This is a genomic window from Ralstonia sp. Ralssp110, from assembly GCF_047325135.1.
Classification (GTDB): domain Bacteria; phylum Pseudomonadota; class Gammaproteobacteria; order Burkholderiales; family Burkholderiaceae; genus Ralstonia; species Ralstonia mojiangensis.
The window spans coordinates 460,490-515,333 of the sequence record NZ_CP168609.1 but is presented as its reverse complement, the minus strand read 5'-3'; the positions used below and the strand labels follow the sequence as shown (position 1 = coordinate 515,333).

Sequence of the window (54,844 nt, the reverse complement as noted above, 5' to 3'; positions counted from 1 at the left end):
CTTCCGTGCCTTGCACCATGCCGCGTCGTGACGACAGATCGCCGATCACGTTGCCCATGTAGTCCTCCGGCGTTTCCACTTCCACGGCCATCATCGGTTCGAGCAGGATGGGCCCGGCCTTGCGCATGGCGTCTTTGAAGGCCATCGAGCCGGCCATGCGGAACGCGTTTTCGTTCGAATCCACGTCGTGGTACGAGCCGAAAGTCAGGCGCACCTTGACGTCGACCACTGGGTAGCCCGCCAGCACGCCCGTGTTGAGCGTGTCCCGGATGCCCTTGTCCACTGCCGGGATGAATTCACGCGGGATCACGCCGCCCTTGATCTCGTCGACGAACTCGTAGCCTTTGCCGTCGTTCGGCTCCAGCGTGATGACTGCGTGGCCGTATTGGCCCCGTCCGCCCGATTGCTTGACGAACTTGCCTTCGACGTCTTCAGCGGCCTTCTTGATGGTTTCGCGGTAAGCCACCTGCGGCTTGCCGACGGTCGCTTCCACGCCAAACTCGCGCTTCATGCGGTCGACCAGGATTTCCAGGTGCAGCTCGCCCATGCCAGAAATAATGGTCTGGCCGGATTCCTCATCCGTCTTTACGCGGAATGACGGGTCTTCCTGTGCCAGGCGGTTCAGGGCGATGCCCATCTTTTCCTGGTCGGCCTTGGTCTTGGGCTCGACAGCCTGGCTGATCACGGGCTCAGGAAATTCCATGCGCTCCAGCACAATGACGTGCTCGGGGTCGCACAGCGTTTCGCCGGTCGTCACATCTTTCAGGCCGACCGCAGCCGCGATGTCACCGGCCAGCACTTCCTTGATTTCTTCGCGCTGGTTGGCGTGCATCTGCAGGATCCGGCCCAGGCGCTCGCGCTTGCCCTTGACCGAGTTGTAGACCGTATCGCCGGAATTGATCTTGCCCGAGTACACGCGGAAGAACGCCAACTGGCCGACGAACGGGTCGGTCATGATCTTGAAGGCGAGCGCGGCGAAGGGCTCGCTGTCGCTGGCGTGGCGCTCAAGCGGTTCGTCTTTCTCGCCGTGACCCTGGATGGATGGAATGTCCACCGGAGACGGCAGGTAGTCGACCACCGCATCGAGCATCGCCTGCACGCCTTTGTTCTTGAACGCGGAGCCACAGAGCATCGGCACGATCTCGCCGGCGATGGTGCGCTGGCGCAGGGCGCGCTTGATCTCTTCCTCGGACAGCGTTTCGCCGCCAAGGTATTTGTCCAGCAAGGCTTCATTGGCCTCGGCTGCGGCTTCGACCATCTTGTCGTGCCACTCCTGCGCGGTCGCCTTCAGCTCTTCGGGAATGTCGACGTACTCGAACTTGACCCCCTGACTCGCGTCATCCCAGACGATGGCCTTCATCTTGACGAGGTCGACCACGCCACGGAAATGGTCTTCCGCGCCAACCGGAATCTGGATCGGCACCGGATTGCCTTTCAGGCGATCGCGCATCTGGCGCTCGACGCGGAAGAAATCCGCACCGATGCGGTCCATCTTGTTGACGAACGCAATGCGCGGCACCTTGTACTTGTTGGCCTGGCGCCAGACGGTTTCGGATTGCGGCTGCACGCCGCCCACGGAGTCGTAGACCATGCACGCGCCGTCGAGCACGCGCATGGAACGCTCCACCTCGATGGTGAAATCGACGTGGCCCGGGGTGTCGATGATGTTGATGCGGTATTCCTGGCGATCCCCCGCCATGCCGCGCCACATGCAGTGCGTCGCGGCAGACGTGATGGTGATGCCGCGCTCCTGCTCCTGCTCCATCCAGTCCATCGTGGCCGCGCCGTCATGCACCTCGCCTATCTTGTGATTGACCCCTGTGTAGAACAGGATGCGCTCGGTCGTGGTAGTTTTGCCGGCGTCGATGTGCGCCGAGATGCCGATGTTGCGATAGCGCTCGATGGGGGTCTGGCGGGGCATGATGTTTCTCTTCCGTTGAAGGACACTCGCATCGCCGACTCCGCACCATGCGAAGGGCGAATGTGCGAGTGGGAACACATTATAGGATCGGTCCTAACCCATCGCATGTAGGGGTATTGGATGAAATTTCACCCCCTTGCTCCCTCATATGCGAGTTGCTGGAGGCTCGCAAAGTCCAGCAGTTCGATTTCTCCGTACGCCAGCCTGAGGATGCCGCGCGCCTGGAAATCCTTCAAAACCTGGTTCACGGTTTGGCGGGACAGCGCCAGCAATTGCGCAAGCCGCTCCTGTGGCACGTGCAGCACACGCCGCGTGCCCAGGCGGAGGTCGCCGTAGCCCTCGGCCATCAGTAGCAGGCGCCGCGCCACGCGCACGGGGGCGGGCAGCAGGGCGGTCTCTTCGAGGACGATAAAGGTCAGGCGCAGCTTGTGGGTCAGTAGCAAGGCAAACGCATGCAGCAGCGCGGGTGAGCTATCCAGCAACGCAATCAGCGCCGCTTGCGGCATGTGCAGCAATGTCGTATTGCCGTCGGCGCGGGCGTCATGCGTGCGGGGCTGGCGGTCGAACACGCCGATCTCGCCAAACCAGTTGACGGGTTCCAGCACGGCCAGCAGGGCTTCGCGACCGTCTGCACTCGTCGCGCCGATGCGGATGGTGCCGTCTACCACGCAGTACAGGCCGTCGGGCGCGTCGCCACGCTGGAAGAGGATCTCGCCAGCGCCCAGGCGGCGGACGGAGGCAATGTCGATCAATGCGTCCTGCAAGGCGGCCTCCAACGTGCCGAACCAGCTGCTGGCGTGCAGGCGTTCGCGGTAGGAGCGGGCGTCCAGCGTGCCGGATGGGGCGACGGGGTGGTCCATGGGGGCGGCTGAAGAGCGCTTCGGAAACGTCGAATGTGTCGGCTACGCGACAGAGCGGCGTGCCGTTCACTGACTAGGATGAAACGATCATAACGAGCGTGCGGCTGGAGCGTCCATGCTGCAAACGCACAAAACCGGAGGCCCTCATGCGCAACCTGTCTGACCATCTTTCGAACTACGCCGCCTACCACCAGGACGGCCGCAACATCGCCACGCACTTTGTCGGCATCCCGGCGATCGTGCTGGCGGTTGCGGTGTTGCTGTCGCGCCCTGTGCTGGCAGACCTGTCAGGCGTGCCCGTGACACCCGCGCTGATCGTGCTGGCGCTGACGACGCTGTTCTACCTGCGATTGGACGCGATTTTCGGCGTGGTGATGTTTGCGTTGATCGCCGCATGCGTTTGGGTGGGCAACCATGTCGCCGCGCATTCGACGGCGGCCTGGTTGTCGGTGGGCATTGGCCTGTTCGTGATCGGCTGGATCATCCAGTTTGTTGGTCACCACTACGAAGGACGCAAACCGGCGTTTGTCGATGATCTGGCGGGCTTGGTGATCGGCCCGCTATTCCTCGTGGCCGAGACGGCGTTTGCTCTGGGTTTGCGCGTGAAGCTGCGCGACGAGGTGGTCAGCCGTTCGCACGCCATGCGCGCCTCGATGGGCGGCAAGCACGCCGCCGTCTGAACTGCTCGCTCGGGCTATTTCCCTTCAAGCTTTGCGGCCGGTTGAAAGACCGGCGCACGATTCTGCATACCGGCCAGCACCGCCTCGCGCTGATTGGCCGCGCCGATCAGCCCGTCTTGCTCGATCGACTCGGCCAGCAGAATGGCGGCTGTGTCGCCGTCTTCCACAACACGCATCAAGCGCTTGCCGGCGCGGATGGCATCGGGGCTCTTCTGCGCAATGTCGCGGGCTGCCGCCAGCGCTGCAGCGCGCGGATCGTCTACGACATGCGTCGCCAGCCCCAGGACGCAGGCTTCTTCGCCATTAACGACGCGGCCGCTGTAGATCAGCTCGCGCAATCGATCTGGGCGAACCAGACCGCGCATGAGTGCCATGCCGCCCATGTCGGGCACCAAACCCCATTTGATTTCCATGACGGACAGGCGCGTGTCGGCCGCCACGTAGCGCACGTCTGCGCCCAGCGCAATCTGCAAACCGCCGCCGTAAGCGACACCATGCACCGCAGCCAACACCGGCACCGGCAGGTCGCGCCATACCGTGCAAGCGTACTGGGGCAGATTGGCCGCCCCATGCGTGCGCTTGGCAAGACGGCCAGCGCTGATGTCGGAACCCACATCATTGCTGCCCAGGCTCGCCATGCTGCCCATGTCCAACCCCGCGCAGAAGGCACGACCCTCGCCTGACAACACCACGGCACGCACATCCGTCTCGCTCATCAGGCGTTCACCCACGGCGACGAGCGCTTCGAACATGGCCGGGTCGATGGCGTTCATTTTCTCGGGGCGGTTGAGTCGGACTTCAGCCACGCCGGCGTCGATGCTGAGCAGGATGCGGTCAGTCATGGAGAGTTGTTCTGTGTGAGGTCGACGTCGAATCAATCGGGAGCGATGACCAATGCGTCGCGCTTGTCCTTCACCTGCGCCCAGTGCGCATGATCGGGCAGCGGCGGTTGCACCTTGGTCAGTCGGGGCCAGTCAGCGCGGCGCGAGAGCTGCGCATTCAGTGCGATGAAGTCCTGCTGGTCAGCCGGCACCTCGGCTGCCGGATAGATCGCGCCAACCGGGCACTCCGGCACGCAGATCGAGCAATCAATGCATTCATCCGGATCGATTACCAGGAAATTCGGGCCGGCGTGGAAGCAGTCCATGGGGCAGACTGCGACGCAGTCGGTGTATTTGCATTGGATGCAGGATTCGGTAACTACATATGGCATAACTACGCGGGGTGTTCAAAACCTGTTCAAAATTATGCAGCATCAATCTGAACTCTGACAGGGCTCAGCCCCCGAGAGTTTGCATAGAGGGCGGCCATTTCGTCAGAGGTGTGACCCAGCAGGGTTTTTGTATCGACGAGCCCCTGCTCGAGATACGTCCGCTTGCAGAGTGATCGGATCTCGTGGAATGAGGGGGCATCCTCGCCACCAATCCCGGCCAGTGTGCGAGCTTTGGCGAACGCCAGGGAGATGCTTGTCAGCCTGATTGGATCTCCGCGCTTCGCATCGCCTTGTGGCTTGATGTGGTGGATCAAATACTTGGTGACCACGCCTGTGGAGCGGCAGCGGGCGATCACGTCCCCAAGGGTTACGTTCATGGCGTTAAGACGCAGCTCGAGCGGAATTGCGATGCGCAAGCCGGTTTTCTTAGCGGTCTTGGACCGCTGCATACCACGGCGTCGCCCTGGGTGTAGCTGAAGAGCCAGTTCCGAATTGTTGATCGGTCCTGCCCGGAGACGAGGGCTAGCAGCATTGCATTCTGTAGCCACGCCGATACTTCCGGTGCGCGTTCATAGATCCGCCGAAATTCGTCCAGCGTCAGTCGGCGACGCTTGACGGTGACATCGACCCGCTTAGTCGCGCTCGCCGGGTTTTTGTCCATCCAAGGCCCATGCCTTCGGTGCACATTGCGATAAGCCTGCTGCGCAGTGACTGCGCCATGCGGGCCTTGCCTGCCTCTCTGTAAGGCAAGAGCACGGCGGCACACTGCTTGGTCGTTAGCTCGTGGCAAGGCACGTCGCCGATCGCAGCGCGGATTGTTTTATCAAGCGTCAGCCACGTCTTGCGCGTGCTTTGTGAGATGCCGTCGTAGGGCATCTTGTCGAGCAGGTCCGCTACTGTTTCTACGGGCGCAGAAATCTGCTCAACGAGGGAACGGCGCGGCTGCAATGGCAGCGTTGGCCTCGTGCGCTTCAAAGATGGCCTGCGCCAAGGGTATGCGACCTAGAACGTGCAGTTTGCCGTTGCGCGGATCCCGAAACGTGTAATAGCCCTCGCGCGGCTCGTGGAGGTTCGCCGGCCAATTGGCCCGCTTGCGGATTCTTGGGCGTGCGGCCATTACGCGGCAATCCGATGGACAAGGCGGCGGCGCGCGTCCTTGGAAAAGACGGCGTGCTCGTCAACGTAGTAAGCCTTGCCGACCTTCTCGGCCGGAGGGCAGACGACGGTGCTGACGCCGGATGGCGGGAGCAGCGTGTATAGCTTCCTGAAGCAGAACGGTGTGTTGTTGCCGACTGGGGTGAGTGCGCCGTGTCCGCTGTGTGGGAGCACGTCGCAGAGCACGGACTATGACCCCAGCGGGAACGCTACGCGGAGGGTCGGCTATGACGGGTCGGCAACGACGTATACCTATGATGGGCAGGGGCGGGAGACGAAGCGAGTAGTGGGCGATGGAATTGCGAACGCAAAAACGACCACAACGGAATGGCATCCGACCCTACGGCTACCGATGCGGATCATCTCTCCTGGGAGAAATGACACGTTTGCATACGACGAGTCCGGCAGGGTGACCTCTTACAACTGGTACTACACCGATGATGTCACCGGTTCGATGGGCTCCGCAGCGAATCAAAGCGGACCGGTACATGCATTGAGCTGGTCATATAACGATGCTGGACAAATTGCGCTTGTCGTCGAGAAACTTGATGCAGTAGAAACCGGGCGTTGGTCATTTTCGTACGATGCGTCCGGCAGCCTTCTATCGGTTACAAACGGAGCAGGACAAACTGGGCGCGTAAATGCGTTTGATGCCGCTGGCCGACCAGTCGACGTTGTAACGACGAACGGCGAGCATATCCGCTACCAATACAACGCTCGCGGCCAAGCTACGTCGTACGACAAGGATGGCCGGGTCTTCAATTATGACTACAACGTGTTCGGGCAATTGATTGCCATCCGCGGGCCCGACAACTTTTATATTGGATATGAGTACGATGCCGCGCATCAGCTCGTTGCACTGCTGCGGCCAGCAGATGCACCTGATACCTCGGTAGAAACAGCGGATTCCGTCACCCCTTTCGCTGCGACATCCAGTTACAGCACACGAACGGCTTCTAGCACGCGGCTGGGTTTCTGGGCGCGGCTCCGCGTACTACTAAGTAAGTGGATCGGTAGCCTTATCGGAGATGCACAAGCGCAGGTCCCTGTGATGACCCGCATTCCCGTTATGCCGCTTCCTGGCTACAACGTAGGCGACCCGGCGTCAAATAGTGATCCGGCGAACATGATCGATCCGAGCATTGGGCAGCGGCGCGATCCAAGTCAGGTGATCCGCGCTCAATTGGGCAACGTACTAAACAGTGTATGGAAGTCGATACAGGGGACGGCCCAGGCAATTGCGTCAATTTGCCATATGGGCTCCGACGCGAATGCCGACACGGGCCAGCGGCCGTCAAAGACGCCAAATCAGGGGACGCCCGGATCGAAATACAAGAACCCCGGTAGCGGGCAAGAGAGATGGTACGGAGATGATGGCAAACCGTCGAAAGACGTTGACTACGATCACGATCACGGACAGGGTGTTCCTCATGTCCACGACTGGTATCGTGACGCAAACGGCAATCCCGTTCGCGGTCCGGGTCGCCCGTATGATCCAAAAATTGATAGCTGAGGAAGAAGCTTATGACTGAAGTTTTGGGCGGTTACCACGATGCAACGCTTCTTGCAATCGATACGGACAGCGAGGATCGAACCCTGACGATGAGGTTTCGCACTGTCGAAGGAAACACGCGTGCACTGGTGTTACAGGCCTGCGAGTTCTTCAGAGCTAGTGACTTTGTAGCGCAGAATGTTGTGTCTAGGCTGATACTGATGAAGGGACATGAGCAGAACGTCCATCATCTGGAAGAGAAGTTGCGGTGGGCATCAAGTCGGAGCGACGCGACAAGCTTTCTTTCTCCGGAACGGCTTGCCCTCTTGGTCGAGCGCATCATCAAGGGCGAGCTGACAGTGCTTTATCTCGAGCCCAGCAGTGGCGCGGAGCTTGTTGCCCTCTTTTCGTCGATGCATGAAAACAAGGCGGAATGATAGATTGGTTGATCATGCGGTCGCCGACTCTTGCACTCTCGAAATAGCAAAAAACTCTCCTTTCGGAAGAGAGGTCATCTCCTACGAAATACAAGACGACTTCCAATTTGTTCTTCTTTCTGTAGTGACAGATGGGGTGAGTGATGTGTCGCCTCTGGACAGAAAGAGAATCGCGGCTCTTGTGGACGGTATCGTTCCGAAGAGGGATGGAGAGTATTCCTGGATGGTGAATTTCACTTTGAACGGGAAGATCTTTGATAGCTATTTTGGTGGTGATTTGCTGTCGCCCGACTCTGGCCTGTAAGGCCGGGGGTCGCGCGCCGCTCGTTCTCTTCTGACCTCATGGACGATCTCAAGACCCTGCCAACTTGCCTTGTCGAGTATTTGAAGTCTCCCGTGCTGGAGCGTTCGGACGCGCAGATTCGAGCCTTCCTTGGCAGAACGAGTCATGTGGCAGAAGTTGCGGAGGCCGTGCGGCAGTGGACCCTCAAGAAGGAACGCACGGCATTCGAGTTGCTCGATGACATCGACGCCGACATCAACGCGATTCTGGGCTCGGGCTTAAGTGACGATGCTTCCGACACGCTTTTCCTGATTCACTCATCCTGGACCGCAGATCTAAGTGCCGCGGCTATGTACGAGAGCCTACGCGCAGATGTCCTGGACTTCGTCTGTTCAGGGTTCGGGAAACTTCTGTTGAGCCAGCGAGATGTCGAGAAATGGCTGACAGGATGGTGGTCCGCCATTTCTGCAACGCTGGACGATTTCCAAGCGTCACGTACCGCTGATGAAGCAGTCGGCCGCGTCGTCGGAGTGAACTTGCTGCTCTGTAAATTACAGATGTTCAGTGCTATGGCTCGTTTGAACCCGCTGCTTGAGCGTGGCGCGTGACTTCCGCGAAAGCGAGTATCTGGAGCTAGTTCCCGACCATGCGGATTGACATCGATTTCAGCATCTTCGACTCTCCAGTGAGCGCCTATGGGAACGCGACCGGAGATATCGAAGTTAAGACTCTTCCGAGCGTTGGAGATGTCGTCGACTTGTTCGAAGGTCGAAAGGCTTTCGAGTTGGAGGGGTTCTCGGGGCGGCTGAAGGTGACTTCAGTGGACAAGGCCGAGACCTCCGGCAAAGCAATATTTGCTCTCGAAGATGTTGTTGTCTCGTCAAGAGCGGTGGCGACAGAGCTGGCAGGGAAGCTGGAGGCGGAGCTCGGCCTGTTCTGTATAGATTATGACCAATAACGGACCCACTGGTTTGCAGGGCAAGGCCATGAACCAAGATCTCGAGCAGCTGATCAGCAAGTATCAAAATCACCCGGATTTCCTGGGCCTGCCAATCACGGGTGTCAATCAACCGGGCGCCGTCGATGATTGTCTGCTCCACATTGCCGCGCGGAAAGGGGCGCTTCACGATATTGAAGCGTTGGTCGCAGCGGGGGCTGAGGTCAATCTCCCCGGAGATTTGGGCAATACGCCCTTGCACAATGCGGCACTCACTGGCTCAAAGCCTGCAGTTCTCAAGTTGCTTCAGCTGGGAGCAAAGACCCACATCAAGAACGAATTTGGCGAGACGGCGGCAGAAGTGGCTAAGCGCGGAGGTCGCGCCGATCTAGCTGAAATTTTTCTGCTCGTCGCCAATGCCCAAAGCGGAGAAACCGGCAGTGACCACTGAGAACACGGCAGCTCGGGTAGAGGCAATCGCCCAGGGGCTTCGAATTGCTTTTCCAGTCAGTCCGATCCCGGCGAGCCATCGCCGTGAGGATGGGCAAGTTGATTGGGAGGTCGACGAGGATCTGCAGCGGATTTTGGGAAAAACGTGGCCTGATCTGAAGCTTGAGGATTGGACGCATATGGTCAACCCCATCTTCATTCGCCGCGGAACAAACACTGCATTCTTCAAATACTATGTCCCGTCCATCCTCACTTGTGTATTGCACGACATCGAGTGGGTGGATCAGTTGGCGCTTTCCGCTCTTCTGCCAGACAACCAAAGACGCGAACCTCGCGAGGAGTGGCGAGTATTCCGAGCCAGCTTCTCGCCTGTGCAGGTAAAAGCTATTGTCGCGTTCCTGGAATGGGTTAGGGGCACCGCCGATCCTGTGTCTGCAGAATGGCATTCCGCAGACACGTGCCTGCGTGGTTTGTGGGCATAGTTTCTTCTCTACCGACGAGATGGAAAAGCAAAAGCTGGAAGAAGCAATCGTCGCCGCCTTCGCGGATGTGGAAGCCCCTCCCGATTGGGCGCTAGTGGACAGTCGCGAGGGCTCCGAGCCCGCAGAAGTAGAAGCGATCTTTCGCGGCGTGAAGGATTGGAGAAACCTGCACGTGTTCAAGATGGATCAGGATGCGGTCTTGTCCTTCCTGTCCGATGAAGCTTTCAGGTACTACATACAGGCCTTCATGATCTACGACCTCAAGGGCGAGATCCAGTACAACGACGTCGTCTTCCACCTGACATATGGTCTTCAGGACCAGAGCGCGGCAGAGCCGTTGAATCCTCGCCGATACGGAAGCCGGACCCTTCGGGACGTGGCCGTTTATCGGAACTCGATGTTCTCGCCCGCGCAAGCTGGTGCGATCGTTGAATATCTGAAGTGCAAGCTTGCGGCTGAGGGGCCGGATGGATTTGATGCGCCGGCGATTCGGCAGGCGCTCGACAACTACTGGCTTGCACGAGCGGAGCTGCCTGCGGCGTGAGCCCGCCTAGCTAAGGCGGCGTCGTGCCTGCGCGGTCGCCCGTGCATGATGGAAACTGTGTGATAGCGCTGACCACGGGGCCACAGGTGGTGTGCGAGGGAAAATGAAATGAACGAACCATACCTAGCTCTTTACGTAAGAGATGACGTTTTGTGCTTCGCTAAGAAGTTGCCCAAAGAAAGTAGCCCTCGGGTATTTCTTGAAATAGGCGTTAGAGAGGTGGTCTCCAATGAGTTCGACGAGGCAGCAAGAAAGGTTGGTGGCACCGCTCTTGGAATCCTGAGTCTCTGGCACAAGGACGCGTTCCCCGGTTGGGGCGAGGCTCTTACTCAAATTGAAGAAGGCGAAGAAGACGATCTCTATGTGGCCCATCGCTTGATCAGCGAGTCTGTGACGAAGAAAACGGCAGCACACGTGAAATCGGTCGACCTGTTGCTGAGGTGGGCATCGGCAAAAAACGAAGATGCGAAGAAATTCCTAGAAGAAGCTTGGCCGTTGATTCGAGAGCGGCTGAACAGCTTCGAGACTTGAAGCGGGTACGGTGCTATGAATTTCCTGTCCAATACCCTGATCGTTGAGGTCGATGCCTCAACCGGAGACGTTTTAGTGTCGCATCCGGACCGGAGTAGCGTTCCCAGCGCACTGGTCACCATTCGCCCCGAAACATTGGAGACGATGGAGTTTGATGAGGCGGCGCACTTTCTGGGGGGGAGACTGTTGCTGTTGATGCCGGCGATGCGGGAGCACTTCCGAACCCACATAGAACGCTTGGCTGCTTCTCCGGACGGGAAGCTTGATTAGCCCGTCCATGAACTTATATGTGATCGCTGCTTTCGCATTCGCTGTGGGCGGCGGAGCAGAATTGCTCCGCCGAAAGCGCCGTCAGGCCAGCCTGCGGGCGCTTTCGGAGCGGGAATCGCTGGCCGACATTGAGATCTACAGGCAGTTCTACGCGGGCGGCAATTTTGACGAAGCTGCCGTTCGCTCAGCCTGGAACGAGATCGCTGAGACGCTGCGAGTGCCAGCCGACAAGTTGCGCCCGACTGACAAGTTCGGAACTGACATTGGCGTCTGGTTTATCACGAGCGACGAGCTGGATACGCTCGCCGAGTTGGCAGCACAGCGTGCCGCTCGGCGTGGAAAGGAGGTCGATATCTCCGCCATCGCAACAGTTGATGATTACGTGAAGGCGTTCGCTACGGCTTCAGCGCCCAGCTAGTTGGGCGCTCGGCGGAAATGTTTTGCACTCGTACCGTAAGGAAGCAACGGGATGGCAACGATTTATGAGGTGTGGGAGGTGGTGGACCCCGAAGGCGGCTCACAGATAGCGCTCGTCGAAAAAGGACAGTTCGAGGCGCAGCGGCATATGTACGACGGCAAACCAGAGTTGCTGACCTCGTTCGAGGCCGAAACCTTCGATGAGGCAGCCCAGAAACGTAACGACTACTTTGGCTGGGGCAAATATCAGCCAATGGACTAGCTTGGAAACGGGGTAGGGTTGCCGACATGAAATACGCAGACGGACAGCAAGTGCAAGTCGGCGATCGCGTCGGCCTCGGCGCTGACGCCGGCGGCGTGGTCGTGTGTTCGATCGAGGACGGTGTGTTCAGCGATGGGTACACGGCAGACCAGTGGGCCTATCTGCGAAAGGGCTTCATGGTCGAATTCCCTACGCTGGGCCTGATCCATTACGAAGCCGCCGAGGAAGATCTGCGCTTGATCTCACGCGCAGAGTCATAGGCCAGCCTTGCTGTGGGCGTAATACGGCCGCAGCTTGTCCTCAAGAATCTCGTCTACCGCATCGAGGCTGCGCGGCTCCGGGTTCAACCACGCATCAATGTTCTCCGGCTTGATCGGAATCGGGCAGCGGTCGTGCCCGGCCTCTGCAATCTCCGGCGGCGGATCGTCGGTGATGATGGCGAACGACAGCAGATCCTTTTCGCCGGGCTTGGTCGCGCGCCAGTGTGACCACACGCAGGCGACGAGCAGCGTCTGCGGCGGGTCGGGGCGGAATTCGACGATGGCGTTTGTGCCGTCTGGCTGGGCAACGTATTCATAGAACGCGTCGACCAGGACAAGGCCGTGCGTGTGGCCGTACTGGCCTTTCCAGAAGCCGCGCAGGTTGTCGCGGCGGGCGTTGTAGGTGCCGGGGTACTGTTCGTCGTAGAAGGCCGGCTTGCCTGCGGGGCGGCACTGGTAGCGCATCGGCTTGACGACGCGCCGGCCGTTCTCCATCACCATCACAGGCGCATACCAGCCGGGGTAGATGCGCGAGTCGCGCGGCTTGAGCTCGGTGCTCTTGAGCTCTTCGAGTTTGCCCTTGGCCGCCGCGATCTTGTTGGTGGCGATGCGGACGTCTTCAGCGGCTTTCTTGGTGGCCTTGGCGGCGAGGGCCTGTTGGGCTTTCTCCAACCGTTCGGTCTGCTTGGCCGCCAGCGCAAATTGAGCGTTAGAGCGCGTTCAACCCCCCCCCCCGCCAAGTCATTGATTCTATTGCCCCGAATGCCCGGCAATTTCATTGGGGTTCTGTGCCGAAAATCCGATCTAACACGTTGATTTATATTGGAAAATGGCGCTTCGCCGGCGCCCCCGCTGGATGCAGGATTCGGTAACGACGTGAGGCGTTGTGGTGCGAGGGTTTGGAGCCAATGAAAATCGTTCGAAATTATGCTGCATCAAGCTGGAGTCTGACAGGGCTCAGGCCAGGGGAGCCTGGGTAACGGAATCCTTCAACTACGCCGTGGCCGCGCTGCCCGCCATGTTCTCGCGCGTCACGCCAGCATTGGCTGTCACGCTGGGCCGCAAGCCCAGCCGGCGCTGCGGCGCCTAGTGCACGACTGGCTGCAGCAGGCAGCACAACGCTGGACAGGAGGCTGCAAAGAGTGACGCTCAGCCAAAACGACGTGCTCGCCGCCATCGACATCGTGGCGCTCGTGGCCATCTGCGCGGGCGCGGCGTGGTCTGCGCTCAGGCAGGCCATTCCGCACGGGCCGCGCGGCGCGCTGCTGCCGGCGCAAGTGAAGATTGGTCCGGCGCCGGCCTGGGCGATGGAGCCTCCGGCCGATGTGAGCTATCTGGAGATTTCGCCGCTGTGTTTGCACAAGCCTAGGGCCAAGACTCGTTTATCGACGCTGGTAGACAACGCCCTGGACCAAGACCTGATCTGGCTCCGGTCCCTCATCAAAACGTTTATGCGCCTCGGCAATGGCGACTTGATTCTCGTTCGCCCAGTTGACCAATGCCATGACGGGCTCCAACAGCGTTCTTCCCATGTCAGTGAGTTCGTAATCGACGCGTGGAGGAATGGTCGGAAACATCGTTCGCGTGATCAGTCCATCGCGCTCCATCGCGCTCCAGCCCGCGCAAGGTCAGCGTCAGCATCCGCTGAGAAATGCCGTCGATGCTGCGCTTCAACTCGTTGAAACGCCGTGGGCCGTTAGCCAGCACGGCGACGATGTAGAGGCTCCACTTGTCGCCTATGCGATCCAATATTCCGCGGGTTGCCACACAACCGCCGGTATCGGGGGCAGGCATATCGGCAGGTAGCTCGATGTGACTAGTGACATGCGTGTGCCTTCTTTCAGTCGAAGGCTACGAGGCCGCCATCCAACCGCACCGCGCCGAGATTCTGGGCGACATCGCCAACTACACCGACATCGTGCCAGTGGTCCAGGTCAGCGAGGTCATCGTCGAGCGGTTGGCTCTTTGAGCGCGACGGATCGAGTCTGACGATACGCCCAACGTCTGCACCCCGGCGGGCTGCCGTTAGCATCGCAGCTAGGCCACATTCAAGTGCGTAATTCGCTCGTGCGCGTCGGTGAGGTGGAATCCGTACTGTCCGATATCGTCCAGGCACGCGTTCACGTCGACGCCACGGTGCGGCTCGTCCGGGTGCATGTCGAGCACCTTGAACGGGCTCCACGGGCCGTGCCGCTCGGGCAGGTTTGTGCCGCGCTCATCCGACGTGAACCCGAATACGCGACCTTGGCCTCGGAATATGTGTACTTGCATGGTGTTCTCCAGTTGGGCCATTCTCAAAAGGAGAACGCCGCTTTACACTGTGTAAACTAAGTTGGAGTTTACACAGTGTCAAGTCCAGAGCCAACGACGCGCGCCCGGATTCTGCTAGCCACATTGGCGCTCATCGAGGGCGGCGCTACCGGCATCACGATGAGTCAGATTGCCAAGCAGGCAGACCTGTCCCGCCAAGCGCTGTATCTGATCTTTGAGAACAAGGCGGATCTATTCGTCGCGCTGCTTCGATATGTAGACGGCAAGCGGGGGATTGTTCAAGAGCAGGCCCGCATCAGGGCGGCTGAGAACGGTCTTGCAGCACTGCGGGCCCTTGTGGACCGACAGGCTCGACTGTGCCCCGCGTACAAGCCGCTTGCAGATGCCTTTGAACTTCTGCGACGGCAAGATCCCGATGCAGAGCAGGCATGGCAAGACCGGCAAAGCGATCGCCTGGAAGGCTGCCGTGTCGTTGCCGCCCGTATCAAAGCAGACGGCACACTCCGTGATGGGATTTCGGTTACTGCCGCTGCGGATCTTATTTGGTCACTCACCTCATCTGCGACTTGGGATGATCTGGTGGTCAAGCGCGGCTGGACTGCGGCTGCGTATCGGCGGCACATTAGCGAAGTTTTGCGGCTGTCACTTGTGAAATGAAAATGCGGGTCTGCCTTTGGCCATGAGTTCGGATTGGCGGAGCTTGCCAATCACCTCTGCGGCGAGCAGCGCCAAGAAAAAAGGGCGACTATCCGGCCGCCCGTCTTACCCATGCGCCATAAGCTCTATGGCTGCGCGGGCCAGAAGCCCGCTGCGTGTTTCAGCCGTTTTCCGGCAAGCAAACTTACCTGGGTCGAACTGAGCCCAGCAGCGCCAACTCGGCCGCATTCGCAATCTGATCTGCAAAGGTCGGGCTTCCAACCGCACGTGCGAGTGCCACCGCGCCTACTAAGGAAGCCAAAGCTGAATACGCTGCTTCAAGGTTCCGCGGGACGCGGGGCGACGCGGGGCCATCTACGACAGTCTGTGCAACTTCTTCGCGCAATGCCACTTCGAAGGCGGCGCGCGACTCCTGATCGGAGCGAGCCACTTCAGTCGGCAACGTCTGCAGCGTGCAGCTTTCCGACAGGTCGCAGGTTCGCTTTGCGCTGAGATAGAACCGCACAAACTCTGGCCACCAGGCGCGCCCATGCTCTGATTGGAAGTGAAGAACACCTCTTCGCAAATCGTCCATTCCTTGCCTCAGCGACTCACGGAAAACGTCGCCCTTGGAGTCGAAGTGGGCATCCCAGGGCCAGGAAGGAGTGCTTGATGCTGCTTTCAAATTACCTATTCTTTACCGACGCCTGCGAGGAGGCTCTGCGCTGCTATGAGGCATGCGGGCTGGGCCGGATTGTAGAGATGGTGCGATACGGCGCAGACGGGATGCCTCCCAAGAGCGAGGCAATGCGTGGCAAGGTCTGCACGCCAAATTCGAAGGGGATGGTATCGCCTTCTATGCTTCGGACAACGATGACGCAGAGCCGATGCGAGGGTCCGCGCACCATCTGGCGACGGACAGCAGGCGATCGACCGATCAGCTGTTCAGTGCGTTGAGTTCAGGAGGCCTCGTGACGACTGCACTCGACATGCAGCCGTGGGGGGACTACTACGGAAAACTGACGGATCGCTTCGGTGTGCAATGGATGTTGAACTGCCATGAGCCGGGTCGATCGTGACTGCCGAAGGCGCGTGCTAGGCGTTCTTGTCGAGGAGGGGCGGTGCTTGCTGCAAGGTATCACGTCGGTTCCAATAACCTGAGTGCCTCTTCAGGATCGGAAACAGCTCTTCAGAAGTCGGGCGGTCAACATCCGCTTTCGGCCAATGACGGCCAGCCTCAACGACCCGCATCGCTAGGCCAACCCGGCCAGCGATGCGAGCCCCGGCTCAACCCTGTACCGCTGCCTCAATCAAATCCGAAATCTGCACCGATGTAACGGTCTGTCGGATTTGGCCGAAGGTTCCGACGCCGCTGTCCAACCACACCACGCCGAGACCCTGGGCGGCATCGCCAACTACACCGACGTCGTGCCGGTGGTCCAGATCAGCGAGGTCATCGTCGAGCGTTTGGATCGCTGCTCTGTTGAGACTATTTCCCGGCCGAGTAGTTGATGGGAATCCAACGGAAGCCATGCTTATCCGCTTGCAGATGCCCGAGTCCCGGAAAAGGCACGTGAGCGGCGGCGAAAAGTATCTTGTCGTTGGCGATGCGGGTGAATTCCTTGATGCGTTCCTGTTCGGCTAACTGGCTGTCGCTATCGAACGAAACGGTGACCGTCGGATCCTCAAATTGAATAGCCGCGACATGCACGATGTCGCCCACGACCATCAAGCGATTCCCCTGGCTCTCGATCATGTAACCCACGTGCCCAGGTGTATGTCCAGCGCTCTGGTACGCATGGATGCCGGGGCTCAACTCTTGCGCGCCGTCAAACGGCCGCACGCGGCCTGCTCTGATGTAGGGCTCCATGATCGTCATCGCACGGCGATAGCTGCCCTTTTGGTCGCCGCGATTGCCCTCTGGCGCCTTGGCCATGTTCGCCTCGCTTAGCCAGTAATCCAGCTCACGACGATGGACGCGGACGATCGCATTGGGAAAGCGCATGTCTCCATCCGTCGTCAGCCCACCAATATGGTCTGCGTGCATGTGCGTGATGTCGATTTCATCCACCTGGGACGGCGCGTAACCGGATGCCTTCATGTTGGCTGCCAACCTCCCCAGGTGCGGGCCGAAGATGTTGCCTGCGCCGGTATCGATCAAAATCAGTTTGGCACCCGTATTGATCAGGAAGGCGTTGTAGGACGTTTCGAGCGGACTTTGTAGGTAATTCTCGGCCAGCACTTCGTTGACTTTTTGCGGTGTGGTGTTCGTCAGAAACTGGTCAACCGGCAATTCCAGTGTGCCGTCATTGAGTGCGGTGATCTCATAACCACCCAACATGAAACGGTAAAAGCCTGGCGCTAAGGTACGAGCAAAGGGAGCTGCCGCGTGGGCTGCAGACTGCAGTAGCAGAGACATGGCCAGAAGGCTGCAGAGGACAAACAGCTTGGTCATTGGATGTCGATATTTCATGATCGTCTTTTCTGTATCGGTGGCCGCATTGGCATCAAAACGGCGCGGCGGGAGTGCGGTTTGGGTTGGCAGCAACATGGCCACCTACGTCATTTCCCATTCAAGGTGGCTCTGGCCATCGCCGACCAATCCTGGTCGCCGTAGCCGGCATCCACAGCGTCCTGCATGCGCGCATAAACGATGTCGAGCATAGGTAGCTCGCCGTTGGCGTCCCGTGCGGCTTCTTTCGCCAGCCGCAGATCCTTCAGGCCCAGTGTCGCCTTGAAGCCTGGCGGATATTCGTTCTTAATGATGTTGCCGGAGTAGGTCTGGTAGGGGCGAGAGCCAAACAAGGTGCCGAGGCTCAGTTCCAGAAAGCGTTCCCGCGGCACACCATGCGCTTCGGTCAGCACCACCGCTTCGGCCATCGCTTCGATCGCGAAGCTGATCATCATGTTGCACGCCAGTTTGGCGGCATACGCCATGCGCGGATCGTCGCCCATGTGCCAGATGCGCTTACCAATCACCTCCAGCGCGGGCTTGACCTTATCGATCGCGGCCGGGTCACCGGCGGCAAGAATGTTGAGCTCGGCCCGCGCAGCGACATCGGGCCTTCCCAGTACCGGCGCTGCGACAAGGGCGATGCCGCGGGCGCGATGATGATCCGCCAGCTCGTGTGAAAACGCAGCCGAGATCGTGGACGACACCACATGCACCAAGCCAGGCCTTGCCTGTGCCAGAAGATCGCCTTCCATCAACACGCTGCGAATGGCAGAGTCGTCGGACAACATGGTCAATGCCATGTCGGCTTGCAATGCCTGCATTGGCGTATCCATCATTCGCACGCCTGCGACGCTGCCGCCCGAGCGATTCCATGCGACAACCTTGTGGCCGGCCGCAGCCAGGTTGCGTGCGATTTCCCGACCCATCGCACCAAGGCCGATGATTCCGATTTCCATTTGCTTTGCTTTCTCCAGAAAGTCAGGCCCAGCTTGAACGGAGCCAGCCGGGCTGTTGACTGCAGCCAATCGTTCGGCTGGCGATGGAGCGTAGTCTCGCAACGTTCGATACTGTTCATCAACTGAATATAATGAACACCGTCCGTTCAGTTTTGTAAGAGGTGACATGGAGTGGAGTGATGTGAGGATCTTTCTTGCTGTCGCCCGCACGGGCACGCTCGGTGCCGCTGCACGGGCTCTGCGCGTGAGCCACCCGACCGTGGGCAGGCGATTGCGCGCTTTGGAAGAGGCCACAGGGCAGGTGCTGTTTCAGCGGACGGCCGACGGTTTCGTTCTGACTGAAGAAGGGATGGGAGTGCTTCCTCTTGCCGAGCAGATAGAAGAGGGCGCGTTGGCGATGGAGCGGCGACTGGCCGGGAAGCAACAAGCGCTCGACGGCACGCTACGCGTGACCTCCGCTGACTGGTTTGGCGCCTACGTGTTGCCTCCGGTGCTGGCGGCGTATGCGGCCAAATACCCCCAAGTCCAGATTGAGGTGCTTACCGGAACACGCCTGTTCAACCTGGCGCAACGGGAGGCTGATGTGGCGTTTCGCATTGTGCCGTTCGAGGAGCAGGACATCGTCCAGCGGCGGTTGCTCCAGATGCGCTATGGCGTCTACGTGTCTGCCACCGGGCCCGCCCCGGTCGCTGGCGACGGCAGCGGATATCGGCTGATCACGCCGGATGTATTAAGTGGGTCGTTTCCGGATACGGCATGGCTGAGAGAAATGTTTCCGAATGCAGGGGTCGCGCTGCATTCGAACAACCGGAACGTCAAAGCGCAGATGTGCGTGATGGGAATGGGCATTGCAGTGCTGCCGCGCCCGCTGGGTGACCAGACCCACGGTATCCGCCGGCTGGAGCTGGACGTGGAGCCGCCGCATCGCGAGATCTGGATGGGCTACCACCGCGACTTGAGGCGGCTTAACCGCTTGTCTGCATTCGTTGATTTGACGGTCAGGCATCTCGCCAACTCTGCATTTGATGCCTCTGCCAGATCGCTGTGAACGCCCAACTTTGCGTGCAAGCGCATCCATGGGCCGAATGGTTTCCTTCGGCCAATAGTGGCCAACCTCGCTGGCCCGCACCGCCGCCGCCCAAATCCGAAATTTGCACCGACGCCCGAGCAAAGTCGGTCAACGCGCGGCAGCGCTTGTGCCGATAGCTGCCGGCGAAGATGACGACCGGCTCTTTGGCGTCGTCGGCTGTCTCCTCCCAGCGGCATTGGCGACCTACAGGACTGAGCATGCCGATGTAACGGTCTGTCCGGTCGCCCGGAACGGAAGTCTTAAGCCCCGTCGACTGCGAGCCGGTATGATCATCGGCACTCACGAGAATCGCTGGGCGACGACGTCAATGATGGCAAGGAGAACCGCATGATCAAGGTCACCGTGATGTACCCGTACACCGAAGGAACGCGCTTCGACCACACCTATTACCGCGACCGGCACATGCCGATGGTGAAGGCCAGGTTGGGCAGCGCCTGCGCTTACTACACCGTCGAAAAGGGCTTGGCCGGTGGAGCGCCCGGTACACCGCCTGCCTTCGTGGCGATGTGCGCGTTGATCTGCGATTCGGCCGAGGGCTTCCAGGCCGCCATGCAGAAGCATGGCGCCGAGATATTGGGCGACATTGCCAACTACACCGACATCGCACCGGTGCTGCAGGTTAGCGAGGTCGTCGTCGAGCGATCGGATCGCTAGCCATACGCTGTCGTGCAAATCACGTGCGGAAGTCGTGGCGAGCGGACACCGATGACCTCAGCGATCCTCTATCCCTCGTCGGTCTCGTGAAGTCGGCGCGCGACATGATCGCGGGCTTGCCAGCCGGCTTCTTTTGATACCGCGTACGGCGGCTGCGCTTGAGCAGGATCAACTCTGCGCGCGCTCACCCTCTGTGTAAAAGAGAGAGTCGCACTTAACTTGAGTGAAGGCGTTTGTTTGGAGAACGCCTCTGACGGCGTACGGCTTTTCTGCACTGAAGAGGACCTATGACAAGCGAACCGAAAAAATCCGACGAGCTCATTCAAGTCAAAGCAGTTCTCCGGCGCAACTTGGAGTCCATGGGCGCTATTGCTGCGCGCATGGTGGTGTTGATGAAGTTTCGCGAGGCGGTCTTGCCTTACCTGCCTCCCTCGGCGGCTGAGGGCGCGCTCGATGCATTCAATGCAAGTCTTGAAGAGGCGATCCCGCTGGCTGCTGAGTTTGGAACATTGCCCGCATACAGCGATGCGTTTTTCGACGAAGTGTTGACCACGCGAGCAGCGCTGCAGCGGCGGCAGAACGGGGAGGGGATTCGCGATCATTGAGGCAGCTGCCCGCCCGCATGGGGCTGGAGGGTGGGGCATTGCCAGTGCCGTTGGCGTAGGGTGTTGGTCTGGTGGCGGGAGGCGGTAGTGTGGCGTTGCGCCATACCGCTTCCCGGGCTGGCCAACGCTATGCGGCGACGGGTAGGGCGGCGGTGCCTTCTTCAGCGGTCTGCTTGCCGAGCAGAATCGCCGCACTCAACGCCATGCCTTCTGTTACGAAGCCTTCGGGGGAGCATGCAGACTTCCATTCCGACGGTGCTCGCCCGGTAGGCGCATAGCGGAACTCGCTGGCCCATCTGCCGTCGGCTCGTCGCTGGGTGCGTATTTCGACGTGGCCTTTTTGTGCTTTTACGATTAATTCCATGGGACCCTCGTTATTGTGTCCCCCCTTCTCCCGGAAGCGGGCGCCATTCTGTGCGGCGCGTCCAACAGCTTCACGGTATGAACGATTGAACGCAATGTCTAGCGATTTTCTGAGTACATCGCGCGAGGTGTTGAGTGGATGCGTGTTTTCAGGATGTACCGAATCGCGATGCGGTTATTTCTGCCGCGGCAGCGTGCGTCGCTGACTTGCCTTTGGGTGTGTAGAAAATCGTTTGTGCAGATAGCAAGGGTCAGCGCGCTTGCCCAAGGTTCTCCGCTTGCGAATGCGAGCCCGTACGCAAGCAGCGAGTTTTCACCGAGGAGGGCGGCGAAGATCGCAGTAAGCCCGCGCAGCAAATCAACGGAGCCTACACAGCGCGCTTTTTTGAACGCGCGCCTCAGCGCAAGCTTCCGAGTCTTCCAGTGCGACTGCGGTTGACGTTCGGATACGCTCGAACACATTCGATACCTGTCCTGCTTCGGAACGCGGGGGGATGCAATGCGGAATGCACAGATTGAAGAGACTGGCGGCCCCGCTGAACTGGAGCTGGGTGCCCGTGTCGCCGAGTCGTCGACTGGTTGAGTATTCGGCTCGAACTGCAGGCGGGGGACATGCTCTGGGACAAAGGCTTTGATATGGACGCCGTTGCGCCGTCAGCCTTCTTCGTGAACGAGTCGGGTTGCACTAACACCTTGCAGTAGAACCGCGCCGTCCTTTTCTTCCGTGGGGATTCCGGTGCCGTGTATCGTGCCGCCGACAGCGTGCCTCTCCGGAAGATGCTCCCCCCAAAAGCGTTGGCGTTCTACAACTCTGAGCGGTATGCGCCCATTAAGGCGCACGTCAGGAGGCCTAGCAGGCGTGCGTGTTTGTCGTCGAACATGCGTTGAACCCACTCACCACCGAACGGTCCTGCCGCGGTAGTCGAGATACTCGAGGCCGGGACGCCCCAGTTTGTTCAGAATCACGTTCACGACGCCCGGAATACTCTCTTCTATTGACAATCGTCCCTCGGGTCCGCCGAGGTCGGTGCGTACCCAGCCGGGGGCGATCAGCAGCATGGCCAAGGGCGTGTGAGCCTGGCGCGCAGCGAAGCTGCGCATGAACTGGTTCAGTGCCGCTTTGCTGCCACGATAGAGTTCGCGCTGGCCGGATTCATTGTCGGCAATGCTGCCTTGCCCTGACGACATGATCCCGATCAGCCCAGCCGGCGGAACAAGATGGGCCAGGCTTTCGACCACGCGCATCGGGCTGAGCGCATTGGTCATCATGAGCGCCACGAAATCCTCGGTGGATACCTCGCCGATGGTCTGCGTCGGATCCGGATTGGTCGTCCCCGCATTGACGAACAGAACATCGAACGTCCGGCCGGACAGGCGCTCGCTCAGGGCCCGGATCTGCTCGGGCCGCGTGATGTCCAGCGTTTCGATGGCGATCCGGTCTGGATGCGCATTGGCAAGATCGTGCAAGAGCGTCCTGTCGTTGCCGGCGCGGACCGTGCCCACGACGTTCCAGCCCTTCTTCAGGAACTCGGCCGCCATGGCGTAACCAAGACCCCGTGAAGCGCCGATCAGCAAAACGGTGGGCGTGTGGGTGGGAGCGTTGGACAAGGCATTCTCCGTTGTGCGCAGGGGATGCCGTGTATTGTGGGAAGAGCTCGTGCTTTGCACCAGACGCCTGGTCGACAATCCACGATTGCACCAGACGCCATAATTGGATGGGTTTTCGATTATTCTGGCCGCATGTCACGCGTCGACCTCAACCTCCTGACTGCGCTGGATGCATTGCTCAGTGAACGTAGCGTCACCGGCGCGGCCCGGCGTCTGAATCTCAGTGTCTCTGCCATGAGCCGCACGCTTTCGCGCCTGCGCATGGCGACGGGCGATCGCCTGTTGTTGCAGGCTGGCCGCGCGCTGGTGCTTACACCTTATGCCGAGCAACTGAGCCAACGTATTCCTGCACTGACCCGTGAAGCGGAGGCGGCGCTGGGGCGTGCCGAACATCGGTTCGACGTCGCTACCCTCGAGCAATGCTTCACCGTGCGCGCGGGTGAAGGCTTCGTCGATTTACTTGGCGCGGCCTTGATGGACCGCATCCATCGTACGGCGCCGGGCGTGCAAGTCCGCTTCACGCCCAAGCCGGACTGGAACGCCCAGCCCCTGCGGGACGGTGCGATTGATCTGGAGATCGGTATTGTCCGAACGGCCGCCCCTGAAGTCCGTACACGGCCGCTTTTCCGCGATCGCTATGTCGGGGTGTGCCGCGTGGGCCATCCTCTCCTGGGCGATGCTCACATCCGCCTGGAGCAATGGGCCGCATGTGGCCACGTCATGGTTTCGCGTACGGGGCAAGCGGAAAATGCGATCGACGTGGCACTGGAGCCGCCAAACCTTCGGCGGAAGGTGGCAATCGTGGTGCCGTCCTATATGAGCGCTATGCAACTGGCCCGCCATTCGGACTTATTGGCCGCCGTTCCATATTCCTGCTTGGGTAATGCCTTTGTAACGGATTACGCGGCTGCCAACGGGCTGCAGTATTTCGAGCTGCCGCTGGCCATACCCGCTTTCACCATTTCAAAGATCTGGCATCCGCGCCTCGATCACGATCCGGCGCAACAATGGTTTCGCACTGAAGTGCTAGCGCTGTGCCAAGCGGCATATCCGCAGAATCCACCGGAAGATGCGCGCTGATGGCAGGTAGGCCGTTATCGCCGAATGGCCGGCGTCGGTGCCCGGTCGCACGCTTGACTCTTATATAAGATATAAGACATTTGACCGTGTGGGGTATTGCGATTAGAATCGCGCCCAAGCGGCGCCCGGACCAGCCTCGGGGTGCCTGAAAAGATCCCCTGTAACGTCATCTCAGCAGGTCTCCCATGCTTGAAAACTTTCGCGCTCACGTGGCCGCCCGCGCCGCGCTCGGTATTCCTCCCCTGCCGCTGACGGCTCAGCAGACCGCCGAACTGGTCGAACTGCTGACGAACCCGCCCGCCGGCGAAGAGCAGACGCTGCTCGACCTGATCACCCATCGCGTGCCCGCTGGCGTGGACGAAGCCGCCCGCGTGAAGGCAGGCTTCCTGGCTGCTGTCGCCAAGGGCGAGACCGCTTGCGCGCTGATTTCGCGTGCCCGCGCCACCGAACTGCTCGGCACGATGCTGGGTGGCTACAACATCCAGCCGCTGATCGAGCTGCTGTCCGACGCTGAAGTCGGTGCCACCGCCGCAGAGGCGCTGAAGAAGACGCTGCTGATGTTCGACCAGTTCCATGACGTCAAGGAACTTGCCGACAAGGGCAACGCGAACGCGCGCGCCGTGCTGCAAAGCTGGGCCGACGCCGAGTGGTTCACGAGCCGCCCGGAAGTACCGCAAAGCCTGACCATCACCGTGTTCAAGGTCACGGGCGAAACCAACACCGACGACCTGTCGCCGGCACCGGACGCCACCACTCGCCCGGATATCCCGATGCACGCGCTGGCGATGCTGAAGAACGCGCGCCCTGGCATCACGCCGGAAGAAGACGGCAAGCGCGGCCCGGTCAAGTTCATCGAATCGCTGAAGGAAAAGGGCCACCTGGTTGCCTACGTGGGCGACGTGGTCGGCACGGGCTCGTCGCGCAAGTCGGCCACGAACTCGGTGCTGTGGTTCACGGGCGAAGACATTCCCTACGTTCCGAACAAGCGCTTCGGCGGCGTGTGCCTGGGCGGCAAGATCGCCCCGATCTTCTACAACACGATGGAAGATGCCGGCGCACTGCCGATCGAGCTCGACGTGTCGCAGATGGAAATGGGCGACGTGGTTGAACTGCGCCCGTACGAAGGCAAGGCACTGAAGGACGGCAAGGTCATCGCCGAATTCCAGGTCAAGTCCGACGTGCTGTTCGACGAAGTGCGCGCCGGTGGCCGCATTCCGCTGATCATCGGCCGCGGCCTGACCGCCAAGGCGCGTGAAGCGCTGGGCCTCGCACCGTCGACGCTGTTCCGCCTGCCGCATCAGCCGGCCGACAGCGGCAAGGGCTTCTCGCTGGCGCAGAAGATGGTTGGCCGCGCGTGCGGCCTGCCGGAAGGCCAAGGCATCCGCCCGGGCACGTACTGCGAACCGAAGATGACCTCGGTCGGCTCGCAAGACACCACGGGCCCGATGACCCGCGACGAACTGAAGGACCTGGCGTGCCTCGGCTTCTCGGCCGACCTCGTGATGCAGTCGTTCTGCCACACCGCCGCGTATCCGAAGCCGGTGGACGTGAAGACGCACCAGACGCTGCCGAACTTCATCAGCACGCGTGGCGGCATCGCGCTGCGCCCGGGCGACGGCGTGATCCACTCGTGGCTGAACCGCATGCTGCTGCCGGACACCGTCGGCACCGGCGGCGACTCGCACACGCGCTTCCCGATCGGCATCAGCTTCCCCGCAGGCTCGGGCCTGGTCGCCTTCGCGGCCGCCACCGGCACGATGCCGCTGGACATGCCGGAATCGGTGCTGGTCCGCTTCAAGGGCAAGATGCAGCCGGGCGTTACGCTGCGTGACCTCGTCAATGCGATTCCGCTGTACGCCATCAAGCAAGGCATGCTGACGGTTGCCAAGCAAGGCAAGAAGAACATCTTCTCGGGCCGCATTCTCGAGATCGAAGGCCTGCCTGACCTGAAGGTCGAGCAAGCGTTCGAACTGTCGGACGCCTCTGCCGAGCGTTCGGCCGCCGGTTGCACGGTGCACCTGAACAAGGAACCGATCATTGAATACCTGAACAGCAACATCACGCTGCTCAAGTGGATGATCGCGCAGGGCTACCAAGACCCGCGCAGCCTGCAACGCCGTATCAAGGCGATGGAGCAGTGGCTGGCCGATCCGCAACTGCTGCAGCCGGATGCCGACGCCGAGTACGCTGCCGTCATCGAGATCGATCTGGCCGACATCCATGAGCCGATCGTGGCTTGCCCGAACGATCCGGACGACGTGAAGACGCTGTCCGACGTGGCCGGCGCCAAGATCGACGAAGTGTTCATCGGCTCGTGCATGACCAACATCGGTCACTTCCGTGCCGCGTCGAAGCTGCTGGAAGGCAAGCGCGACATTCCGGTCAAGCTGTGGGTGGCGCCGCCGACCAAGATGGACCAGAAGCAGCTGACCGAAGAAGGCCATTACGGCGTGTTCGGCACGGCCGGTGCGCGTACCGAAATGCCGGGCTGCTCGCTGTGCATGGGCAACCAGGCACAGGTGCGCGAAGGCGCGACGGTCATGTCGACGTCGACCCGCAACTTCCCGAACCGTCTGGGCAAGAACACGAACGTGTATCTGGGCTCGGCGGAACTGGCGGCAATCTGCTCGCGTCTGGGCAAGATTCCGAGCAAGGAAGAGTACATGGCCGACATGGGTGTGCTCACCGCCAACGGCGACAAGATCTATCAGTACATGAACTTCGACCAGATCGAAGACTTCAAGGAAGTGGCCGACACCGTGCAGATGTAAATGCGTTGTCGCAGCCGCGTCGGGTTGTTCCTGGCGCGCTGATGTGTGATGTGAAAAAGGCGGCCGGGGGGGTTAAGCCCCCGGCGCCTTTTTCCTTTTGATGCCTCGCTGGATTTCGCCCCTGGACGGAACCCGAAAGGAGCGGACTCCCCGAACCGCGTGGTGTCAATGGATGATGATCGACACCGTTGAATATGCCGGCACCGTGATCGTCTCGCTGTACGTGCCCGCCTTCGTGCCGCGCGCGACGGGGAACTGGCCGAAGCCCTGCAGCGTGGCCGGCACGGACGTCGGCATGGTGCGCTGGCTGCTGTAGCTCGGGCCATTCAGCGCGGGGATCGAGAACCCGCTGTCCGTGCGAGCCGGATACGCGAAGCCCGATGGGCTGCCCGGCACCGGCAGCAGCGCGACCGCCGTGCCCCAGCGGCCCGTTGCATCGCCCAGGCCTGCACCACCGCCGGCCTGGATGGCGTTGTTCAATACCGCAGTCGAATCCGTCGACGAGAAGTTCTGCAGCAGGTTGGCGTAATACGCAATGCCGTACTGGCGCAGCAGGAAGCCGCCCAGGCTGCCCGAAATCGGATACCCCGGGCACGACGAAGACAGCGACGGATCGAACGCCGTCAGCGAGCAGTCGTACGCGCTTTGCAGCCAGGCCGGGAAGCGGCTGTCGCGCACGTTGTTGAAGGTCGGATCGATCTGGCTGGAGAGCACGTCTTCCATCGTCATCGCTGTCATTTCTTCCAGCCACGTGCCGTACATGTACTGCGAGCCGTGCAGCACGCCACGCTGGTAGAAGTTGGCCATGTGCGTGAACTCATGGCCGAGCGTCGAGATGACGGTATTCAGTCCGTCGGTGCCGCCGAGGTAAATGGTTTCCGAATCCACATACAGCGACAGCGACTGATTCGACAGCGGCTGCGAGCTGGTGGTGAAGTTGTTGCGTGCCCAGAAGTAGCCAACGCGGCCATAGGCCTGGCCGTCGGGCTGGATGTTCAGCACCACGATGTCGAGCGCCTGGTTCGGGTCGATCAGGCTGGCCGAGCTGGAGTAGCTGCCCCACGGCTGGCCGACCAGCGAAGTGGCCAGCGTATAGACCGACTGCGTGCCCGAAGCGAACTTGGTGATGAGCGTGTTGATGATGCCGTCGCTGATCTTGCTGGAGCCGTATTCGGTGTTTTCCACCCACAGGTTGACGATGCGGCCGTCGGTGGCTGTGGTTTGCTGGCGCAGCGTGGCCGTACGCACGGTGGCGGTGCCGTCCGGCTGCTGGTGGTTCCACGTTCGCTGCGTGCCGACGCTGGCGACCGACTGCGGACGCAGCACCGTATCGTTGGAGGCGCCTTGCGTCTTGAGCGGGCCGGCGCCAGTGGCGTAGCCGTCCAGCGCATGCATATTGAAATCGGACAGCTGACGGTCGAACGCCGCGTTGGCGTCATTGCCGGCCACGTCGGCGGCAGGCTTGGCGACCGGCGCGCCCGTTGCGTTCAGCAGCCCCAGGCCCGTCAGCGAGACGGATGGCATCGGCTGCGCCGCCGCACTCTGGTTCGTGTAGACGAGCGTCACGCTCTGGCCCGTGAGCCCCGCGATCGACACCGGCACCGAGCCGGCCGCTGCGCCCGTATTCGTCGCTTGCCACACGCCCACGCCGGAGCCGGCGTAGGTGTTGCCCAGTGCGCCGCAGTTCGACCCGCTGCACGCCGCCGCCACAGTGATATTGGCGGACGAGCCTTGCGTGGCTGCCGGGGTGGCCCCTGAACTGCCGCCGCCTCCGCCCCCGCCACATGCGGCCAGGGTGCCTGCTGCTGCCACCATCATCGCGATGGTCCATTGCTTCGTGCCGCGCACGACGTTGCTGCTGCGTTCCATCCACTTCTCTCCAAATCCGCACATACCGAATGCGTGCGCAAGGGCGGCTCGTGACTGCCTCAAGCGCAACATGCCGACGGATTCTCTAGCTGAAGTGGCGGATTCGATCCGTGGAAATAACGCCTTCACAGGCGCCAATTTCCCCCGATGTGGGGGTGCGCAAAGTTTGCGTTGTCGAAAAGGTTGAAAAAGTCGTAGCCCCCAGATGTAGATGCAGAAAATGGAGGAGGGCGCCTGGCGCCACTTTGGCGACGGTACCGTCCGCTAGAATGGGCCGCCCGCTCATTCACCGCGCCGCAAACGCGCTCAATACGTCACCCGCCGATGCTCGTTGCGCAGCTCAAATCGTTCTTCATGGTTGCCCGCCTGGGCAGCATCACGCTGGCAGCCAAGCAGCTTGGCCTGTCGCAGCCGACCGTGACTTCGCAGATCCGCGCCCTTGAAGAGGCCTACGGCGTAGAGCTGTTCTACCGGGGCGGGCGCCGGCTCTCCTTGTCGGACGCGGGCGTGCGGCTGATGCCCCTGGTGGACCAGCTCGTGCGCCAGGAAACCGAGATCGACTTTTTCCTGCGCAACTCCGGCGACATGGGATCGGGTCACCTGCGCATTGGCGCGACGGCGCCGTATTACGTGCTCGACATCGTGGATCGGTTCTGCAAAAGCCATCCCGGCATTGACGTCAGCATCGAAGCCGGTAATTCGGTGCAGATGCTCGAAGCGCTGCAGGAGTACCGCGTCGACGTGGCGTCGTCGTCGCAGCGGGTGGACGACGCGCGTTTTCTGCGCATTGAGCTGGCGCGCGATCCGCTCGTGCTTGTCGTGCATCGAAGCCACGCGCTCGCCGGCCAGACGAGCGTGCCGGTCAGCGCGCTGTCGCAATGCCGGCTGCTGGTGCGCGAAGTCGGGTCGACCACCCGCGCCATGACGGAAACGATGATGGCGCAGGCTGGCGTGACGCCGGCTTCCACGGTCGAGATCGGCAGCCGGGAGTCCATCCGAGAGGCCATCACGCGCAACCTGGGTGTCAGTGTCATCGCCCGCCAGGAAGTGCCAAGCCACGCCGATCTGCGCGTGCTGCCCTTTGAAGGTGGCGCGCCGGAGCTGAGCGAATACCTGTACTGCCTGCAGGATCGGCGCGATGCGCGCTTGATTGCCGCCTTCCTGAGCGAAGTCCGGCCCGTCGCGTCATAGACCGAACCAAAATCCGGAAATGCGCGCATTGGCGTTTTTGGGGTAACTGCCACAAGGGGTACATGTCGGCTGGCTACAGTGGCGACCGTTTTTGCCATTGTCTGCGCCCCCGTGCCCATCTCTCAGCCTGTTATCTACCCGACCGCGGGTTCTGCCGCGCCGTTCCTGTCTGTGCGGCAAGTCTCGCGCCGCTTTGGCGCGTTCACCGCACTCGACGGTGTGTCGCTGGATGTGGGGCAGGGCGAATTCGTCTGCCTGCTGGGCCCGTCGGGCTGCGGCAAGACGACCTTGCTGCGCATCATTGCGGGGCTGGAGGCGCACGACGGCGGCCAGATCGTCGCCGGTGGCCGCGATATTTCCAACCTGGCGCCGCGCGAGCGTGACTACGGCATCGTCTTCCAGTCGTATGCGCTGTTTCCCAACCTGACGGTGGCGCAGAACGTTGGCTACGGACTGGACGCCAGCAACGGCAACCGTGCGCGCATGCAGGAGCGGGTCTCGGAGATGCTCGCGCTGGTTGGCCTGGCCGGCAGCGAGGCGAAGTACCCGTCGCAGTTGTCGGGCGGCCAGCAGCAGCGCGTGGCACTGGCCCGCGCGCTGGCGCCGGCACCGTCGCTGTTGCTGCTGGACGAGCCGATGTCGGCGCTGGACGCCCAGGTGCGCGAACACCTGCGCGTCGAGCTGCGCCGCCTGCAGCGCAAGCTGAACGTCACCACGCTGATGGTCACGCACGACCAGGACGAGGCCATGGCAATGGCCGATCGCATCGCCGTCATGTCCAACGGCCGCATCGAGCAGACCGGCTCCCCGGCGGAGATCTATTCGCGCCCGGCCACCGGGTTTGTCGCCGGGTTTGTCGGCCAGGCCAACTGGCTGCCGCTGGAACGCGCGGAAGATGGCACGCCCACGCTGGCCGGCCAACCGCTGCTGCTCGATCCGGCTTTCGCAGATAGTGCGTCCACGCCGGGCCGTCTGTTCTGCCGCCCCGAAGCCGTCACGCTGCACCCCGACGACGACGCCCCCAACCGCCATCTGGCCCGCGTGGTCGATCAGATTTACCTGGGCAGCCGCACGCGCGTGACGCTGTCGATCGATGGATTGGCCGATGCACCGCTGGTGGCCGAAGTGGCATCGAGCGCGCTGCAAGTTGGCCGCAGCGGCCTGGGCGACAGCAAGCTGTGGATCGCGCTGGAGCGCGACGGCCTGCGCGTGTATGCCTGAGGCCACGATGTCGATGCTGCCCCCCGAGACCCACGTGGTTGCGGCCACGCAATCCGAACCGGTTCGCGCTGCGAGCCGGCCATTCTGGCGTACGGATGCTCCGGTGCTGACTGGCATGAAGCTTGGCTGGCTGCTGTTGCTCACCATCGGCTTGCTGCTTCCCACGGCCATGATGTTGTTGCAGGCCACGGGCCTCGTCGCCAGCGTGCGCAGCACAGACGAGCATGGCTTCGCGCTGGTAGCCCACGTGGTCCAGGCGCCGAATTTTCTTGCCATGGTGGGGCGCACGCTGGCCGTATCCAGCGCCGTGGCCGCGATTGTGGTGCCGCTGGCGTTTGCGCTTGCCTATGCGGTGCAACGCACGCGCATGCCATTGCGCGGCACGATGCGCACGCTGGCGATGCTGCCGCTGTTTGCACCGTCGCTGCTGCCCGGCATTGCGCTGGTCTACCTGTTCGGCAACCAGGGCCTGTTCAAGGCATGGATGAACGGCGGCAACATCTACGGCTTCTGGGGCATCGTGCTGGGCGAGTTGTTCTACACCTTTCCATATGCACTGATGCTGCTGCTGGCGACACTTACGCTCGCAGACGGTCGCTTGTATGACGCCGCGCGTGCCATGGGTGCGAGCCCGTGGCGCACGTTCCGAACGGTCACGCTGCCCGGCGCACGCTACGGCTTGTTCGGCGCCTTTGCGCTGGTCTTCACGCTGGTCGCGACCGACTTTGGCGTGCCGACCGTGGTGGGCGGCAGCTACCAGGTGCTGGCCGTGGAGGCCTACAAGGCGGTGGTAGGGCAGCAGCAGTTTGCGCGCGGCGCCGTCATCGGTTTGATGCTGTTGCTGCCAGCGCTGCTGACCTTTGCGGTGGAGCGCCTCGTGCAGCGCCGTCAGCACGCCGCGCTGGCCAGCCGCGCACAACCCTATCACCCGCAGCCGGATCGCCTGCGCGACGGGCTTTTCCTGCTGCTGAGCGTACTGGTGGTCGGCGGGATTCTGCTGATGCTTGCCACTGCCGTTGGCGCATCGCTGGTGAAACTCTGGCCATACAACCTCGAGCTGTCGCTGCGCAACTACGACTTCGACAACATGGACGGCGGCGGCTGGCTGGCGTATCGCAACAGCCTGAAGCTGGCGGCGCTCACGACCGTTTTCGGTACCGTACTGATCTTCAGCGGCGCATGGCTGGTCGAAAAGACACGCGCTGCCGGATGGTTGCAATCCGGGCTGCACTCGGCCATCCGCTTTGCCGTGCTGCTGCCGATGGCAGTGCCCGGCCTCGTGCTCGGTCTGGGCTACGTCTTCTTCTTCAACCATCCGGCCAATCCGCTCAACGGCCTGTATGGCGGCATGGCGCTGATGGTGCTCTGCACGATCATGCACTGCGCCACGGCGGCGCACCTTACGTCGGTGGCGTCGCTCGGGCAGCTCGATCCGGTGTTCGAAGCGGTGTCGGCCTCGCTCAAGGTGTCGGCGCTGCGCACGTACTGGCGCGTGACGCTGCCGATGTGCCTGCCCGCCGTCCTGTCGTGCGCGCGTTATCTGTTCGTGTCGGCCATGACCACCGTGTCGGCGGTGATCTTTCTCTACAGCCCCGACACCGTGCTCGCTTCCGTGGCCGTGCTGAACATGGACGACGCCGGCGACATCGGCCCCGCTGCGGCCATGTCCACGCTCATTCTCGCCACGTCGATCGTCGTATCGCTGCTGCTGGAACTCGCCATGCGCGGCATCGTGCGCCGCACGCAGGCTTGGCGCACGGCAGCGCATTGAATTCGCAGTTCGTCATTCGTAGTCCGTCATTGCAACAGCAGAAAGGAAGCAAGAACATGGGTGATTCCTCCCCAATCACGGCGCGCCAGGCGGGCGCAGACCGCCTCAATCCGGGCAGCACGCCGTTGCGGCTGGAAGCTGCGGTGCTCGACTGGGCCGGCACCGTGGTCGACTTTGGCTCGTTTGCGCCCACGCAGATCTTCGTGGAAGCGTTTGCCGAATTTGGCGTGGCCATCACGCTGGACGAGGCACGCGGCCCGATGGGCCTGGGCAAGTGGGACCACATCTGCACGCTGTGCAACGACGGCGCAATTGCCGCACGTTTCTCGCTCGCGCATGGCCGCATGCCGACCGATGACGATGTCACCGCCATCTACAACCGCTTCATGCCGCTGCAGATCGAAAAGGTCGGCGCGCATTCCGCCATGATTCCGGGCGCCCTGGACACCGTCGCCGCACTACGCGAAGCGGGTCTGAAGATCGGCACGTGCTCGGGTTACCCGCGCGTGGTGATGGACCGTGTAGTCGACCTGGCTGCCAGTGCCGGCTACACGCCGGACTGCGTGGTCGCTTGCGACGAAGTGCCCCGCGCGCGCCCGTGGCCTGCGCAGGCCTTGCGTTGCGTGGTCGATCTTGCGATTGGCGATGTAGCGGCCTGCGTGAAGGTCGACGACACGGTGCCCGGCATCGAAGAGGGCCGCCGCGCCGGCATGTGGACCGTTGCGCTGCTCATGTCGGGCAACGCGCTGGGTCTGCCGTACGAGCAATACATCGCACTGTCTGCGGATGAGCGTGCGCGTCATCGCGTTGCCATCTCGGCCGGCTTTGCTGCCTGCCGTCCGCACTACGAGATCGACACGATTGCCGATCTACCTGAAGTCGTGGCCGACATCAACCGCCGCCTCGCGCGCGGTGAGCGCCCGCAGTGCATCTGAGTTTGTTGTCCTGTTTGTTGTCTTTTCCGCTGCATCACACCATACCGAGGAAACCATGACCGCACGTCTTTCCCTGCTGGCCGCCGCAGCCACTTCGGCCGCGATGGCTTTCGCCACGTCGGCTTTTGCCAAGACCACGCTGACCGTATATACGGCGCTGGAAGCTGATCAAGTGAAGGCGTACCAGGAGGCTTTCGAGAAAGCCAATCCGGACATCGAGATCAAGTGGGTGCGCGACTCCACCGGCGTTGTCACCGCCAAGCTGCTGGCCGAGAAGAACAACCCGCGCGCTGACGTGGTGTGGGGCCTGGCCGCATCGAGCCTGGCCATCCTGGACAAGGAAGGCATGCTGACGCCGTACGCACCGGCCGATCTGTCGAAGATCGGCGCTACGTACCGCGACAAGGCCAATCCACCGGCATGGGTCGGCATGGATGCCTGGGGCGCCGCCATCTGCTTCAACACCGTTGAAGCGCAGAAGCAGAACCTGCCGAAACCGACTTCGTGGGCCGACCTGACCAAGCCCGTGTACGCCGGCAAGATCGTCATGCCGAACCCGGCTTCGTCTGGCACCGGCTACCTGGACGTGAGCGCATGGCTGCAAACGATGGGCGAGCAGAAGGGCTGGGCCTACATGGACGCCCTGCACCAGAACATCGGCCAGTACACGCACTCGGGCTCCAAGCCTTGCAAGATGGCGGCCTCGGGTGAATTCCCGATCGGTATCGCGTTTGAATACCGTGCCGTGAAGTCGAAGAAGGAAGGCGCACCCATCGACATCGTGCTGCCGTCCGAAGGCCTGGGCTGGGACGTGGAAGCCACCGGCATCATGAAGGGCACGAAGAATCTGGACGCTGCCAAGAAGCTGGCCGACTTCTCCGCAAGCCCGGCCGCAATGGCGCTGTACGAGAAGAACTTCGCCGTGGTCGCCACGCCGGGCTTCTCCAAGCCGGATCCGCTGCTGCCAGCCGACTACGAAAAGCGTCTGATCAAGAACGACTTTACGTGGGCCAGCGCCAATCGTGACCGTATCCTTGCCGAGTGGACGAAGCGCTACGACGGCAAGTCGGAGAAGAAGTAAGCGATGCAAGCTCCCGTAACTCAAGGGGGCCTGGATGCCAGCACCGACGTCGCCATTGTCGGGGCTGGCATTTTGGGCTTGGCCCACGCAGCCGCTGCCGTCAAACGCGGCCTTCGCGTGACGGTATTCGAGCGCAGCGATATTGCCGTTGGCGCATCCATTCGCAATTTCGGCCAGATGCTGGTGACCGGCCAGCCGCCCGGCATCATGCTGGACCTCGCGCGCGAAAGCCGCGCGCTGTATCTCGACTGGGCCGACAAGGCTGGCATCTTTGCGCGCGCCAACGGTGCTCTGCTATTTGCCCGCAATGCCGCAGAAGAAGCCGTGCTGGACGAGTTCATGGCAACGCGCGCACCGGCCTTCGGCTACAACGTCAAGCTGCTGCGCAGCGCAGACCTGGCGAACCTCTACGATGAACGCTTCATGCGCCACCGTGCAGCGCTCCAGGGCTTTGATGATCTGCAGCTCTATTCGCGCGAAGCCATTCCGGCGCTGGCGTCATGGCTTGCCACGCAAGGTGTGCGTTTCCATTTCGGCACGCTCGTGCGCCATGTGGAAGGCGGCCGGCTGGAGACAACCGCCGGCGTGTGCAACGCCCAGCGCGTCGTCGTCTGCAGCGGTCACGATTACCAGACCCTGTGCGCTGACCACCTTCGTGCTCTGCAACCGCAGGTGTGCCGCCTGCAGATGCTGCGCGTCACGCCTGAAGACGGCTTCCGCCTGGAACACGCCGTGCTGACCGGCCTGTCATGCACGCACTACGGTGCATTTGCGGATTTGCCGACCGCCCAGGCGCTGGCCATGCAGATCGAGCATCAGCGCCCCGAGCTGGCACGCCACGGCATTCACCTGCTGGTGAGCCCGACGCCCTATGGCGACTGGATCGTTGGTGATTCGCACGACTACGGCCAGGACGCACGCCCGTTCAACGCCGAGTCGGTCGACAACATCATGCTCGACCTCGCGCGTGACACCTTCGGCAGCAAGCTGCGCGTGGTGGAACGCTGGCAGGGCGTATATGGCGCCAAGTGCCATGTACCCGGCAGCGGCGCGTTCTCGATCACCCGCGTCGACGATCGCACCACCGTCGCGCTGATGCACAGCGGCATTGGCATGAGCGTCGGACCGGCGCTGGCGCATCGGCATATGGATGCGCTGGTCGACGGCACCGAACTGCCCCAATGGACGCCGCCGGCAAGCGTGCCCGCAACGGTGGCTGCCTGACGGAGCGTCGTTCACCAATAAGACGCCCGCACGGTTCACGCCGCGCGGGCGTTCTTGTTTTCAGGCAGCAAAGAGTTCGACGATGGGCCAGCCGCGCGATTCGGCCACGGCCCGCAAGGTGGGGTCGGGGCTGACGGCCACGGGGTGCGAGACGGCCTCGAGCAGCGGCAGGTCGTTGCGTGAATCGCTGTAGAACACAGTGCGCGAGAAGTCCGTCATGCGCTGGCCGCGCTGCGCGAGCCATTCCGTCACGCGCACGATCTTGCCGGCGCCAAACGTGGCGGTGCCGAGCGGGTTGCCCGTGAACGCGCCATCGCTCTGACCGTTGAAGGTCTCGCCCTCCATCGCCAGCAGATGCGGCACGTTGAACGCGGCGGCAATCGGCTCGGTCAGGTAGCGGTGCGTGGCGGTGACGATGCAGCAAAGGTCGCCGGCGCGCAGGTGTGTGTCGACCAGTTGCCGTGCGCGCGGCAGCATGGCGGGCGCGATGACATCGCGCAGGAACGTGGCACGCCAGGCGTCGAGCCGCGTGCGCGGGTGCTGGGCCAGCAAGCCGAGCGAGAAGCGCGCGTGTCGCCCAAAGTCGAGCGTGCCGTCGCGGTATTCCCGCATCCAGCGCTCGTTGGCTTGCTCGAAAACGCTTCGATCCACGGCGCCCTGGGCAACCAGGAAGCGGCCCCATTCGTATTCGCTGTCAATGGGCAGCAGGGTGTGGTCCAGGTCGAACAGGGCAAGCGATTGCATACAGCGGGCGGGCAGGGGCGGTTGAAAAACCGCGAGGTTACGGCCCTAGCGCGTCGCGGCTGTGTCCATCGCCATAACTTTGGCGATGAACGCATTGGCGTTTTTCTTCGGTGCCTGCGCAACCTGCGGGTTCAGGCAGTCGAGGAACGCGCGTACCAGCCGTGCGTCCTTGCGCTCCTTCAGGAAGTACAGATATTCGTGGATGACCGGCGCGTTGTCTGCAAACGGCAGCACGCGCACGTCGGGGCGGCGCGGTGCTTCCCGCGCGGGCACGATGCTGCAGCCAAGCCCCAGGCTGATCGCCTCGTAAATGGCTTCGCGGCTGCCGATGATGCTCGTGCTGGCAGGCTCGATGCCGGCTGCGGCGAACGCGTCTTCGGTAACGCGGCGGGTGACGGAGCCCGGTTCGCGCATCAACAGCTGGCAGCCTGCAACGTCATCCAGCGTGATGCTCGGCCGCCGTGCAAGCGCGTGGTCCAGCGGCACGACCAGCACCATGGTGTCTTCTGCCAGCGTGATGCGATGCAGGCGCTCGTCATCCACCGCGTGCGACGAAACGGCCAGGTCGATGCGCACCTCCGACAGCGCCTCGAGCATCTGCTGCGAATTGCCGAATTCAATGGTGATCTCGATGGTCGGATGCCGCGCGCGAAACGCCGCCACGCTGGGCAGGATGTAGTAGGGGCCCGTCGCGCCCACGCGCAGGTTGCCGGTGCGCAGATCGCCGGCATTGCGCAGGAGAAAATCGACGTCGCCTTCCTGCTGCGCAAGGCGCTCGACGATGGGCATGAGGCTTACGCCCAAGTCGGAGAGGTCCAGCCGGCTGCCGCGGCGGTGGAACAGTTCTACGCCGTACATCTCTTCCAGTTGGCGGATGCGTCCGGTCACGGTCGGCTGCGACAGACGCAGGCGCTTGGCAGCCGAGGTGACGCTGCCCTGGCGCGCCACTTCGAAGAACGACATCAATAGATCGCCCAGCATGCTTGTGTTTCCCTGATATGTCTTTCTGATCGTCAGCCGCACAGTCTAGGCAGCGTTTGTGACGCTACATACTGTGAAACCTTACGGTCAGCCAAGGCTGCGCGCGTGGGCGGTGGTCACGTGCCACGCGCTTGTCAACGCAAAGTGCGCTGAATGGGAGCAAGTTGCGAGGAGGGCGCCGGGCGCACATCATGCTACCGTGTGAACCTACGCGCGTAACACAGGAGACACCATGCCGGTGCTGAAGGTCGATGTCGTCACGGCAGAAGAACGGCTGTACGAAGGCAACGCCAAGTTTGTGGTCATCCCCGGCACCGAGGGTGAACTGGGCATCCTGCCCGGCCATGAACGTCTGCTTACGCGCCTGCGTCCTGGCACCGTCCGTGTCACGCAGGAAAACGACGAGGAGGTGATCCTCTTCGTGGCCGGCGGCTTTGTCGATGTGCAACCCGAGCAGGTCATTGTGCTGGCAGATACCGCCGTGCGCGCGCACGATCTGGACGAAGCCAAGGCCGAGCAAGCCCGCAAGGCCGCGGAAGAGCACATGCAGAACAGCAATAGCAAATTCGACTACGCACGTGCGCAGGCTGAACTGGCTGAAGCCGTTGCCCAACTGGCCGCCATTGAACGTTTGCGCAAGCGCCGCCGCTGAGCCTTTGCCGTCACAAATGCCCCGTGCTGGCGCCACACCACAACGGCGCCCGCATGTCGCCCCAGCCGGGGTGGGGTAAAGAACCGCGCTGGCTCTCCGTTTTAGAGCAGAACTATCGAATTCCCGCTGAACGTCCCTCCAGAGACGTGATCGATTCTGCCGGTCCCGCTGATGTCGCCTCTTGTTGTCATTGCCCGTGTGCTTGCGCTTGGTTGCCGGAAACATCCGAGTGCCGAGCATTTATTCGCGTTACCTCTGCGCTTGGCCCCGGTGCCACTTGCCAGAAAACGATGCACGCAAATGTTTGCGGTGGCCGGTGCATTGCTTTCTCAGCCCGCGCTGGCACAAACAGACGTCGCCGATCTGACCGCGTTGCCTATCGAGCAACTCATGCAGGTGCAGGTCGTCACCGGGGCGTCCAAGTACGCGCAAGCCGCAAATGAGGCGCCCGCCAACGTCTCGGTCATCACCGCGGCAGACATCAAAGCCTACGGCTGGCGCACGCTGGCCGACATCCTGGGCAGTCTGCCGGGGCTCTACACCAACTACGACCGCAACTACACCACGCTGGGCGCTCGGGGCTTCTTGCGCGCGGGCGACTACGACACCCGTTTCCTGTTGCTGATTGATGGCCATCGCACCAACGACCCCATCTTCGACCAGGCGTCCGTCGGCACCGAAGCCATCCTGGACGTCGACCTGATCGAGCGGGTGGAGTACGTGCCCGGAGCGGGCTCGGCGGTGTACGGATCGAACGCGCTATTCGGTGTGATCAACATCATCACCAAGCGCGGCCGTGACATTGACGGCGTGCAGGCCAGCGGATCAACGGGCAGCGCCAATGCGCGCGATGCGCGCGTGATCTGGGGCAAGCGGGCAGAGAACGGTGCCGAATGGCTGCTGTCGGCCAGCGTGAACGATGCCCCGGGGCGCGACCTCTACTTTCCCGAGTTCAACCAGCCCGGCGTGAGCGACGGCGTGGCCCGCGGCATGGACTACGACCGCGCCAAGCGCCTGTTTGCCAAGGGCAGTTTTGGCGAGTTCGGGCTGACCTTCGGCTACGTCGATCGTACGAAGGGCGTGCCGACGGCGCCGTACGACCAGAGCTTCAACGACCCGCGCTCGCGCACCGTCGATACGCGGCAGATCTTCAACGGCACCTGGCAGCACGCACTGGACGACACGACTGATGTGTCGGCGCGGCTGTTCTGGGGGCGCTATGTCTCGCAGGGCGACTACGCATACAACCCGCCCCCGGCCGGCATCAACCGCGATACCTTTGACACCGCGTGGTACGGCACGGAACTCAAGCTCGTGACGCGCCGCATCGAACGCCACACGCTGGTCATCGGCACGGAGCTGCAACGCGACTACCGTGATGCAATGCGCAATTTCGATACGGTGCCGTACGCCAGTTACCTCGATGACCATCGGAGCAACAACCGGGTGGGCGTGTATGTGCAGGATCAATTCCTGCTCCATCGGGATTGGGTGCTGGATACGGGCCTGCGCTACGACCACACGAGCTTCGCATCGGGCATCTTCAGCCCGCGTGTGGGCCTGATCTGGCATGCCGCCCCAACGACCACCGTCAAGGCGATCTACGGCATGGCCTATCGCGCGCCCAACGATTACGAGCTGAACTACCAGACCAGCGCGCCCGGCGGCCAGCAGGTCACCAATGGGTTGTCGGCCGAGCGTATACGAACGTATGAAACGGTGGTCGAGCAACAAGTTGCCGCTGGCGGCAAGGCGACCTTGTCGGTGTTTCAGAACAACGTTTCCAACCTGATCAGCCAGAGCGAAGACCCGAACACCGGGCTGCTCTTTTTCAGCAACGTAGCGCGTGTGCGCACGCGCGGCGCGGAACTCGGCTACGAGCAGAACTGGCCGGGCGGCACGCGCCTGCGCACGAGCTACAGCTTCCAGCGTTCTGAAAATCTCGATACCGGCCAGGCGCTGAGCAACTCGCCGCGTCACATGCTCAAGCTCAACGCCACCGCGCCTGTGTGGCGCAGCGACTGGCGTGCTGGGGTGGAGGCGCAGTACATCAGCAATCGGCTGACGACCGCTGGCCAAGTGGGCGGTTACTGGATCGCCAACCTGACCTTGCTGGCGGCACGGTTGGCGCCCAATCTGGAGATGTCGGCCAGCGTCTACAACCTGTTTGATCGGCGCTATGCGGATCCGGCTGGTCCGGAGTTAGCGCAGTCGTCAATCGAGCAGGATGGCCGTGCCTTTCGCCTGAAATTTACCTACACCTTCCGATGAGCACCCCGTACGGCAGCGTCCGACGCGCCCGAAGACCCGGCCCGCGCAGATTCTGCGCGGTGTTGGGTGCCGTGCTGGCGGGCGTGGCATGCATGGGCGCCACGCATGCGCAGATGCAGGCCAGCGAGGTGCAGGTCAAGGCGGCGTTCATCTACAACTTTGCACTGTTCACCAACTGGCCGGCCGACGTCATGCAGGCCGACGCCCCGATGGTGGTGTGCGTAACTGCCCAGCATCCGTTGCAGGCTGCATTGGAAAAACTGACAGGAAAACCCGTGCGCGGACACCGCCTGGAAATCCGGAAGATCAACGACGGCGCCGTCACCGGATGCCATGTCCTCGTGTTTGATGCGCGTACCCCGAACGGTGTGCGCGTCGATCCGGCTGCGCCCGTGCTGACAGTGTCCGACAGCCCAAAGAGCCAGCGCGCAGCCGGCAACCCGGAGCCGATGATCGCGTTGGCCCTGCATGACGATCGCGTGGTCTTCGACATCGATGCCGTGGCTGCGCGGCAAGCCCATCTTCAGCTCAGCTCACAACTGCTGCGGCTAGCGAGGACCGTGCAATGAGCGAGTCCATCATGACTCCACGGCCTCGATTGGGGCACTCCATGGTGCGGGCCAACATGGCGGGCGCTGGCGCAGCGCTGACCATCGCTGGCTTCCTGCTCATCGTGTTCCAGTTCATCGCGCTGCATGCGGCGTTGGTGCGCGACGTGCACGTGCAGGCGCGCATCGTGGGCGCCAACAGCGTGGCCGCGCTGCTCTTCAATGACCGTCGCGCGGCGGAAGAAACTCTGGCGGCGCTGGAAGCATCGCCGCCGCTGCGTGCCGCCGGCATTTTCAGCGCACTGCGCAAGCCGCTGGCGCTGTATCAGCACGGCGATGCCGCACCGGTGCGCGCGCCCGATGCCACCATGCTGCGGGACTCGGATGTGTCCACGCTCACCACCCTGGAGGTGGTGGAACCGGTGGAGTCGGAGCGCCGCGTGATCGGCTATGTGGTGGTGCGCTCCAGCCTGACCGAGCTGTACATGCAACTGCTCGGCTATGCCGTGCTCACGGTGTCTGTGGGCATCGGCGCGATGGGCCTCGCGTATCTGGTGATCGCCCGCATGCGCCGCGCGGTGCTGCAGGCAGAGGCGCATCTGGATTACCTCGCCCACATCGATTCGGTCACGGAACTGCCGAACCGGCACGCCTTCAACGAGCGCCTGCAGGTGTCGCTCAAGCGCGCGGGCCAGGCGGGTGCAGTGGGGCTGCTCCTGCTGGATCTCGACAACTTCAAGGTTGTCAACGACACGCTGGGCCACAACAACGGCGACCGACTGCTGCGCCAGGTTGCACGGCGGCTGAACGACGTGATCGACCAAGCCAACTTGCGTGCCGTGTTGTGCCGCATCGGGGGGGATGAGTTTGCGGTGATCGCTGAGCTGTCCGGCCGGGCGCAGATTGCCGACACGGAAGCGGCAACGCTGGCCGACGGATTGGCCAAACGCATTCTTGCCGCGCTGGCGGCGCCGTTTGCACTCGACCTGCATCAGATCTACGTAACGGCGAGCGTGGGCGTGAGCCTGTATCCGCATGACGCACGCGATGTTCAGGTGCTCACGCGCAACGCCGACACGGCGATGTACCACGCCAAAAACCACGGCAAGAACGCAGCTGCGAGCTTCACGTCGGAGATGGATCAGCAGGCGCGCCGCCGCCTGCGCGTGGAAGCCGATCTGCGCCGCGCGCTCGATCGCGAAGAACTGCTGCTGGCCTACCAGCCGCAGGTGCGCCTGCGCACCGAAGACGCGCACGATGCGGTGCTCTGCAAGGCAAACGTCTATGGCGTGGAAGCATTGGTGCGTTGGCGTCATCCGGAGATCGGCCTGATCGGCCCTGGCGAGTTCATCGCCGTGGCGGAAGAAACCGGCCTGATCGTGCCGCTCGGCCTGTGGGTGTTACGCACCGCGTGCGAACAGGCCGTGCGCTGGATGCGCGAAGACGGCCTCACGCTGCGGGTGGCCGTCAACCTGTCGGCGCGGCAGACGCGCGATCCGGCCCTCGTGGAGAACGTCATGGACGTGCTGCGCGAAACCGGCATGCCGCCACATCAGCTCGAACTCGAAATTACGGAAAGCGTGCTGATGGAAGACATCGAGACCAATATCGCGCTGCTCGAATCCCTGCACGCGGCCGGCATCAGCCTGTCCATCGACGATTTCGGTACCGGGTATTCGTCGCTGGCGTATCTGCAGCGTTTTCCCATTCAGAAGCTCAAGATCGATCGCAGCTTCGTACAACGCATGCCCGGCGACGGCGAGGCCATTGCCGGTGCGGTGATCGCCATGGCGCATAGCCTGCGCATGCAAGTGGTGGCCGAAGGCGTGGAAGACCCCGAGCAGCTTGCGTTGCTGCGTGAGGCCGGATGCGACCTAGGACAGGGCTACTTGTTCTCGCGCCCCCAGCAAGCCGACGCGTTGCTGGCGTGGCTCAACCGGCTGGACAATCCTGCGGACAACGGCACCGCTGCATGTGCCGAAGAGGATGCGGTGCCGAGCGAATCGTTGCCGTCGTCGTTGGCGGGGTGATTTTGTTCCGCAGAAAGCCCGGTTTCCAGAATTAACCTATTTGGTGCCATAACCAACTAGGTTAAGTTGGCGTGCATGGAAAAACCTACGCCACGCTGCTTCTACAAGAGCATGACGACGCATGCCGACCATCGCGTGTGGCAGGACGTCTATCACGCCAAGGCGAGCGACCAAGACATCTACCTGAAGCTGACCGTCGTTGATGGCGTGCTGATCGTTTCCTTCAAGGAGCTTTGAACATGAAGTGCCCGAGCTGTGGTGCCGCCGAGCTGATTCATGACACACGCGATGTGCCGTATGCCTATAAAGGCGAGACCACTGTCATCCCCTCCGTGACGGGAGATTTCTGTCCGGCATGCGATGAAATCGTGCTCGAACGTGGGCAGGGCGACCGATATGGCGAACTGGTGTCAGCCTTTCAGCGCCAGGTGAATTCGACCTACGTTGACCCAGCCTACATCACCGCGGTGCGTCGCAAACTCAATCTGGACCAACGTGAGGCCGCCGAGATTTTTGGTGGCGGCGTCAATGCGTTCTCCCGCTATGAAACTGGCAAGACGAAGCCGTCTTTGGCGCTGGTGAAACTCTTGAAGCTCCTCGACCACCACCCCGATCTGCTGGCTGAAATCAGGATGGCTTGATCGCCCCAAAAGAAAAAGCCCGCCAATGCGCGGGCTTTTTGTTGGGCGCCATCGGGGAGGCCCTCAGGCCGCCGCCCGCCGCGCCGCCCGCGTAGCCCCGGCCGTCAGTACCACCACCGCAGCCAGGATGATGCCCGTCGCGCCCAGCGTCTGCGGCGCGACCACTTCATCGGCCAGCCAGGCGCCCATCAGCAGCGCGATGGGTGGGTTCACATACACATAGCTTGTCGCCATGACGGTGGACACGCGCTCCACCAGCGCCATGTAAGCCGTGAATGCGATGGCCGAGCCGAACACCACGAGGTAGCCCCATGCAAGCGCGGCATGCATGCCGATGTGCTTCGGCCACGCTTCGCCGGTGATCAGGCTGAGCAGCACGAGCGCTACACCGCCAAAGGCCATCTCCAGCACGAACGCCATCATGCCCTTGGGCATGTCGATACGTTTGGAGAGCTGCGAGCCGAACGACCATGACGCAATGGCGGTGGTCAGCGCCAGTACGCCGACCGTGCTGGCCTGAAACTCCGCTCCGCGAAACAGCACCGCAATCCCGATGCTGCCCAGCGCGATGGCGCCAATCTCATAGGCACGCAGGCGGCCGCCGGCCAGCAGCGTCCACAGCGTGGAGAACAGCGGCATCGACGCGATCATCACCGTGGTGGCACCCGACGAGATGGTCTGCTCGGCCACCGCCGTCATGCCCATGCCGCCCACCAGCATGAACGCGCCGATCAATGCACAGTTGCGGACCTGGCGCAAGGTCGGCCGCTCTTCGGGCTGCTTGCGCTGTCGCAGGATGACCAGCGGGGCGAGCAGCACCGCAGCAGCCAGAAATCGCGAGCCCATCATCAGAAAGGGCGGCAGATCGGTCAGCGCAAAGCGGATGGCGAGATACGTTGTGCCCCACACCACGTAGGTGATGAGCAGGCACAGGGCGATGAAGGGGGACATGACGGAACCTCTGCGAGGAAGTCCCGATGCTACTCAACGCCGGCTTATGCGCAAAACGAGTTTTGTTATCGCTCGTTGTGAGCGGCGTTAGCAAGCAAGTGAGCGGAGGCGTATGTGGAGTTTGAGACCCCAATCACGGGGTTCCAGACCTCACGTTCGGGGTTACGAACCCGGCGTGCGGGGTTTTGGAACCCCATGCATGGGGTTCAGAACCTCAATGTCGGCGTTGGGACTACGAGATATCGAGGTTCTGAACGCCACCGGTCACGTTCCGAACGCCAACGGTGGAGTTCGGAACCTCAAGCGCGGCGTCCGGAACCTCAAGCGTGGAGTGTTGGAGCCCCAAGTGTCGAGTTCAGAACGCCAAGCCTGACGTTCCGAACCTGGGCGGTCGCTCAGATGACCCGGAACCCGTGCGTTCCGTCGCGCCGCAACTGCTCCACCAGACCGAACTCCCAGTCGAGATAGGCCTGCATCGCGGTGCGCGGGGCGCTCGTGCCTTCATACGGGCGGCGATAGCGGTCGATGCGGGCTGAGGCCAGATGGGTCTCGCCGGTTTCAACGGCCAGGCCGGCGGCCACCCATGCCGCGGTGCCTCCGTCGAGCACCCACACCTCGGCCTGCGTCAGCTTGGCAAGGTCGGCGGCGGCAAAGCGGGCGAGCTGGCTGGAGCCGCACGTGAGCACGTAGCGGCGTGCCGCCGGGATGCGCGCCAGCGCTGCGGGCAAGTCTGAGCGCACGGCAAACCACGCCCCCGGAATATGCCGCGCAACGTAGTTGGCGCTTCGTGTGACGTCGATGACGGCGGTGTCCCCCGCTTCCAGCCAGCCGGCCAGGGCGCGGGCGTCGACCGTGCGCACGGCCGGAGGTTGTGGAGCGGGCGTCTGCCCCGTGCCAGTGACGCTGCGCTCGCTGGCGTCGACCGGATCGACGACATAGACCTCCCAGCCCATCTGTGCGAGCCACGAGGCGGACATGTCGGCGCGCACGCCGTCGTCATCGGCCAGGACGATACGGGCGCCGCGCACGGCAGCCGTGTGGTCGGTTTCCTGCACGAGCTGGCCGCCGGGCGCGCTGGCAAAGCCGGGCAGGTGGCCGGCGGCATATTCCTCGGGCGTGCGTACGTCGAGCTTGTAGACCGTGCGGTCCGGTGTCTCGAGTTTGGCAACCTCAGCCAGCGCAATGCGCGGCACGTTGGCGCGTTCGGCCACGGCGCGTGCATCGGCCTGGGCCTGCGCGCGCGTTTCGGCAGACACGTCCTGCGGGTGACGGCGGCTGGCGCCATGGTCCAGCACCTGATCGGCCAGCAGCCAGCCGATGGTGCCGTTGCGCAGTGCCGCCACCGGGTTGGGAATGCCGGCATTCACGAGCGATTGCGTGCCGATGATGCTGCGCGTGCGGCCTGCGCAATTAACGATGACCTGCGTGCTCGGGTCCGGCGCCAGCTCGCGGATGCGCAACACCAGCTCTGCGCCCGGCACGCTCGTCGCCGTGGGGATGCTCATGGTCTGAAACTCTTCATAGCGGCGTGCGTCGACGATGACCACGTCGCGCTTGGCATCGAGCAGCGCTTTGACCTCCTGCGCGCTGAACGAGGGCGTGTGGCGGTGCGCCTCCACGTATTCGCCAAAGGCCTTGCTGGGCACGTTCACGTCCTGGAAGACTTCGCCACCGGCAGCGCGCCAGCCATCGAGGCCGCCTTCGAGCAGGTACACGCGCGTGTAGCCCAGTTCAGCCAGCTTGGCCGCCGCGCGCGGAGCAAGGTCCACGCCGTCGTGCACGCCGTACAGCACGATCAACGTATCGCGGCGCGGAATGCGCGACCACGCTTCCAGCTCTAGCCGGGAGAGCGATAGGTTGGCTGCCCACAGCGGATGCGCTTGCGCGTACGGGTCTTCTTCGCGTACGTCGATCAGCGCGATCTCCTTGCGGGACAGCAGCGCGGCACGCACCTCGGCATACGTGAGCGCGGGGACATGGGTTTCGGCCAGCGGTGCAGCGACCGGCGATTCGATGGCGTCGATGGTGGTGCTCATGATGCAGGCGTGTCCTTGGAGCGGTCCCAGAGATTGGGCAGATGGGTATTCGAATAGCCGGAGACGAAAGGCTTGCGCTCGCCGTCTTCCGTATAGACGGAGCGGTGGATGCCGCCGATGTTGCCGCCGTAGACGTGGATGCTGATCGACGTGCGATCGTCAAAGGCGTTGTGCACGCGGTGGATGTCCCCCACGCGCGGCGAGACGTGTTCTACAGCGCCCGGCTCCAGGCGGATGGCGGGGCCGTCGGGTTGCGGTTTGCCTTGCGCGTCGAGCTTGAACGGCTGCGAGTATTCAGCGCCGCGCAGCATGCCGATCAGACCCCACGTGGTGTGGTCGTGAATGGGTGTGCGCTGGCCCGGGCCCCAGACAAAGCTGACGATGGAAAAGCGCTCGCCGGAATCGGCATGCAGCAGGAACTGCTGGAAGTGTTCGGGGTGCGGCTGCGCGTATTCAGCAGGCAGCCAGTCGTCGCGGGCGACCAGCGCGCCGAGCAGGGCGCCGGCGCGCGAGAGGATCTCGGCTTCGGTCGGCTGCTGATCCAGCAGGCGCGACAGCGCGGTCACGAAATCACGCAGCGGCGCGATGGACTGGGTTGCAGGTGCCGCAGAGGAAGCAGCAGCGGAAGCGGCAGCGAGGGCGGGCGTGCTCATCGGCGGGTTCCTGATGTGGGGTTTCGGTGCATCTTGCTGGACTTGATGGGCGGCGTCCAGCTAAACCCCGAGGGCAGTGCGGCCGGCTGCCAGCAGGATGGAATCGTTCTGCGGCGTGTGGATGCGGCTGCACAGCACATCGCGATAGTGGCGCTCCAGCGGGTTGTGGCGCGACAGGCCGTGGTTACCGGACAGCTGCAGCGCCAGCTCCACGGCGCGGATGGCGTTGGTGGTGACGGTGTACTTGAGGAGCCCGCTGTCGGTCATGGAAAGCGGCGAGCCTGCATCTGCGGCCTCGGCTGCGTGATCGAGCAGGACGCGGTTGGTGCGCAGCGCAGCCGTAATCTCGCCCACCGCCTCCTGCATGCGCGGCAGCGTGGCCAGCGGCCCGCCCAGGTTGGCCGGTGCCCGCGTGTTCAGAAACTGGACAAGCCAGTCGCGCGCGGCCTGCGCCACGGCGTCGTACAGGCTGCCGAGCAGCACGGTCATCCACGCCTGCTGGTCGAGCTGCGCGCTGGTGTCGGCTTGTGCGGCGCCGTGCGCCGCCCAATCCGCAGCGGGGCGGATGTCGACGGCGTGGTCGAGCGGAATCTCCACATCTTCCAGAACGACGTCGTGGCTGCCCGAGGCACGCAGGCCGAGGTGGTTCCAGGTTTCTTCAATGCGGATGCCCGGTGTTTCCGGCAACGGGCGCGGCACGAGGAATATCCCCACGCGCGGCTCGGCTTCATCGGTGCGGCCCCACACGGCCAGCCAGCGCAGGGCATGGCTTCCGGTGCTGTAGAGCTTGCGGCCCCGGATGCGCCAGGTGGTGCCCGCACGCGTTGCCACGGTGGCGGGCAAGCCACCGCGTGCGGGCGTGCCCAGGTCGGGCTCCACACGCAGCGCGTTGATGAGCGCGCCTTCATTCAGGGCGGTGGCAAACACCTGTTGCCTGACATGCGCCGGCCAGCGTGTATCGGCACGCGCGATGGCGCGGTGCTGCAGGTACGTCATTGCCAGGACCAGCGCGGTGGCCGCATCGGCGTGCGCAATGGACGCAATGATCTGGCGTGCGGCCTTCAAGCTTGCACCGCCACCGCCATGCGTTTGTGGAATGACCTGCGCGATCAAGCCCGATGCATGCAGCAGCGCAAAGTTGTCGTGCGGGAAGCTGCCCTGCAGGTCGTGCTCTGCGGCGGCGGAGGCCAACTGCGGACTAACAGCGGCCAGCACTTCAGCAAGCCGGTCGGGCGGCGTAGGTAGACGATGCAAGGGCGCAGACGACATGACGGTGAAATGTGCGAAGCAGGTGATGTTGCCGCACAGCGTATCGATGTTGCGGAGCGCCGCGAACGATCGATGCCGAATATGCAGCGTTGAAATTATTCGTTAGTGCAGCGCTGGTGATGACGTAACTTCATTCGCATTCACGGCGGGGCGTGACGCCTTGCCCACCTTCTAACGATATGTAGAACGGAGCCAGCATGAGCGTCGATTTCATCGGCATGATCCAAAGCCAGAAGCAATCTGAAATTCACCCGCCCGAACCAAACGGGCCCGTGATCGACCGCGATTACGTACGTGCCTTTGCACAGGCGCACGAGCAGGCCGGCTTTGATCGCATCCTCGTGCCCCATCATTCAACGGGGCCGTCGGCCACGCTCACGATTTCGTATGCAGCCGCATTGACGGAGCGCATTCACTTCATGCTTGCGCACCGGCCCGGATTTACCAATCCGACGCTGGCCGCGCGCCAGATCGCCACGCTGGATCAGTTCACCGGTGGCCGCCTGGGCGTGCACTTCATCTCGGGCGGCTCCGACAGCGAGCAACGTCGCGATGGCGACTACCTTGACCACGACCAACGCTACGCGCGCACCGACGAATACCTCGGCATCCTGCGGCGCATCTGGACAGAGTCGAAACCGTTCGACCACGAGGGCGCGTTCTATCGCTTCGAGCAAGGTTTCTCTGAAGTGAAGCCCGCGCAGAAGCCCCACGTGCCGATCTACTTCGGGGGGGCTTCGGACGTAGCCGTCGAAGTGGCCGGCAAGCATGCCGACGTGTATGCGCTGTGGGGCGAATCGCTCGACCAGGTGCGCGATCTGACGACGCGCGTGCGGGCCGAAGCCGCCAAGCACGGGCGCAGCATCCGGTTCTCGGTGTCGTTCCGCCCGATCCTGGCAGAAACGGAAGACGCCGCCTGGGCACGGGCAGAGAGCATCCTTGAGCGGACGCGCGCGCTGCGTGTGCAGCAGGGCTACAGCCGAGGCGGCCCGCAACAGAGCGAGGGCGCACGCCGCCTGCTCGCGGCAGCCGAACAAGGCGAGCGCGTCGACAAACGTTTGTGGACGGCCATCGCCAAGGAGACCGGCGGACGCTCCAACTCCACTGCGCTGGTCGGCACGCCGGAGCAGGTGGCCGATGCGCTGCTCGACTACTACGACCTCGGCGTCACCACCTTCCTGATCCGCGGTTTTGATCCGCTGGAAGACGTGGTCGACTACGGTCGCACGCTCATCCCGCGCGTGCGCGAGCTGGTTGCGCAGCGTGATGCGCAGCGCAAGGCCGCGTGAGGCCCGGGCATGAGCGCAGTCCTTTCCATCGAGCGCCCGGCATCGTCCACGCTCAGGCTGAACAGCACGCCGCAGCAGAAGTTCTGGTTTGATCCGCCCGCCCCGCGGCCGACGCTCGAGGCCGAGCGTCGCCATCGGCAGGAGCGCCTTGCGGGCGCGTTCCGCCTGTTTGCGCGGCACGGCTTCGACCTCGGGCTGGCGGGGCACATCACCGCACGCGATCCGGAGTTGACTGACCACTTCTGGGTCAACCCGCTGGGGGTGCATTTCTCGCGCATCAAGGTGTCGGACCTGCTGCTTGTGAACGCCCGTGGCGAGACCGTTGTCGGCAACCGGCCGCTCAACAAGGCGGCGTTTGCGATTCATGCGGCGATTCACGAAGCGCATCCGCACATCGTGGCTGCGGCGCACACCCATTCGACCTACGGCAAGGCGTGGTCGACGCTGGGTCGGCCGCTGGATCCGCTCACGCAGGATGCATGCTCGTTCTATGAAGACCATGCGCTGTTCGACGACTTCACCGGCATGGTGGTCGATTCCAGTGAGGGCGAGCGCATCGCGCAAGCGCTCTCCAAGCGCGACGGCAGCACGCACAAGGGCGTGATCCTGAAGAACCACGGCATCCTCACGGCCGGCCCGACGGTGGAAGCCGCAGCGTGGTGGTACATCGCGCTGGACAACGCAGCCCACACGCAACTGCTGGCCGAGGCCGCCGGCACGCCGCAGCCCATCGATGCCGCCACGGCGCGCCACACGCACAGCCAGGTGGGCGGGCAGGAGGGGGCGCTGCACGCATTCGAGAGCCTTTACGCCGGCCTGGTCGCGGCCGAGCCGGACGTGCTCGATTAAGAAGCCGTCGCCTGACAAAACAGATCGAATACATCATCACGGGGAGCATTCAATGAGCGAAGAGACCGCGGGCATCTCGCGCCGCAAGATATTGCACGCAGCGGCCGCCACGGCGCTGGCCGCACCGGCATTGATCCTGGGCCGCAAGGCCTACTCTCAACAGCGCAAGCTGACGTTTGCGTGGAACCAGAACTCGTTTTGCCTGACGCCCATCGTGGTGGCGCAGGAACGCGGCTTCTTCGAAAAGAACGGGCTGCACGTCGACCTGATCAACTACAGCGGCTCGACCGATCAACTGCTCGAATCCATCGCCACCGGCAAGGCTGATGCGGCAGTCGGCATGATTCACCGCTGGCTCAAGCCGCTGGAAGCGGGTTTTGACGTGAAGATCATCGGCAGCTCGCATGGCGGCTGTGTGCGGCTTGTCGGCTCCAAAGCGGCAGGTGTCACGAACCTGGCGGCGCTCAAGGGAAAGACCGTGGGCGTGAGCGATCTTGCCGCGCCGGGCAAGCACTTCTTCACCATCTTGCTGGCCAAGAACGGCATTGACCCGGACAAGGACATCACCTGGCGCCAGTACCCGGCTGACCTGCTGGGCGTGGCGGTGGACAAAGGCGAGATCCAGGCGATTGCCGACGGCGACCCGAACCTCTACCTGCTGGAAAAGCGCACGAACGGGGCCTACGTGGAGCTGGCCACGAACCTCTCCGGTGAATACGCGCGCAAGGTCTGCTGCGTGATCGGCGCACGCGGCGAGCTGGTCCGCAATGACCGCCCGACGGCATCCGCATTGGCGCGTTCGATTGTGCAAGCCACGGATTTCGTCAACGAAAACCCGAATGAGGCCGCCAAGGTGTTTGCCAAGTATTCGCCCAAGGTGGCGCTGGACGACTTGCGCAAGCTCTACGCCACGCTCACGTACACGCATCACCCGACCGGCATCGACCTGCGCGATGAGATCGCCTTCTACGCGGAAGACTTCCGCCGCATCGGTGTCATCAAAAAGACCACCGATCCGCAGCGTCTCGCGCAGCACGTGTACGTGAATGTGCTGGCTTGACGCGGCGCGTAAGCACATGAGCACATGAGGAACACATCGACATGAGCACCATCCCGCAAACACTGGAGGCGCCCGCCGCGCTCTCCAACCCATTTGCCGATGCCGTCGAGCGCGGAGGGGCATGGCGCACCGGCGCCGTGGCCGCATTGGCCTGGGCCGCCTTCGGCCTGCTGACGTGGCGCTGGCCCAACCACGTGGTCGGCTTCAGCGATTGGGCATTCACGGCGGAGCTGGGCGTTGCCGCGTTGATCGTCGGCATTGCGCTGTTCGTGGTGGCGTTGGCGGCGGGTCTTGTGACCCCGTTGCGCCCCGTGCAGGAAGCGCTGCAACCGGCGGGGCCATGGCTGATCGCCGTGCCTGCGGTGCTGGCGTTGTGGGAGGTGCTGACCGCCAAGTCCGGCGCATTGCCCACACCGTTCTTTGCGCCGCCGCAGGCGTTGATCGAGGTCTATTCGGAAGACTGGCCGCGTCTGGGCGACAGCGTGTTGAATACGCTCAAGCTGCTCGGCATCGGTTATCTGCTCGGCGCGTTGACGGGCTTTCTGGTGGGCGTGTCGATCGGCTGGTCGCGGGCGGTGGGCTACTGGGTGCACCCGGTGCTGCGCATTCTGGGCCCGCTGCCGGCGACGGCGCTGTTGCCGCTCACGTTCTACTTCTTCCCGTCGAGCTATTCGGCGGCGGCTTTCCTGATCGCCCTGGCGGCCGGCTTTCCGGTGGCGGTGCTCACGTGGTCCGGCGTGGCGGGCGTGAGCAAGAGTTACTACGACGTCGCGCGCACGCTGGGCGCATCCAACGCATTTCTCGTGCTGCGTGTGGCGATTCCGGCAGCGCTGCCGCAAGTGTTTGTGGGGCTGTTCATGGGGCTGGGCGCGTCGTTCACGGTGCTGGTGACGGCGGAGATGATGGGCGTGAAGTCGGGCCTCGGCTGGTACCTGACCTGGGCGCAAGGCTGGGCGTCGTACGTCAACATGTATGCCGCGCTGATCGTCATGGCGCTGCTGTTCTCCAGCATCATCACGCTGCTCTTCAAGGTGCGTGACCGCGCGCTGGTCTGGCAGAAGGGGACGCTGAAATGGTAGCCGTGCTGGAACGTGAGGCGCCGCCTGCGGCCAGTGTCGGCGCACGCATCGATGTGCAGGGCGTCAGCCACTGGTTTGGCAGCAGGGCCAATCCGCTGCAGGTGCTCGACGGTGTGAGCCTGACCATACAGCGTGGTGAATTCGTCGCGCTGCTTGGGCCAAGCGGTTGCGGCAAGTCCACGCTGCTGCGCTTGATTGCGGGGCTGGAACCTCCCACGCATGGCCGTATCCTGCAGGACGATGCGCCTATCAACGCGCCGGACCCATCCCGTGTGGTCGTCTTCCAGGACCCGACGCTCTACCCATGGCGGCGCGTGTGGGACAACGTCGCGCTGGGCCTGCAAGCGCGCGGCGTGCTCAACGCAGAGCGTGACCGCGTGGACGATGCGCTGGAACGCGTGGGCCTGGGCGGCTTTCATCGGGCGTTTCCGCATGAGCTGTCGGGCGGCATGGCGCAACGTGTGGCGCTGGCGCGTGCGCTGGTCAACGATCCGCAATTGCTAGTGCTGGACGAGCCGCTGGGCAAGCTGGATTCACTCACGCGGCTGGCCATGCAGAGCGAGCTGGTGACGCTGTGGCAACGCGCGCGCTTCTCGACCGTGCTGGTGACGCACGATGTGGAGGAGGCGCTGTTCCTGGCGCAGCGGGTGGTCATCTTCAGCCCGCGCCCGGCGCGCATCACGGCGGAACTGACGGTGGATCTGCCTTACCCGCGCCATCGCGGCGACCCGCGCTTGAGCGCGTTGCGGCACGAGGCGCTCGGTCATCTCGGCTTGGGCGAGACCTGGTAGATGGCGGCGCCATCATGAGCGGACCGGAAGCGACGGTTTGGCTCAACGCGTTGCTTGGCTTTCTGCAATGGGCGCAGCATGGCGTGCTGGTGCTGCTGCACACGCTTGGGCTAGCTGGCGAGGTGCACGGGCAGCCGGCATGGCCGTGGGATGTGCGCATCGCCGGCGAAACCCTGTTGATCGACCTTGGGCAAGCGCGGCAGCTTGGCCTGACGCTCATCGCCGTAACGCTGGCTTTGCTGGCCATCGTGATGGCCGTGCTGGTGCGCCGCTGGCGGGCGGTGTTGTCTGGCGCCGCGGTAGGCCTTCTGGTGGCGGCGCCGTGGCCGTCGGCGGTTGTGCTGGCGCCCGCCATGCCGACGAGTTTCCATGTCAGCCCAACGGCGTTTTCGGTGGCGTCGATCACGCACGGTACACGCCTCTACAACGCCGCCTGCGCAAGCTGCCACGGCGCAGACGGCCGGGGCGAAGGCCCGTTGGCCGCCACGCTCACGCGCTGGCCGCCCACGGTGGTCGGCCCATTGCTTGGCCGTCATGCCGATGGCGAGCTGTTCTGGCACATCGCCCACGGCATGCAGGACACGCAAGGGGCGTCAACCATGCCCGCATTTGCTGGTCGACTGAGCGACGCCGATATCTGGGCGGTGCTCGACACCATGAAGATGCTGGCCGCCAGTGGCGGCGTGCGCGCCGGCGGCTGGCCTCTGCCGGTGGCGCTGCCCGCGTTGTCCGTGCGCTGCGGCGATGCGCCGACTCAATCATTGGCGGCGTGGCGCAACGGCCAGCGTGTGCGCGTGGTGGCGGTGGATGTTGCATCGACAAACGGCATCCCGCTGGAAGATCCGCGTTTCCAGACGTTGCTCATCACGCCGGATGGCACGTTGCCATCGCACCCGGGCGCTTTCCAGGCGCGTTGCGTGGCAGCAGAGGCAGACGCGTGGAACGTGTTCGCCGCTATTGCCGGCGCCGAGCCACAAGCTTTTTCCGGCACTCAGTTGCTGGCTGACCGCAACGGCTGGTTGCGC

57 protein-coding genes and 4 pseudogenes (2 of these 61 cut by a window edge) are annotated in these 54,844 nt (G+C 62.8%); 39 read left to right on the top strand and 22 right to left on the bottom strand.

What is annotated here, in order from left to right; genetic code table 11:
• Window positions 1–1,921, bottom strand: the 5' portion of a protein-coding gene (fusA, locus tag ACEN9T_RS02935; protein ID WP_092975533.1) for an elongation factor G. The gene continues 182 nt to the left of window position 1, outside the view; the window shows 1,921 of its 2,103 coding nt (coding positions 1–1,921); its start codon is at window positions 1,919–1,921; the stop codon falls past the left edge of the window.
• A 128-nt stretch (window positions 1,922–2,049) separates the two neighbouring features.
• Window positions 2,050–2,781: a Crp/Fnr family transcriptional regulator gene (locus ACEN9T_RS02930; protein ID WP_413706379.1), complete on the bottom strand. Its 732-nt coding sequence runs from the start codon at window positions 2,779–2,781 to the stop codon at window positions 2,050–2,052.
• A gap of 146 nt (window positions 2,782–2,927) precedes the next feature.
• On the opposite strand from ACEN9T_RS02930, the gene ACEN9T_RS02925 reads away from it, so the two are divergent.
• A complete protein-coding gene (locus ACEN9T_RS02925; RefSeq protein WP_413706378.1) occupies window positions 2,928–3,461 on the top strand; it encodes a DUF962 domain-containing protein in 534 nt (177 codons plus the stop codon).
• A 14-nt stretch (window positions 3,462–3,475) separates the two neighbouring features.
• Here ACEN9T_RS02925 and ACEN9T_RS02920 read toward each other — a convergent pair whose 3' ends face one another.
• From ACEN9T_RS02920 to ACEN9T_RS02895, 6 genes are all read right to left on the bottom strand, one after another.
• On the bottom strand, window positions 3,476–4,303 hold the full coding sequence (locus tag ACEN9T_RS02920; protein ID WP_413706377.1) for a crotonase/enoyl-CoA hydratase family protein: 828 nt from the start codon (window positions 4,301–4,303) through the stop codon (window positions 3,476–3,478).
• 32 nt (window positions 4,304–4,335) lie between these two features.
• Complete coding sequence (gene fdxA, locus ACEN9T_RS02915) at window positions 4,336–4,674, bottom strand: ferredoxin FdxA (protein WP_027678878.1); 339 nt, start codon at window positions 4,672–4,674, stop codon at window positions 4,336–4,338.
• A 32-nt stretch (window positions 4,675–4,706) separates the two neighbouring features.
• Window positions 4,707–5,123, bottom strand: a complete 417-nt coding sequence (locus tag ACEN9T_RS02910) for a tyrosine-type recombinase/integrase (protein ID WP_413706376.1) — start codon at window positions 5,121–5,123, stop codon at window positions 4,707–4,709.
• A gap of 148 nt (window positions 5,124–5,271) precedes the next feature.
• Window positions 5,272–5,649, bottom strand: a complete 378-nt coding sequence (locus tag ACEN9T_RS02905; RefSeq protein ID WP_413706375.1) for a phage integrase central domain-containing protein — start codon at window positions 5,647–5,649, stop codon at window positions 5,272–5,274.
• Window positions 5,597–5,791 carry a phage integrase Arm DNA-binding domain-containing protein gene (locus tag ACEN9T_RS02900; protein WP_092975518.1) on the bottom strand — a complete coding sequence of 65 codons (195 nt, stop codon included), beginning with the start codon at window positions 5,789–5,791 and terminating at the stop codon, window positions 5,597–5,599. The genes ACEN9T_RS02905 and ACEN9T_RS02900 overlap by 53 nt, the downstream gene beginning before the upstream one ends.
• On the bottom strand, window positions 5,791–6,003 hold the full coding sequence (locus ACEN9T_RS02895) for a hypothetical protein (protein ID WP_413706374.1): 213 nt from the start codon (window positions 6,001–6,003) through the stop codon (window positions 5,791–5,793). The genes ACEN9T_RS02900 and ACEN9T_RS02895 overlap by 1 nt, the downstream gene beginning before the upstream one ends.
• A gap of 235 nt (window positions 6,004–6,238) precedes the next feature.
• Here ACEN9T_RS02895 and ACEN9T_RS02890 point away from each other — a divergent pair, with 235 nt between their 5' ends.
• The 12 genes from ACEN9T_RS02890 (at window position 6,239) to ACEN9T_RS02835 (ending at window position 12,194) form a co-directional block, all read left to right on the top strand.
• Entirely contained in the window at window positions 6,239–7,342 is a 1,104-nt protein-coding gene (locus ACEN9T_RS02890) for a hypothetical protein (protein ID WP_413706373.1), read from the top strand.
• An 11-nt stretch (window positions 7,343–7,353) separates the two neighbouring features.
• A complete protein-coding gene (locus tag ACEN9T_RS02885; protein WP_316893757.1) occupies window positions 7,354–7,758 on the top strand; it encodes a hypothetical protein in 405 nt (134 codons plus the stop codon).
• Window positions 7,759–8,100: 342 nt separating this feature from the next.
• The gene (locus tag ACEN9T_RS02880; RefSeq protein WP_413706372.1) at window positions 8,101–8,649 is read left to right on the top strand and encodes a hypothetical protein; all 549 of its coding nucleotides are present in this window, start codon (window positions 8,101–8,103) and stop codon (window positions 8,647–8,649) included.
• 38 nt (window positions 8,650–8,687) lie between these two features.
• Window positions 8,688–8,999: a hypothetical protein gene (locus ACEN9T_RS02875; protein ID WP_413706371.1), complete on the top strand. Its 312-nt coding sequence runs from the start codon at window positions 8,688–8,690 to the stop codon at window positions 8,997–8,999.
• Window positions 9,000–9,027: 28 nt separating this feature from the next.
• A complete protein-coding gene (locus tag ACEN9T_RS02870) occupies window positions 9,028–9,429 on the top strand; it encodes an ankyrin repeat domain-containing protein (RefSeq protein WP_413706370.1) in 402 nt (133 codons plus the stop codon).
• Window positions 9,419–9,910: a hypothetical protein gene (locus ACEN9T_RS02865; protein WP_413706369.1), complete on the top strand. Its 492-nt coding sequence runs from the start codon at window positions 9,419–9,421 to the stop codon at window positions 9,908–9,910. Before ACEN9T_RS02870 ends, ACEN9T_RS02865 begins: the two co-directional genes overlap by 11 nt.
• A gap of 19 nt (window positions 9,911–9,929) precedes the next feature.
• A complete protein-coding gene (locus tag ACEN9T_RS02860; protein WP_413706368.1) occupies window positions 9,930–10,454 on the top strand; it encodes a DUF6714 family protein in 525 nt (174 codons plus the stop codon).
• 108 nt (window positions 10,455–10,562) lie between these two features.
• Window positions 10,563–10,985: a hypothetical protein gene (locus ACEN9T_RS02855; RefSeq protein WP_413706367.1), complete on the top strand. Its 423-nt coding sequence runs from the start codon at window positions 10,563–10,565 to the stop codon at window positions 10,983–10,985.
• A 15-nt stretch (window positions 10,986–11,000) separates the two neighbouring features.
• On the top strand, window positions 11,001–11,255 hold the full coding sequence (locus ACEN9T_RS02850; RefSeq protein ID WP_413706366.1) for a hypothetical protein: 255 nt from the start codon (window positions 11,001–11,003) through the stop codon (window positions 11,253–11,255).
• Window positions 11,256–11,262: 7 nt separating this feature from the next.
• Window positions 11,263–11,673 carry a hypothetical protein gene (locus ACEN9T_RS02845; RefSeq protein ID WP_413706365.1) on the top strand — a complete coding sequence of 137 codons (411 nt, stop codon included), beginning with the start codon at window positions 11,263–11,265 and terminating at the stop codon, window positions 11,671–11,673.
• Window positions 11,674–11,724: 51 nt separating this feature from the next.
• Window positions 11,725–11,934: a hypothetical protein gene (locus ACEN9T_RS02840; protein ID WP_413706364.1), complete on the top strand. Its 210-nt coding sequence runs from the start codon at window positions 11,725–11,727 to the stop codon at window positions 11,932–11,934.
• Between the two features lie 26 nt (window positions 11,935–11,960).
• Complete coding sequence (locus ACEN9T_RS02835; protein ID WP_413706363.1) at window positions 11,961–12,194, top strand: hypothetical protein; 234 nt, start codon at window positions 11,961–11,963, stop codon at window positions 12,192–12,194.
• On the opposite strand, the pseudogene ACEN9T_RS02830 reads toward ACEN9T_RS02835, so the two are convergent.
• Window positions 12,189–12,884: pseudogene (locus ACEN9T_RS02830) on the bottom strand (SOS response-associated peptidase family protein); the annotation flags it as partial. The gene ACEN9T_RS02835 and the pseudogene ACEN9T_RS02830 overlap by 6 nt on opposite strands.
• 692 nt (window positions 12,885–13,576) lie before the next feature.
• Window positions 13,577–13,988, bottom strand: a pseudogene (locus ACEN9T_RS02825) (winged helix-turn-helix transcriptional regulator).
• 46 nt (window positions 13,989–14,034) lie between these two features.
• Here ACEN9T_RS02825 and ACEN9T_RS02820 point away from each other — a divergent pair.
• Window positions 14,035–14,163, top strand: a pseudogene (locus ACEN9T_RS02820) (EthD family reductase); the annotation flags it as partial.
• Window positions 14,164–14,231: 68 nt separating this feature from the next.
• On the opposite strand, the gene ACEN9T_RS02815 reads toward ACEN9T_RS02820, so the two are convergent.
• Window positions 14,232–14,465 carry a hypothetical protein gene (locus tag ACEN9T_RS02815; protein WP_413706362.1) on the bottom strand — a complete coding sequence of 78 codons (234 nt, stop codon included), beginning with the start codon at window positions 14,463–14,465 and terminating at the stop codon, window positions 14,232–14,234.
• Window positions 14,466–14,624: 159 nt separating this feature from the next.
• On the opposite strand from ACEN9T_RS02815, the gene ACEN9T_RS02810 reads away from it, so the two are divergent.
• Window positions 14,625–15,122: a TetR/AcrR family transcriptional regulator gene (locus tag ACEN9T_RS02810; RefSeq protein ID WP_413706361.1), complete on the top strand. Its 498-nt coding sequence runs from the start codon at window positions 14,625–14,627 to the stop codon at window positions 15,120–15,122.
• Window positions 15,123–16,072: 950 nt separating this feature from the next.
• Window positions 16,073–16,180: a VOC family protein gene (locus ACEN9T_RS02805; RefSeq protein ID WP_413706360.1), complete on the top strand. Its 108-nt coding sequence runs from the start codon at window positions 16,073–16,075 to the stop codon at window positions 16,178–16,180.
• A 410-nt stretch (window positions 16,181–16,590) separates the two neighbouring features.
• Here ACEN9T_RS02805 and ACEN9T_RS02800 read toward each other — a convergent pair whose 3' ends face one another.
• Both ACEN9T_RS02800 and ACEN9T_RS02795 read right to left on the bottom strand, forming a co-directional pair.
• Window positions 16,591–17,520, bottom strand: a complete 930-nt coding sequence (locus ACEN9T_RS02800; protein ID WP_413706591.1) for an MBL fold metallo-hydrolase — start codon at window positions 17,518–17,520, stop codon at window positions 16,591–16,593.
• A 143-nt stretch (window positions 17,521–17,663) separates the two neighbouring features.
• Window positions 17,664–18,512 carry an NAD(P)-dependent oxidoreductase gene (locus tag ACEN9T_RS02795; protein WP_413706359.1) on the bottom strand — a complete coding sequence of 283 codons (849 nt, stop codon included), beginning with the start codon at window positions 18,510–18,512 and terminating at the stop codon, window positions 17,664–17,666.
• Between the two features lie 166 nt (window positions 18,513–18,678).
• Between ACEN9T_RS02795 and ACEN9T_RS02790 the strand changes: the two genes are divergently transcribed.
• The 3 genes from ACEN9T_RS02790 (at window position 18,679) to ACEN9T_RS02780 (ending at window position 20,861) form a co-directional block, all read left to right on the top strand.
• Window positions 18,679–19,560, top strand: coding sequence for a LysR family transcriptional regulator (locus ACEN9T_RS02790; RefSeq protein ID WP_092975471.1), 882 nt, complete (start codon window positions 18,679–18,681; stop codon window positions 19,558–19,560).
• Between the two features lie 369 nt (window positions 19,561–19,929).
• The gene (locus tag ACEN9T_RS02785) at window positions 19,930–20,256 is read left to right on the top strand and encodes an EthD family reductase (RefSeq protein WP_413706358.1); all 327 of its coding nucleotides are present in this window, start codon (window positions 19,930–19,932) and stop codon (window positions 20,254–20,256) included.
• Window positions 20,257–20,543: 287 nt separating this feature from the next.
• Window positions 20,544–20,861 (top strand): hypothetical protein, encoded by a 318-nt coding sequence (locus tag ACEN9T_RS02780; protein WP_413706357.1) that lies wholly within the window; start codon window positions 20,544–20,546, stop codon window positions 20,859–20,861.
• Between the two features lie 127 nt (window positions 20,862–20,988).
• Here ACEN9T_RS02780 and ACEN9T_RS02775 read toward each other — a convergent pair whose 3' ends face one another.
• Window positions 20,989–21,225: a hypothetical protein gene (locus ACEN9T_RS02775; RefSeq protein ID WP_413706356.1), complete on the bottom strand. Its 237-nt coding sequence runs from the start codon at window positions 21,223–21,225 to the stop codon at window positions 20,989–20,991.
• Between the two features lie 893 nt (window positions 21,226–22,118).
• Complete coding sequence (locus ACEN9T_RS02770) at window positions 22,119–22,853, bottom strand: SDR family NAD(P)-dependent oxidoreductase (RefSeq protein WP_413706590.1); 735 nt, start codon at window positions 22,851–22,853, stop codon at window positions 22,119–22,121.
• Window positions 22,854–22,964: 111 nt separating this feature from the next.
• Between ACEN9T_RS02770 and ACEN9T_RS02765 the strand changes: the two genes are divergently transcribed.
• Window positions 22,965–23,912: a LysR family transcriptional regulator gene (locus ACEN9T_RS02765; RefSeq protein WP_413706355.1), complete on the top strand. Its 948-nt coding sequence runs from the start codon at window positions 22,965–22,967 to the stop codon at window positions 23,910–23,912.
• Window positions 23,913–24,097: 185 nt separating this feature from the next.
• A complete protein-coding gene (gene acnB, locus ACEN9T_RS02760; protein WP_413706354.1) occupies window positions 24,098–26,683 on the top strand; it encodes a bifunctional aconitate hydratase 2/2-methylisocitrate dehydratase in 2,586 nt (861 codons plus the stop codon).
• Between the two features lie 165 nt (window positions 26,684–26,848).
• On the opposite strand, the gene ACEN9T_RS02755 is transcribed toward acnB, so the two are convergent.
• Entirely contained in the window at window positions 26,849–28,552 is a 1,704-nt protein-coding gene (locus ACEN9T_RS02755) for a M30 family zinc metallopeptidase (protein ID WP_413706353.1), read from the bottom strand.
• A gap of 324 nt (window positions 28,553–28,876) precedes the next feature.
• On the opposite strand from ACEN9T_RS02755, the gene ACEN9T_RS02750 reads away from it, so the two are divergent.
• The 6 genes from ACEN9T_RS02750 (at window position 28,877) to ACEN9T_RS02725 (ending at window position 35,975) form a co-directional block, all read left to right on the top strand.
• Entirely contained in the window at window positions 28,877–29,743 is an 867-nt protein-coding gene (locus ACEN9T_RS02750) for a LysR family transcriptional regulator (RefSeq protein ID WP_413706352.1), read from the top strand.
• A 78-nt stretch (window positions 29,744–29,821) separates the two neighbouring features.
• Entirely contained in the window at window positions 29,822–30,964 is a 1,143-nt protein-coding gene (locus ACEN9T_RS02745; RefSeq protein WP_413706351.1) for a putative 2-aminoethylphosphonate ABC transporter ATP-binding protein, read from the top strand.
• 7 nt (window positions 30,965–30,971) lie between these two features.
• A complete protein-coding gene (locus tag ACEN9T_RS02740; protein WP_092975445.1) occupies window positions 30,972–32,735 on the top strand; it encodes a putative 2-aminoethylphosphonate ABC transporter permease subunit in 1,764 nt (587 codons plus the stop codon).
• Window positions 32,736–32,791: 56 nt separating this feature from the next.
• Window positions 32,792–33,670 carry a phosphonoacetaldehyde hydrolase gene (phnX, locus tag ACEN9T_RS02735; RefSeq protein WP_413706350.1) on the top strand — a complete coding sequence of 293 codons (879 nt, stop codon included), beginning with the start codon at window positions 32,792–32,794 and terminating at the stop codon, window positions 33,668–33,670.
• 55 nt (window positions 33,671–33,725) lie between these two features.
• On the top strand, window positions 33,726–34,751 hold the full coding sequence (locus ACEN9T_RS02730) for a putative 2-aminoethylphosphonate ABC transporter substrate-binding protein (RefSeq protein ID WP_413706349.1): 1,026 nt from the start codon (window positions 33,726–33,728) through the stop codon (window positions 34,749–34,751).
• Window positions 34,752–34,754: 3 nt separating this feature from the next.
• Window positions 34,755–35,975, top strand: a complete 1,221-nt coding sequence (locus ACEN9T_RS02725) for a TIGR03364 family FAD-dependent oxidoreductase (RefSeq protein WP_413706348.1) — start codon at window positions 34,755–34,757, stop codon at window positions 35,973–35,975.
• Window positions 35,976–36,035: 60 nt separating this feature from the next.
• On the opposite strand, the gene ACEN9T_RS02720 is transcribed toward ACEN9T_RS02725, so the two are convergent.
• Complete coding sequence (locus ACEN9T_RS02720; protein ID WP_413706347.1) at window positions 36,036–36,719, bottom strand: HAD family hydrolase; 684 nt, start codon at window positions 36,717–36,719, stop codon at window positions 36,036–36,038.
• 45 nt (window positions 36,720–36,764) lie between these two features.
• Window positions 36,765–37,700, bottom strand: coding sequence for a LysR substrate-binding domain-containing protein (locus ACEN9T_RS02715; protein ID WP_092975433.1), 936 nt, complete (start codon window positions 37,698–37,700; stop codon window positions 36,765–36,767).
• Window positions 37,701–37,932: 232 nt separating this feature from the next.
• Here ACEN9T_RS02715 and ACEN9T_RS02710 point away from each other — a divergent pair, with 232 nt between their 5' ends.
• The 6 genes and pseudogenes from ACEN9T_RS02710 (at window position 37,933) to ACEN9T_RS02685 (ending at window position 43,842) form a co-directional block, all read left to right on the top strand.
• Window positions 37,933–38,352, top strand: a complete 420-nt coding sequence (locus ACEN9T_RS02710; RefSeq protein WP_092975430.1) for a F0F1 ATP synthase subunit epsilon — start codon at window positions 37,933–37,935, stop codon at window positions 38,350–38,352.
• A gap of 300 nt (window positions 38,353–38,652) precedes the next feature.
• Complete coding sequence (locus ACEN9T_RS02705; protein WP_413706346.1) at window positions 38,653–40,623, top strand: TonB-dependent receptor plug domain-containing protein; 1,971 nt, start codon at window positions 38,653–38,655, stop codon at window positions 40,621–40,623.
• Window positions 40,620–41,192, top strand: coding sequence for a YfiR family protein (locus ACEN9T_RS02700; protein WP_413706345.1), 573 nt, complete (start codon window positions 40,620–40,622; stop codon window positions 41,190–41,192). Before ACEN9T_RS02705 ends, ACEN9T_RS02700 begins: the two co-directional genes overlap by 4 nt.
• Window positions 41,189–43,201 (top strand): putative bifunctional diguanylate cyclase/phosphodiesterase, encoded by a 2,013-nt coding sequence (locus ACEN9T_RS02695; RefSeq protein ID WP_092975421.1) that lies wholly within the window; start codon window positions 41,189–41,191, stop codon window positions 43,199–43,201. The genes ACEN9T_RS02700 and ACEN9T_RS02695 overlap by 4 nt, the downstream gene beginning before the upstream one ends.
• 87 nt (window positions 43,202–43,288) lie before the next feature.
• A pseudogene (locus tag ACEN9T_RS02690) lies at window positions 43,289–43,438 on the top strand (type II toxin-antitoxin system MqsR family toxin); the annotation flags it as partial.
• A 2-nt stretch (window positions 43,439–43,440) separates the two neighbouring features.
• Window positions 43,441–43,842, top strand: a complete 402-nt coding sequence (locus ACEN9T_RS02685) for a type II toxin-antitoxin system MqsA family antitoxin (RefSeq protein WP_092975415.1) — start codon at window positions 43,441–43,443, stop codon at window positions 43,840–43,842.
• A 63-nt stretch (window positions 43,843–43,905) separates the two neighbouring features.
• Here the strand turns inward: ACEN9T_RS02685 and ACEN9T_RS02680 are convergent, their stop codons facing one another.
• From ACEN9T_RS02680 to ACEN9T_RS02665, 4 genes are all read right to left on the bottom strand, one after another.
• Window positions 43,906–44,793 (bottom strand): EamA family transporter, encoded by an 888-nt coding sequence (locus ACEN9T_RS02680; protein WP_092975412.1) that lies wholly within the window; start codon window positions 44,791–44,793, stop codon window positions 43,906–43,908.
• 395 nt (window positions 44,794–45,188) lie between these two features.
• On the bottom strand, window positions 45,189–46,829 hold the full coding sequence (locus tag ACEN9T_RS02675) for a rhodanese-related sulfurtransferase (protein WP_092975409.1): 1,641 nt from the start codon (window positions 46,827–46,829) through the stop codon (window positions 45,189–45,191).
• Entirely contained in the window at window positions 46,826–47,482 is a 657-nt protein-coding gene (locus ACEN9T_RS02670; protein WP_092975406.1) for a cysteine dioxygenase, read from the bottom strand. Before ACEN9T_RS02670 ends, ACEN9T_RS02675 begins: the two co-directional genes overlap by 4 nt.
• Window positions 47,483–47,542: 60 nt before the next feature.
• Entirely contained in the window at window positions 47,543–48,751 is a 1,209-nt protein-coding gene (locus ACEN9T_RS02665) for an acyl-CoA dehydrogenase family protein (protein WP_413706344.1), read from the bottom strand.
• A gap of 197 nt (window positions 48,752–48,948) precedes the next feature.
• On the opposite strand from ACEN9T_RS02665, the gene ACEN9T_RS02660 reads away from it, so the two are divergent.
• The 6 genes in view from ACEN9T_RS02660 to ACEN9T_RS02635 are tightly spaced (at most 52 nt apart) and all read left to right on the top strand, a layout consistent with a single transcriptional unit that may run on beyond the window.
• Window positions 48,949–50,040, top strand: coding sequence for an LLM class flavin-dependent oxidoreductase (locus tag ACEN9T_RS02660; protein WP_092975400.1), 1,092 nt, complete (start codon window positions 48,949–48,951; stop codon window positions 50,038–50,040).
• Window positions 50,041–50,049: 9 nt separating this feature from the next.
• Window positions 50,050–50,889 (top strand): class II aldolase/adducin family protein, encoded by an 840-nt coding sequence (locus ACEN9T_RS02655; RefSeq protein ID WP_413706343.1) that lies wholly within the window; start codon window positions 50,050–50,052, stop codon window positions 50,887–50,889.
• Window positions 50,890–50,941: 52 nt separating this feature from the next.
• Window positions 50,942–51,949: an ABC transporter substrate-binding protein gene (locus tag ACEN9T_RS02650; protein WP_316884730.1), complete on the top strand. Its 1,008-nt coding sequence runs from the start codon at window positions 50,942–50,944 to the stop codon at window positions 51,947–51,949.
• Window positions 51,950–51,990: 41 nt separating this feature from the next.
• A complete protein-coding gene (locus ACEN9T_RS02645) occupies window positions 51,991–53,028 on the top strand; it encodes an ABC transporter permease (protein ID WP_413706342.1) in 1,038 nt (345 codons plus the stop codon).
• Window positions 53,022–53,819 carry an ABC transporter ATP-binding protein gene (locus ACEN9T_RS02640; RefSeq protein ID WP_413706341.1) on the top strand — a complete coding sequence of 266 codons (798 nt, stop codon included), beginning with the start codon at window positions 53,022–53,024 and terminating at the stop codon, window positions 53,817–53,819. Before ACEN9T_RS02645 ends, ACEN9T_RS02640 begins: the two co-directional genes overlap by 7 nt.
• Before the next feature lie 14 nt (window positions 53,820–53,833).
• Window positions 53,834–54,844, top strand: partial view of a c-type cytochrome gene (locus ACEN9T_RS02635; RefSeq protein ID WP_413706340.1) — the 5' portion only. It continues 156 nt past the right edge of the window; 1,011 of the gene's 1,167 nt are visible here — the first part of the coding sequence; it begins with the start codon at window positions 53,834–53,836; its stop codon lies off the right edge, out of view.

Coding starts and splice junctions, on each gene's coding strand:
- ACEN9T_RS02910 (WP_413706376.1), bottom strand. CDS start 5,123: ATGCAGCGGTCCAAGACCGCTAAGAAAACCGGCTTGCGCATCGCAATT.
- ACEN9T_RS02750 (WP_413706352.1), top strand. CDS start 28,877: ATGCTCGTTGCGCAGCTCAAATCGTTCTTCATGGTTGCCCGCCTGGGC.
- ACEN9T_RS02900 (WP_092975518.1), bottom strand. CDS start 5,791: ATGGCCGCACGCCCAAGAATCCGCAAGCGGGCCAATTGGCCGGCGAAC.
- ACEN9T_RS02675 (WP_092975409.1), bottom strand. CDS start 46,829: ATGAGCACCACCATCGACGCCATCGAATCGCCGGTCGCTGCACCGCTG.
- ACEN9T_RS02670 (WP_092975406.1), bottom strand. CDS start 47,482: ATGAGCACGCCCGCCCTCGCTGCCGCTTCCGCTGCTGCTTCCTCTGCG.
- ACEN9T_RS02730 (WP_413706349.1), top strand. CDS start 33,726: ATGACCGCACGTCTTTCCCTGCTGGCCGCCGCAGCCACTTCGGCCGCG.
- ACEN9T_RS02850 (WP_413706366.1), top strand. CDS start 11,001: ATGAATTTCCTGTCCAATACCCTGATCGTTGAGGTCGATGCCTCAACC.
- ACEN9T_RS02885 (WP_316893757.1), top strand. CDS start 7,354: ATGACTGAAGTTTTGGGCGGTTACCACGATGCAACGCTTCTTGCAATC.
- ACEN9T_RS02920 (WP_413706377.1), bottom strand. CDS start 4,303: ATGACTGACCGCATCCTGCTCAGCATCGACGCCGGCGTGGCTGAAGTC.
- ACEN9T_RS02710 (WP_092975430.1), top strand. CDS start 37,933: ATGCCGGTGCTGAAGGTCGATGTCGTCACGGCAGAAGAACGGCTGTAC.
- ACEN9T_RS02680 (WP_092975412.1), bottom strand. CDS start 44,793: ATGTCCCCCTTCATCGCCCTGTGCCTGCTCATCACCTACGTGGTGTGG.
- ACEN9T_RS02665 (WP_413706344.1), bottom strand. CDS start 48,751: ATGTCGTCTGCGCCCTTGCATCGTCTACCTACGCCGCCCGACCGGCTT.
- ACEN9T_RS02755 (WP_413706353.1), bottom strand. CDS start 28,552: ATGGAACGCAGCAGCAACGTCGTGCGCGGCACGAAGCAATGGACCATC.
- ACEN9T_RS02785 (WP_413706358.1), top strand. CDS start 19,930: ATGATCAAGGTCACCGTGATGTACCCGTACACCGAAGGAACGCGCTTC.
- ACEN9T_RS02845 (WP_413706365.1), top strand. CDS start 11,263: ATGAACTTATATGTGATCGCTGCTTTCGCATTCGCTGTGGGCGGCGGA.
- ACEN9T_RS02925 (WP_413706378.1), top strand. CDS start 2,928: ATGCGCAACCTGTCTGACCATCTTTCGAACTACGCCGCCTACCACCAG.
- ACEN9T_RS02775 (WP_413706356.1), bottom strand. CDS start 21,225: ATGGAATTAATCGTAAAAGCACAAAAAGGCCACGTCGAAATACGCACC.
- ACEN9T_RS02795 (WP_413706359.1), bottom strand. CDS start 18,512: ATGGAAATCGGAATCATCGGCCTTGGTGCGATGGGTCGGGAAATCGCA.
- ACEN9T_RS02725 (WP_413706348.1), top strand. CDS start 34,755: ATGCAAGCTCCCGTAACTCAAGGGGGCCTGGATGCCAGCACCGACGTC.
- ACEN9T_RS02720 (WP_413706347.1), bottom strand. CDS start 36,719: ATGCAATCGCTTGCCCTGTTCGACCTGGACCACACCCTGCTGCCCATT.
- ACEN9T_RS02840 (WP_413706364.1), top strand. CDS start 11,725: ATGGCAACGATTTATGAGGTGTGGGAGGTGGTGGACCCCGAAGGCGGC.
- ACEN9T_RS02645 (WP_413706342.1), top strand. CDS start 51,991: ATGAGCACCATCCCGCAAACACTGGAGGCGCCCGCCGCGCTCTCCAAC.
- fdxA (WP_027678878.1), bottom strand. CDS start 4,674: ATGCCATATGTAGTTACCGAATCCTGCATCCAATGCAAATACACCGAC.
- ACEN9T_RS02860 (WP_413706368.1), top strand. CDS start 9,930: ATGGAAAAGCAAAAGCTGGAAGAAGCAATCGTCGCCGCCTTCGCGGAT.
- ACEN9T_RS02855 (WP_413706367.1), top strand. CDS start 10,563: ATGAACGAACCATACCTAGCTCTTTACGTAAGAGATGACGTTTTGTGC.
- ACEN9T_RS02765 (WP_413706355.1), top strand. CDS start 22,965: ATGTCACGCGTCGACCTCAACCTCCTGACTGCGCTGGATGCATTGCTC.
- ACEN9T_RS02685 (WP_092975415.1), top strand. CDS start 43,441: ATGAAGTGCCCGAGCTGTGGTGCCGCCGAGCTGATTCATGACACACGC.
- ACEN9T_RS02655 (WP_413706343.1), top strand. CDS start 50,050: ATGAGCGCAGTCCTTTCCATCGAGCGCCCGGCATCGTCCACGCTCAGG.
- phnX (WP_413706350.1), top strand. CDS start 32,792: ATGGGTGATTCCTCCCCAATCACGGCGCGCCAGGCGGGCGCAGACCGC.
- ACEN9T_RS02835 (WP_413706363.1), top strand. CDS start 11,961: ATGAAATACGCAGACGGACAGCAAGTGCAAGTCGGCGATCGCGTCGGC.
- ACEN9T_RS02870 (WP_413706370.1), top strand. CDS start 9,028: ATGAACCAAGATCTCGAGCAGCTGATCAGCAAGTATCAAAATCACCCG.
- ACEN9T_RS02790 (WP_092975471.1), top strand. CDS start 18,679: ATGGAGTGGAGTGATGTGAGGATCTTTCTTGCTGTCGCCCGCACGGGC.
- ACEN9T_RS02640 (WP_413706341.1), top strand. CDS start 53,022: ATGGTAGCCGTGCTGGAACGTGAGGCGCCGCCTGCGGCCAGTGTCGGC.
- ACEN9T_RS02930 (WP_413706379.1), bottom strand. CDS start 2,781: ATGGACCACCCCGTCGCCCCATCCGGCACGCTGGACGCCCGCTCCTAC.
- ACEN9T_RS02740 (WP_092975445.1), top strand. CDS start 30,972: ATGTCGATGCTGCCCCCCGAGACCCACGTGGTTGCGGCCACGCAATCC.
- ACEN9T_RS02700 (WP_413706345.1), top strand. CDS start 40,620: ATGAGCACCCCGTACGGCAGCGTCCGACGCGCCCGAAGACCCGGCCCG.
- ACEN9T_RS02715 (WP_092975433.1), bottom strand. CDS start 37,700: ATGCTGGGCGATCTATTGATGTCGTTCTTCGAAGTGGCGCGCCAGGGC.
- ACEN9T_RS02780 (WP_413706357.1), top strand. CDS start 20,544: ATGACAAGCGAACCGAAAAAATCCGACGAGCTCATTCAAGTCAAAGCA.
- ACEN9T_RS02650 (WP_316884730.1), top strand. CDS start 50,942: ATGAGCGAAGAGACCGCGGGCATCTCGCGCCGCAAGATATTGCACGCA.
- ACEN9T_RS02660 (WP_092975400.1), top strand. CDS start 48,949: ATGAGCGTCGATTTCATCGGCATGATCCAAAGCCAGAAGCAATCTGAA.
- ACEN9T_RS02875 (WP_413706371.1), top strand. CDS start 8,688: ATGCGGATTGACATCGATTTCAGCATCTTCGACTCTCCAGTGAGCGCC.
- ACEN9T_RS02810 (WP_413706361.1), top strand. CDS start 14,625: ATGAGTCAGATTGCCAAGCAGGCAGACCTGTCCCGCCAAGCGCTGTAT.
- ACEN9T_RS02695 (WP_092975421.1), top strand. CDS start 41,189: ATGAGCGAGTCCATCATGACTCCACGGCCTCGATTGGGGCACTCCATG.
- acnB (WP_413706354.1), top strand. CDS start 24,098: ATGCTTGAAAACTTTCGCGCTCACGTGGCCGCCCGCGCCGCGCTCGGT.
- ACEN9T_RS02880 (WP_413706372.1), top strand. CDS start 8,101: ATGGACGATCTCAAGACCCTGCCAACTTGCCTTGTCGAGTATTTGAAG.
- ACEN9T_RS02815 (WP_413706362.1), bottom strand. CDS start 14,465: ATGCAAGTACACATATTCCGAGGCCAAGGTCGCGTATTCGGGTTCACG.
- ACEN9T_RS02800 (WP_413706591.1), bottom strand. CDS start 17,520: ATGTCTCTGCTACTGCAGTCTGCAGCCCACGCGGCAGCTCCCTTTGCT.
- ACEN9T_RS02705 (WP_413706346.1), top strand. CDS start 38,653: ATGTTTGCGGTGGCCGGTGCATTGCTTTCTCAGCCCGCGCTGGCACAA.